A 56,191-nucleotide genomic window follows, 5' to 3' on the forward strand; every position below is an offset into this window, starting at 1 on the left:
CCTGTGGCGGCTGTGGCGGCTGTGGCGGCTTCTACCTGCGGCGGCCTTGGCGGCCGAGGAGCCAGCCGATGACGGCGCTGCCGAGCGCCACCCCTGCGCCCGCGCCGAACGCCGCGAGCATCGTCCAGGCGGGCACGCCCTGGCGGGGCGCGGCCGGGGCCTCACGGGTGAACACTCGCGGCGCGGTCTCCCCGGTCACGGCCGCCATCGCCGCCCGGGCCGCCGCGTCGCCCGCCGCCGCCGTCGCGGCCTCGGAGACGGCGGCCTCCGGAGGTCCGGCGGGGACGGCGGAGACGGACAGCAGGTGCCGCTCGACGGCGGAGAAGAACTCCCCCGCGGTCTTCTTGGCGACCGAGGCGAGCATCCGCTGCCCCACGCCGCCGATCATGCCGCCGACGACGGCCTCGGCGTCGTAGTCGATCCGGGTGCCGCCCCCGGCGTCGCTGAGCCGTACGGACACGGTCGCCTCGACCGTGCCGGGGGCGCCCTGACCGCGCGCGCCGAGCGTGAACCGGTCCGGCTCCTCCTGGTCGCGCAGCGCCACCTCGCCCTGGTAGACGCCCTTGATCGAGGCGACGCCGGCGGTCACCGTCATCGCGTACACGTTCTCGCCGATCGTCTCCAGGCGCTCGCAGCCGGGGATCGTCCGCACCAGGACGCCGGGGTCCTGGAGGGCGTCCCAGACCCGCTTGCGCTCCGCCGCGACCAGCGCGCTGCCTGAGACCTTCATGGGCCACCTCCGATGCCGAGCACCCTAGAGAATCACCCGTACGCCGAGAACGGCAAGATCTGCCCCGGCACGGCGCCGCGGTCGTGCAGAGTTCACATGCCCCGGCGTAGGGCCCCCTACCGGACGGCCATACCGTCGCGCCTCGCCGCCCGCCGTAGTCCACCCCACGCAGGCCGTACGCCCGCTTGCGAATTGGCCGGCCAAGTTGTATCACTAAGCATTGGCCGACCAAGTTTGCTGGCCAAGTTGGTGGGCCACCTATTGAGGAAAGGACAGGATCATGCCGTTCACGCCCTTCGAGCTGGGTTCCCTCCGGCTGCCGAACCGTCTCGTCATGGCGCCCATGACGCGGTCACGCGCGTACGTCGCCGGAGTGCCCTCTCCGTTGACCGCGCTCTACTACGCTCAGCGCGCGTCCGCGGGTCTGATCGTCACCGAGGGCGTCCAGCCCAGCGCCGCGGGGCAGGGCTACATGAACACGCCGGGGCTGCACACGGACGAACAGGTGGCGGGGTGGCGTGAGGTGACCGGCGCCGTCCACGCCGCGGGCGGCAGGATCGTAGCCCAGATCATGCACGCCGGAGGGGTCGGCCACCCCGACAACACCGGCAGGCTGCCGGTCGCCCCCTCGGCCGTACGGGTCGGTGAGCAGATCTTCACGCCGACGGGCCCCCAGGACACGCCGGTCGCCGTGGAGCTGTCCACCGCCGAGGTGGAGGCGACGGTCCGCGACTTCGCCACCGCCGCGCGCCGCGCGGTGGAGGCCGGGTTCGACGGGGTCGAGCTCCACGGGGCCAACGGCTACCTCATCCACCAGTTCCTGTCCCAGAACGCCAACCTGCGCGACGACCGGTACGGCGGATCGGTGGCCGGCCGGATCCGGTTCGCCGTGGAGACCGCCAGGGCCGTCGCGGAGGAGATCGGCCCCGACCGGGTCGGCATCCGGCTGTCCCCTCTCAACGGCGCCCAGGGACTGGTCGAGGAGGACGCGCACGAGCTCTACCCCGCGCTGGTGTCCGCGCTCGCCGACCTCGACCTGGTCTACCTGCACCTTGTGGCGACCGGCGGCGACGAGCTCAACGCGCGGATCCGCGACCTGTGGCCGAACGCGCTGATCGTCAACGACCCGGTTGCGACCGACCCCGCCTCCGCCGCGGAGAGACTGCTCGACTGGGGCGCCGACCTGGTCGCACTGGGCAGGGCCTTCCTGGCCAACCCCGACCTGCCGCTGCGCCTGCGCGTCGGCGCGCCGCTGAACGAGGCCGACCTGAGCACCGCGTTCGGCGGCGACCACCGCGGCTACACCGACTACCCCACGCTGGCCCTCCACCCGGCCGCCGCGTAGGGGCGCCGTACACCCGCCCATCGGCCCGGCCTTCGCGCCGTCAACCGCGCGGCGTACGGGCGAATCAGCCGCGCGGCGGACGCGGCACTTGTCATCGTTCGTCCATTCTTGATCCCGTGCCTCCCCAGGAGGCGCTCCCGGCAGGACAGGACCCCTGTCCCTGGCGACCGGGACGGTCCGACCGCAATCGTCGGTACTGCAAGCAACGGGATCCGGCACCGCGAACCGGGGTCCGGGCGGCGCACCGCCCGGCTGTGACGAAGATCGCACCTCGCGGAGCCCTAATGCTCTACAGCTTGTAGTACTACTGGAAATAGAACTACGAGCTGTAGAGCTCCGGGCGTGAGGGAGACATGGACGCGCTTGACCTGGCACGGTGGCAGTTCGGGGTGACCACCGTGTACCACTTTCTCTTCGTACCCCTGACGATCGGGCTGGGCGTCTACGTCGCCGGGCTCCAGACCGCCTGGCACCTGACGGGCAAGGAGCACTACCTCAGGCTCACGAAGTTCTTCGGCAAGCTCTTCCTGATCAACTTCGCCATGGGCGTGGTCACCGGCATCGTCCAGGAGTTCCAGTTCGGGATGAACTGGAGCGAGTACTCGACCTTCGTCGGCGACGTGTTCGGCGCGCCGCTGGCGCTGGAGGCGCTGCTCGCGTTCTTCCTGGAGTCGACGTTCCTCGGCCTGTGGATCTTCGGCTGGGACCGGCTGCCCAAGCGGGTCCACCTCGCCTGCCTGTGGGCGGCCGTCATCGGCTCCAACCTGTCCGCGTACTTCATCCTCGCGGCCAACGCCTGGATGAAGCACCCGGTCGGCTACGAGGTCGTGGACGGCAGGGCCAGGATGACCGACCTGTGGGCGGTGCTGACGAACTCGACGGCCCTCGCCCAGGTGCCGCACGTCGTCGCCGCCTCGTTCGTCGTGGCAGGCGGGTTCGTCATCGCCGTCGCGGGCTACCGCATCCTGCGCGAGCGTGGCCTCGGCCTGCGGCCGGGCCGCCCGGCCCGTACGGCCGCCGGGGACGCCACCACGCCGATGCGCCGCCTCCCGGACATGTGGCGGACCAGCCTGCGCGCCGCGCTCGTCATGACGGCGATCGCGGGGGCCGTCGTCGCAGGCAGCGGTGACCTGTCCGGCCAGTTGCTGCGCGAGCAGCAGCCGATGAAGCTCGCCGCGGCTGAGGGCCTGCGCCACGACACCGCCGGGGCGCCGTTCTCGATCGCGCCCGGCGTCGAGGTGCCCGGTCTGCTCAGCCTGCTCGCCGCGCACGACCCCGGCGCGACGGTCCAGGGCGTCGACGACATCCAGGCGCGGTACGAGAAGACCTTCGGGCCGGCCGACTACACCCCGAACCTGCCGGTCGTCTTCTGGTCGTTCCGCGTGATGATCGGCTTCGGCATGGCCACGGTGGGCCTGTCCGTACTCGGCCTGTGGCTGACCCGGCGGCCCAGGCGGCGGCACGGCGGCACGGCGAAGCCGGTGCCCGACTGGTTCGCCCGCCTGTGCGTGCTGGCGCTCCCGTTGCCCGCCATCGCGATCATCTCCGGCTGGCTGCTCAGCGAGATCGGCCGCCAGCCGTGGACCGTCCAGGGCGAGCTCATGACCGCCGCCAGCGTGTCGCCCGGCGTCTCGCTCGGCGAGGTGGCGATCACCCTGGCGATCTTCACGGTCCTGTACGGCCTGCTCGCGGTGGCCGAAGGCGTGCTGCTGGTGCGGCACGTCAAGGCGGGCCCGGAGCTGCCGCCGGTCGAGAGCGCGCCCGCCGGCGCCGTTCCCGCCCGCCCCGACGAGGCGCGGCTCACGCCGACGCTCATGTACTGAGGAGCCACGAGATGACGACCTTCTGGTTCATCGTGATCGCGTTCCTCTGGACGGGTTACTTCGTCCTTGAGGGGTTCGACTTCGGGGTGGGCGCGCTGCTGCCGCTGCTGTCGCGGTCGGAGGCCGACCGCAAGCAGGTGCTGGGCACCATCGGACCGGTCTGGGACGGCAACGAGGTGTGGCTGATCACCGCGATCGGGGCGATGTTCGCCGCCTTCCCGGCCTGGTACTCCGGCCTGCTGAGCGGCTTCTACGTGGCGGTCTTCCTCGTCATCGCCGGCCTGGTCGTACGCGGGGTGGGCCTGGAGTGGCGGGGCAAGGTCCACTCCCGGCGCGAGGTCGCGCTCTGCGACGCCGGGATCGTCACCGGCAGCGTGCTGCCCGCGTTCCTGTGGGGCGCGATCTTCGGCAACCTGCTGTTCGGCACGGCGCTGGCGACCGTGCTCGGCGGGGCCCTGTCGCTGTCGGTGGCCGTGCTGCACGGCGCGGTGTTCGTGGCGCTCAAGACGACCGGCGGGGTCCGGGCCCGCGCCCGCCGCGCCGCGCTGCTCGCGGCCGTCGGGGCGGTGCCGGTGGCGATCGCCACGCTGCCGTCCGTGCCCGGCAAGGGGCCGATGTGGACGCTGGGCACGGCCCTGCTCGCCGCCGCGGCGCTGGCGGCCGGGGTGACGCTGGTCTGGGGCCGCCGCGAGGGCTGGGCCTTCACCGCGACCGCGACCGCGATCGCCGCGACGACCGCCACCGTCTTCGGCGTGCTGTGGACCGCTCCCCTGCCCGGTCTCACGCTGGCCCAGGCGGCCTCGGCGCCGTACACGCTGACCGTCCTCACCTGGATCGGCCTGATCGCCCTGCCGGGCGTCATCGCCTACCAGGCCTGGACCTACTGGGTCTTCCGCAAGCGCCTCACCGCCGAAGTCTCCTGACTCAGGGAAGGCAGAAAGGGTAGAGTTCGAAGGTAGATAGGGCAGAAAGGGGTGGCCGTGAGCTTGAACATCAAGAATCCCGAAGCTGAGCGGCTGGCGGCCGAGATCGGGGCGCTGACTGGTGAGAGCAAGACCGCCGCCGTTGTTTCCGCCCTACGGGAGCGGCACGAGCGGCTGCTCGCGAAGCTCCAGCAGACCGAGGACGCCGCAATGGCAGAGGACATCCTCGCGCTTGCCGCGAAGATTCGCTCGCGAGTAGGTGAGCTGGAGCTGTCCAGCGACTTCCTCTACGACCCTGAGACCGGGCTTCCGTCGTGATCATCGACACCAGCGCGATCGTCGCGATCCTCAACGGAGAGCCGGACGCCATCGACCTGGCCAGAGCCATCAGGGATGCGCCGACGCGAAGGATCTCGGCGGGGACCTACGTCGAGTTGGCCGCGGTGGTCGAGCGTGCCCGTGACCCCGCCGCGTCCCGGCTCCTGGACGACCTTCTCGCTCGGATGAGGGTGCAGATCATGCCGGTCACACCTGAGCAGGCTCGGACCGCGCGCCGGGCCTACTGGGACTACGGCAGGGGCAGCGGCCACAAAGCAGGACTGAACTTCGGCGACTGCTTCTCCTACGCGCTCGCGAGAGAGTGCCAGGAACCACTCCTGTTCAAGGGTGACGACTTCATTCACACGGACGTGACTCCGGCGCTCTGACCGTGCTCACCGTTCCAGGCGCAGGTGGTGGAGGTCGGAGGGGGAGATGGGCATCCGGGCGATGGTGATGCCCTCGGCGTCCTCGACCGCGGAGGCGATGACGGCCGAGACGGGGATGACCCCGGCCTCCCCCGCGCCCTTGATCCCGAGCGGGTTCAGCGGCGAGGGCGTCTCCAGGTGGGCCGTCTCGATGCGCGGCACCTCCGTGGCGTACGGCATCAGGAAGTCCATGAACGAGGCGTTCAGCAACTGGCCGTGCTCGTCGTAGACCATCTTCTCGTACAGCGCCCCGCCGACGCCCTGGGCGACCCCGCCGTGGATCTGACCCTCGACGATCATGGGGTTGATCAGCCTGCCGCAGTCGTGGACGACGGCGTAACGCAGGATCCTGATCTCCGCGGTGTCCGGGTCGGTCTCCACGATCGCCGCGTGCATGCCGGCCGCGAAGGTGGACCTGACCGGCGAGTAGTAGTCCCGGCCCTCCAGGCCCGGCTCCTCCCCCTCGGCCACCGGCGGCCGGTCGTCGGAGGCGGGCCCGGCGAACTGCGTGGCCCGTTTGGCCTCCTCGTCGAAGGCGTACCGCAGCGGGTTGGACAGCACGGCGACGGTCGCCAGCGGGATCGACGCCGACGGCACGCCGGCCACGTGGACCATCCCGTCGGTGATCTCCAGGTCGCGTGGGTCGGCCTCCAGCGCCTCCGCCGCGATCCGCAGCGCCTTCTCCCTGACCTTCCTGCAGGCGAGCGCGATCGCGTTGCCGCTCATCACCGCCGCCCGTGAGGCGAAGGTGCCCACGGCGTACCCGAAGCGCCGGGTGTCGCCGGTGACGACCGACACCTTCTCGATCGGCACGCCGAGCTCGGTGGCCGCGATCTGCGCGAACACGGTCTCGTGTCCCTGCCCCTGGGAGGTCAGGCCGGTCGAGACGTGCACCCGCCCGTCGGAGGTGACCTGCACGTGCCCGCCCTCGTACGGGCCGACGCCGGTGCCCTCGACGTAACAGCCGACGCCGATGCCGATCCTGCGTCCTTCGGCCGCCGCGCGGGCCTTGATCTCGGGGAAGGAGTCCCAGCCGATCAGCTCCTTGAGCATGCGCAGCGCCTCGGGGTAGTCGCCGCTGTCGTAGATCAGCGGGCGCCCGTCCTGGAACGTCATGCCCTGGTCGTACGGGAACTCGTCCGGCTGGATGAAGTTGGCCGCGCGGACCTCGGTACGGTCCCTGCCGAGGTGGGCGGCGATGCGGTCCATCGTCCGCTCCATGCAGAACACGCCCTGCGGGCGGCCCGCGCCCCGATAAGGCGTGACCTGCACGGTGTTGGTGTAGATCGAGGAGAACTCGACCCGGTAGGCCCCCACCTTGTACGGCCCGAGCAGCTGCGTCGAGGTGATGATCGGCACGATGATCCCGTACGGCGTGTAGGCGCCGTGGTCGTGCAGGATCTCGACCTCCAGGCCGAGGACGCGCCCGTCGTCGTCGAACCCGACCCGCACGTGCTGGACCTGGCCGCGCTCGTGTGACGACGAGACGAAGTGCTCGCGCCGGTCCTCGGTCCACTTCACCTCGCGGTTCAGCAGCCGGGCCGCCCACGGCACCAGGATCTCCTCGGGCCACGGGTGGACGATCTTGACGCCGAACCCGCCGCCGACGTCGGGCGCGATGACCTCCACCTTGGGCAGCGGCAGCCCGAGCTTGGCCGCGATCGCCATCCGCACGCTCGTGGACGTCTGCGTGGAGGAGTAGACGCGCAGCGACCCGTCGTCGGCGTCCCAGCGGGCGTACACACCCTTGCCCTCCAGGGGCGTGCACGCGCTGCGCTCGACGTCGAGGCGGAACTCCAGCGTGTGCGGGGCGGCCTCGATCGCCTCCCGCGCGGTCAGGCCGCCCGGTCCCGGCACCTCCTGCACGAGGTGCGCGCCGACGTTGCCCGGCACGTCCTCGTGCACCAGATGCACGCCGCGCACGGCCTCCTCGATGCCAACGACGGGCTTGAGGATCTCGTAGTCGACCCGGATCAGGGCGCAGGCGTCCTCGGCGAGGTAGCGGTCGCGGGCGACGACCATCACGACCGGCTCGCCGACGTGCCGGACGATCTCCCGGGCCAGCGGGTACGCCGTACGGCCGTGGGTGAGCGCGGGGTGCGGGATCAGCAGCGGCAGCGGCTCGGCCAGCGCGCCCGGCAGGTCCTCCCATGTGTAGATCGCGACCAGGCCCTCCACGTCGAGGGCGGCCGACACGTCGATGTCGAGGATCCGCGCGTGGGCGTGCGGCGACCTGACGAAGGCGGCGGCCAGCGCACCCGCGCCCAGGTCGTCGAGGTAGCGCCCCTGCCCGGTGATGAGCCGGGCGTCCTCGCGCCGCCGGACCGGCTCGCCGAACAGCTTGGTCGTCACCGGTCCTCCTCCGCCTGAAGCTCCGCCGCCCGATGGACGGCCTTGAGGATGTTCTGGTAGCCGGTGCACCGGCACAGGTTGCCCGCCACGGCCTCCAGGGCCTCCTCCTCGCTCGGTGCGGGGTTGTCCCGCAGGAACGCGGTGACCGTGCACAGGAACCCCGGTGTGCAGAACCCGCACTGCAGGGCGTGGCACTCGGTGAAGGCCCGCTGGACCGGCGACAGCTCGCCGTCGCGCGCCAGCCCCTCCACCGTCGTGATCTCGTGGCCGTCCACCGTGACGGCGAACGTCAGGCACGACCGCACCGGCTCGCCGTCCAGCAGCACCGTGCAGGCGCCGCAGACGCCGTGCTCGCAGCCCACGTGGGTGCCGGTGAGCCCGAGGTCGTGGCGCAGGCAGTCGGACAGCAGCCGCCGCCCGGGCACCGTCGCCTCCCGCACGACCCCGTTGACCGTCAGCGTCACGTGATGGCGTGTCTCGTTCACGATTCCTCCCCGCGGGCCGCGGAGGCGGCGTCCCGCAGCGCCCGTGCGGCGAGCACCCCGGTGAGGTGCCGCCGGTAGTCCGCCGTCGCGTGGATGTCGCCCTCCGGCTCGATCCGGTCCCGTACGGCTCCCGCCACGGCCGCCCAGTCGACCGAGGCGGCCGGGCGCGGGCCGCACGCGGCGGTCACGTCCACGACAACCGGGACCGGTCCCACGCTCACGCAGGCCACGCGGGCGGCGGCGATCCGGAAGTCCTCGTCCAGCGTGACGGCGGCGGCCACCCCGGCCACCGCGTAGTCGCCGTGCCGCCGCGCCACCTCGTGGAAGGCCGTGCCCGACCGCCCGGGCAGCGCCGGGAAGAACGCCGACACGGCCAGTTCGCCGGGCCGCAGCGCCGACTCCATCGGGCCGGTGAAGAACTCCGCGGCCGGCACCTCCCGCTCCCCGCCCCGGCTCGCCAGCCGTACGGACCCGCCGAGCAGGGCGAGCACGGCGGGCATCTCGGCGGCGGGGTCGGCGTGGACGAGGCTGCCCACCACCGTGCCGCGGTTGCGGATCACGGGGTGGGCGACCAGCCGCAGCGCCTGCCGCAGCAGCGGCTGCGCGGCGGCAGCCTCCGGCGAGCGCTCCACGGCGGCGTGGCGGGCCAGGGCCCCGACGCGTACGCCGGACGGCCCGGCCTCGATCCCGTCCAGGCCGGGCACGCGGTTCACGTCGACAATGTGGGCGGGCGCGGCCAGCCGCATGTTGAGCAGCGGGATCAGGCTCTGGCCGCCGGCCAGCACCTTCCCGCCGGGCCCGGCCTCGGCGAGGACGTCGAGCGCCTCGCCGAGGGTGGCCGGGCCGTGGTAGCCGAACGGGGGCGGCTTCACCGCGTTCGCACCCGCGACGCGGGCCGTTCAGACGGCCGGGTCGCGTTCGAGCCCGATCTCCCCACCCGTGACCTCCTTCGCTCGTCTGCCCGCGATCGCGCGGAGCAGGTGATAGCCGGCGAGCACCACGATCGTGCCGAGCGCGATCCCGGCGAGCGAGAAGTCGCCGGTGATCTGGTGGGTGACCGGCCCGATCGCGAGGATGATCCCCGCGCCGATCGGAACCATGTTGACCGGATCGGCGAAGTCCACCCGGTTCTCCACCCAGATCTTCGCGCCGAGCAGACCGATCATGCCGTAGAGGATGACCGTGACGCCGCCGAGCACACCGCCGGGCGTGGCGGCGACCAGCGCGCCGAACTTGGGGCAGAGGCCGAACAGGATCGCGATGACCGCGGCGATGTAGTAGGCGGCCGTCGAATAGACCCGGGTGGCCGCCATGACGCCGATGTTCTCCGCGTACGTCGTGGTGGGCGAGCCGCCGACGGCGGTCGCGACCGCCGTGCCGACGCCGTCGGCGATGATCGCCCTGCCCATCTGGGGGTCCACGTCGGCGCCGGTCATCTGGCCCACGGCCTTGACGTGGCCGACGTTCTCCGCGATCAGAGCGATCACGGCGGGCAGCACCACCAGCACTGCCGACGCCTGGACCGACGGCGCGTGGAAGTGCGGCAGGCCGATCCAGTCGGCGTCGGCGACGGCCTGGAAGCTCACCCGGGGGTGGGTGTCGATCTTCCCGGTGCCCGCGTTGTAGGCGGTGATGTTCCCGAAGACCTTGTCGGCGAGCCAGGAGACGACGAACCCGAAGATCAGTCCCAGCAGGACGCCGATCCGGCCGAGGAAGCCGCGGAACAGGACGATGAACACGAAGGTCGCCAGCATCGTGATCAGCGCGATCCACGGGTCCTGCGGCCAGTAGACGTCGGCCACCACGTACGCCAAGCCGAAGCCGATCAGCATGACGACCGCGCCGGTCACGACCGGCGGGAAGATCCGGTGGATGATCTGCACGCCGAGGACGTGGATCACGACGCCGCACACCGCGAGCACCAGGCCGGCGACGAGGATGGAGCCGGTCACGACCTTGTCGGCCGCCGGGGTGTCGCCGCCGAACGCCGCCCGCACGGCCACCACCCCGCCGACGAACGACGCCGACGTGCCCAGGTAGCTGGGGATCCGCCCCTGGGTGAAGAGCAGGAACAAGATCGTCGCGACGCCCGACATCATCACGGCCGTGTTCGGGTCCAGCCCCATGACGAGGGGGAACACGAAGGTCGCGCCGAACATGGCGATCACGTGCTGGGCGCCGATGCCGACCATGCGGGGCCAGCTCAGCCTCTCGTCCGGTTTGACGACCTCTCCGGGGGCCAGCCCTCTCCCGTCGCCGTGCACTGTCCATCTAAAAGCCATGTACGCCCCTCTTGCTCACTGGGCCGTGGGCCGGTCGGCCACCCCGCAGGCGTCCCTCCGCGGCGCTTCTAGACCGTTTGGGGCACTTTAGGACTGGCGTGCGCGACAGACATGGGCATGATCTGCCAAACCGGCGAGCTCCTGGGCGTCATACCACACGGATCCTGTACCCCTCGCCGGTGACGACCTGGCCCGCCCGGATTTTGCAGGCCTTGCGCAACTCCACGCGTCCGTCGACGCGCACCCGGCCCTCCGCGATGAGGTGCTTGGCCGCGCCGCCGCTGTCGGTGATCTGGCAGAACTTGAGGAGATCGCAGAGCGGGATGTAGTCGCCGTCCAGCTCGAAGGTGATCGCTGGGGCCTTCGCGTCGTTCACGACGCCAGCCTAGATAGTCAGATCCCCCTCATGCGCAGGACGTGCAGGGCGAGGGTGAGGTTGAGCCGCAGGTGCGCGTCCTCGGTGAAGTTGCCCAGCATGCGCTCCAGCTTCCCGATCCGGTAGCGCAGGGTGTTGTAGTGGAAGTGCAGCCGGCGCGCCGTCTCGGCGACGTTGAGGTTGGTCTCCAGCAGCGCCTGCAGGGTCCGGCGCAGATCGGCGTTCTCCGCGTCGTCGTCCCCCGCCAGCGGGCCCAGGGTCTCGCGGACGAAGGCGTGCAGTTCGTCGGTGTCGTTCACCAGCGAGAGCAGCCGGTAGACCCCCAGCTCGTCGAAGTGGGCGACCGCCCCCGCCCCGTGGAGCTGGCGGCCCACCCGGGCGGCCTTCAGCGCCTGGCCGTACGCGCCGGGCAGGGCGTCCACGCCGGAGGCGACCCGGCTGAGGCCGGTGGAGAACGTGCCGTCGGAGACGGCGGCGAGCGCGTCCCTGGCCACCTTGGCCGGGTCGGCCGCCGCCCCGACGATCGCCACGACCTCGTGGGAGAAGCCGGCGACCGCGCCGCGCGGGTCGTGCTTGCGCACCGACGCCTGCCACGCCGCCAGCATGCGGTCCTGGACCGGTCGTTCCTCGGCGTCCGGGTCGATCTCGGCGACCAGCACGCTCACCGGGCGCTCCAGGTCCCAGCCGAACGCCTGGGCGCGCTCGGCCACCCGCAGCCCGCCCCTGCCGGTGAGCACGTCGCGCAGGAAGTCGGCGCGGTATTTGCTCTCGACGGCGGTAACCGCCTCCTGCTTGGTGATCACCAGCGCGGCGACGGTCGCGGCGCGTTCCAGGATGCCGATGTCGCTGGGGGTCAGCGTGCCGTTGGCGCTGTAGGCGGCGATCCTCCCGTGGTGGTGCCCGCCCGCGACGATCGGCACCGCCGCGTAGTGCCCGTCGCCGGCCGCGGGCGTCGCCGCCGGCGTCCGCGCGAGGGCCGCGTTGATCTCCCGCAGCCGCGCCACCTGCGCGGACTCCCCGGCGGCCGCGAGGAGATGACCGGCGGCGTCGGTCGCCCCCACCGCCACCTGCAGCAGCCCGGCCACCTCCGCCGTGACCTCCCGCATCCCGCCCCCGGCCAGCACGATCTGCACGAGCGCCCGGTGCGCCTCCTCCGTACGGGCGAGGATCGCCGCCTGCCGGTTGAGGATGTCGGTGAGCACCTGGTTGAGGATGTCGTCGAAGCCCACGTCGTTGGGCAGCAGGATCAGCGGGAAGCCCAGCCGGTCGGCCTGCTCGACCATCTCCCCCGGGAGCTCGTCCAGGTAGCGGCCGAGCTTGATCGCCAGGGCGGCGAGGCCGCGCTCGTCCAGGTCGGCCACGAGCCGGTCGAGCGACTGCGGCGTGTTGCGCAGCGGGTAGCCCGTGGTGAGCAGCAGCTCGTGCGGCTTCACCCAGGCGAGGATGTCGGGCACCTCCATCACGTTGAGGCGCTGCACGATGCGGTCGAGGCCGCTCCGTCCGGCGATCAGGCGGGCGTCCGCCAGCGTCGAGACCCCCAGCACCTCGCCCACCGACACGCCGTGGAGGATCGTTCCCGTGCTCGCAAGGCGCATGGCGGGCGGGGCCGGGTCGTTCTGCAAGGCCGTCTCCGAGAATGCCGTCACCGGGGGTCGCGACGTCCTCGGGTCCATCGGTCGCTCACCGCTCCTCGTCCGCTACGCGGGCCGCTCGTACCTCCCGGGACGTCTCAGGCCGATTGTGCACGACCGCGGTCCTGTCAGGAAGAGCCAAGCATTCGGCCGACTGTTGGCATCTTTCTCCGTACGGAGGGGGGAGACCGGGCCTTAGCGTCGGCAACGACTGGCTTCGGGAGGTCCGGTGAGTGTTGGCACGCGCCCGAGAGGGCGGCGGGCGACGACGCCCGCGTCCCGCCCCCCGGCGGCCCCGACCTACGTGAGCGGCGCCGCGAGCGTGGCCGTACGGCCCGCGCTCGAGGCGCCCCGCCGCCCGGCCAGAGTGCTCGCGGTCTTTCCCCTCGCGCTCTACCTGGAGATCAGGAGCGAGGCCGAGCCGCACGTCGTCGCCGTGGTGACGGGCGAGGCCACCCGCCTGCCCAACGCCGTGGTGCTCCCCGAACGCCTCGGCGGAGTGTCCGCAGGTGACGACGCCTGGGTCGGCGAGGGCACCGTCGAGGTCGGCGGCGTGTCGATCTGCGTGCGCCGCTGGTGGGACCCCGCTCCCCCGCTCGGCCCCGCCGACCCCGCACGGCTCGCGCCCGCCCTCGGCCTGCTCGGCCGTGCCCGCGCGGCCTCGCCCCGGCGGCGGGACTGGACCCGGGACGGCGCCCCCGCGCTGCTCGACGCGGCTGCCGGGCCGGTTCGCTGGTGGAGAGCATCACCGCGGCCGAGCGGCTGATCGGCCTCGGCCCCGGGCTGACGCCGAGCGGCGACGACATGCTCGCCGGCCTGCTGGTCGCGCTGCGGCACCTCGGCGCGGCGGCGGGGGTGCCGCGCGCCGTCTGGCTGGCCGACTGGCTCGCCGCTGCGGTCACCTACGACGCCCGCACCCGGACCACGCCCATCTCGGCCACCCTGCTGCACTGCGCCGCCAGGGGCGAGGCGAGCCCGGAGGTCACCGGGGTGCTGCGCGGCGTGGCCGGGCACCAGCCGCTGGAACCCGCCGTGCACCGCCTGCTCCGCCTCGGCCACACCTCGGGCGCCGACCTGGCCTGGGGGGTGCAGATCGGCCTGTCCGCCGTCCTCGCCCATCGGGAGGGCCAGTGAACGACCCTGTGAACGACCTGGTCGAGGTGCGCCCCGGGGTCTACCGCGACTCCGTGACGCTGATGCGGGTGAGCCGGGCGCTGACCGACCGCCCCGGAGTGACCGTCGCCGTCGTCGCGATGGCCACCGAGCTCAACCTGGGCCTCGCCCGCGATCTCGGCTTCGCGGTTCCGCCCGCGACGCCCGGCGACCTGCTGGTGGCGGTCCGGGCCGCCTCGCCGGCGGAGCTGGAGGACGCCGCCGCAGAACTGGAGCGTCAGCTCGCCGCACGGGCGCCGGCGAGCGGGACGCGGGGCGAGGCGCCGCCGCGCACGACCCGGTCGGCGGCGCGGGCCTTCGATGCGAGCCTGGCGCTGGTGAGCGTGCCGGGCGAGCACGCCTTCGCCGAGGCGCTCGACGCCGTGGAGGCCGGGCTCTCGGTAATGATCTTCAGTGACAACATGCCGGTGGAGCAGGAGATCCTGCTCAAGGACCGGGCGCGGGCCAAGGGCGTGCTCGTGATGGGGGCCCGACTGCGGCACCGCGGTCGTGGGCGGGGCCGGCCTGGGCTTCGCCAACGTGCTGCGCCCCGGGCCCGTCGGCGTCGTGGCCGCCTCGGGGACCGGCGCCCAGCAGGTGACGAGCCTGCTCGACCTCGCCGGCGTCGGCGTGTCCCACGTGCTCGGCGTGGGCGGCAGGGACCTGTCCGCGGAGGTGGGCGGGCGCTCGGCCGTGCAGGCGCTGCGCGCGCTCGACGAGGACCCCGCCACCGAGCTGATCGTGCTGGTCTCCAAGCCCCCCGCCCCCGAGGTGGCCCGTGCCGTACGGGACCTCGACCTGGCGACGCCGGTCGTCGCCGCGCTGCTCGGTCCGGGGCAGGACGACCTGACCACCGCCGCGGAGAAGGTGCTGCGGGCCCTCGGTCGCGACGTGCCCGAGTGGCCGTCCTGGCCCGCCCCCGCGAGTCGGCCGAACACGGCGGGTGCCCTGCGGGGGCTCTACGCCGGCGGCACGCTGTGTGCGGAGGCGGCCCTGCTCGCGGGCGCCGGCGACTTCACCGACTTCGGCGACGACTCCTACACCCGGGGCCGCGCCCATCCCATGATCGACCCGGCGCTGCGCCTGGAGGCGCTGCGTGGCGTCGCCTCAGGCGTCGTGCTGATGGACGTCGTGCTCGGGCACGGCGCCGACCCCGACCCGTCCTCCTGGCTCGCGCCCGCGATCCGCGACGCGGTGGCCAGGGGCGTCGACGTGGTCGTGGCCGTCGTCGGCACCGACGGCGACCCGCAGGGGCTGCGCGCCCAGGCCGCCCGGCTGAACGAGGCCGGGGCGGCGGTCTTCACCTCCAACGCCGCGGCCGCCCGGCACGCCCGCCTCCTGGCGGGCGGGTGACGGGCGTGGCCGCGCCGACCCCGATCGGAGCCCGATGACCCTCTCCATGCTGTACGGCGAGCCGCGCGTCATCACCGTGGGCGCGCAGGTGCTGGGCGAGGCGCTGGACCGGCAGGCCGTGCCGCGGCGGGAGGTCGACTGGCGGCCGCCGCTGCCGGGCGCCTCCGGGGCCCTCGCGCGGGTGCTGGCCGACCCCCGGCGCGAGAGCGCCAACGCGACCGCCGTCGGGAGGATGCTGTCGGCCCGGCCCATGCTGACCGGCGTACGTCCGGCGCGCGAGGTCCTCGGCCTGAAGGCCGGGGAGTTCTTCCACGCCGGTCCGCCCATCACCTGGGAGCGGGCCTCCGGCCCGATGCGAGGGGCGCTCGTCGGGGCGATGCTGTTCGAGGGCCTGGCGGCCACCCCCGAGGAGGCGGAGGACCGCCTGGCCTCCGGCGCGGGGATCACGCTCGACTCCTGCCACCACCACCGCACGGTCGGCCCGATGGCGGGGGTGGTCAGCCCGTCCATGTGGATGCTGGAGGTCGCCGACGCCGAGCACGGCGGCACGGCCTACTGCTCGCTCAACGAGGGGCTGGGCAAGGTGCTGCGCTACGGCGCGTACGGGCCCGAGGTGATCGAGCGGCTGCGCTGGATGGGCGAGGTGCTCGGGCCGGCGCTGGCCGCGGCGCTGGAGCGGTGCGGCCCCCTCGATCTGCGCACGCTCATCGCCCAGGCGCTGCAGATGGGCGACGAGCTGCACAACCGCAACCGCGCCGCGACGTCCCTGCTGGTGCGCGAGATCGCGCCCGCGGTCGTGGAGGCGGCCCCGGACCACGCGGCCGAGGTGCTGCGATTCATCAATGGAAATGATCATTTCTTCCTGAACGCGGGAATGGCGGCGGCGAAAGTCAGCGCCGACGCGGCGCGCGGAGTGCCCGGATCGAGCCTGGTCGTGGCGATGGCGCGCAATGGAACCGATTTCGGAATACAGGTGTCGGGCCTCGGCGACCGGTGGTTCACCGGCCCCGCCGGCGTGCCCGACGGCCTGTACCTCGGCGGGTACGGCCCGGACGACGCCAACCCCGACATCGGCGACTCCACGATCACGGAGACGGCGGGCCTCGGCGGCTTCGCCATGGCGGCGGCCCCCGCGATCGTCCGGTTCGTCGGCGGCGAGGTGTCCGACGCGGTGGCGGCCACGACCTCGATGTACGAGATCACCATGGCCGAGCACCCGGCGTACCAGATCCCGGGGCTGGGCTTCCGCGGCACGCCGGCGGGCATCGACGTCGCACTCGTGGCGAGGACCGGTCTGCTGCCCGTCGTGAACACCGGAATCGCGGGCAGGATCGCCGGAACCGGGCAGGTGGGAGCGGGTCTGGTCAGTCCGCCGGCCGGGGCCTTCACGGCCGCCCTCGACGCGCTGGCCGACGGATGAATTCCCTTTGACCGTCATCAGACCGTAATATCGTCGTCAACCTCAGATATCCGATGCAATTCGCACGGTCCGTTCGGGGGATCTTGCGGAGCGAGCGTGAATTGGGGACCTTATCTATGACGACCGATCGCCTGCTCGGTATGGTCCCCCCTATGCCAGAGGGTCAGGGACCTGTGGGCCGCGTCCCCGCGGGAGGCGCCCCCGAAGGGCAGGGACGTCTCGTCGGCCGGCGCTACCGGCTGCTGTCCCCGGTGGGCCGCGGCGGCATGGGGATGGTCTGGCACGCCCACGACGTGCTGCTTGACCGGGACGTCGCGGTCAAGGAACTGCTCCTGCCGTTCGGGCTCGACAACGCCGGCGCGCAGACCGCCCACCGGCGCATGCTGCGCGAGGCGCGCTCGGCCGCGCGGCTCAGCCACCCCGGCATCGTCACCGTCCACGACGTCGTCGAGGAGGACGGGCGGCCGTGGATCGTCATGGAGCTCGTCCGCGCCTGGTCCCTCGAGCAGGCCGTACGGCAGAGCGGGCCGCTGCCGGTCGTGCAGGCCGCCGAGATCGGCATCCGGGTGCTCGACGCGCTGCGGCACGCCCACGCCGCCGGCATCCTCCACCGGGACGTGAAGCCCGGCAACGTGCTGCTCACCGCCGACCGCGTGGTGCTCACCGACTTCGGCATCGCCGCCATCGAGGGCGACGTCACGATCACCCAGACCGGGCTGCTCATGGGCTCGCCCGCCTACATCCCGCCGGAGCGCCTGCAGGGCCGCCCGATCACCCACGCCGCCGACCTGTGGTCCTTCGGCGCGACGCTGTATGCCGCCGTGGAGGGCCGCCCGCCGTACGAGGGTCCCGACGCGGTCGCCGTGCTCGGCGCGGTGCTGACGCAGGAGCCCAACCGGCCGCGCCGGGCGGGCGCGCTGCTGCCGGTCATCGAGGGCCTGCTCCGCAAGAACCCGGCCGACCGCCTCCCGGCCGCGCAGGTCGCGGAGATGCTGGAGCGGGTGCTGCACAGCCACGGCGCGGGGCTGCCGGGACGCGCCGGGACGCCGACGTCGGTGCCGACCCCGCAGGACTCCACGCCCGCGGGGCTGCTGCCGCCGCTCGACATCCCCTCGGGGGCCGCTGCCCTCGCGCATCATCGAGACGCCCTCGGGTCCGGTCCGCGTGCCGCTCACGGCGGAGAGCCTGCCCGCGGGCGCGACCCGCCCGGCGCCGCCGCTTCCCGTCCCGCGGAGCCCCGCGCCGGCGACCCGGCGTACGAGCCTCCGGGCGCGTTCGGGCCGGTGAACGCCTTCGGGCAGACCCCTTCCTTCGACACGGGCTTCGACCCGCTGTCGTCTCCCTCGGGGTCGACGCACGCGCCCGAGCGGCCGAAGGAGGCCATGTGGCCGACGCCCACGCCGGGCGACATGCCCGGCGACCTGGGCGGGACGACGCAGCCGCCGTACCGGCCCGGGCAGCACGCGGCACCCCAGCAGACGGGACCACAGCACGCGCGGCCCCAGCAGACGGGACCGCAGCACGCGGCGCCCCCGCAGGCCGCCGCCAGGGGGGGCCGCCGCGCAGACCGTGTCACCGCAGACCATGCCCCCGCAGACCGTCTCACCGCAGGCCGGTGACTCCGGCCCGGTCGAGGACGCCACGGGCCCGCACCGGCCCGGGGTGGGGCGCAGGCGCAAGGATCGGGCCGACACGGTCCCCGACGGCGAGGGCCGGTCGAAGGTCCTGCTCGCCGTCGCCGCCGTGGCCGTGGTCGCGGTGATCGTCGCGATCGTGTTCGTACTGCTGCCGAGCGGCCCGGACGAGGCCGTGGTGTCCCAGCAGGACGGCAGGTCGGGCGCCACCCTCACGCCCAGCGGCGCCGCCACGCCGACCGCGCGCCCGCTGTCGGCCGTACGCGTGCCCGAGGGCTACCGCCTGCTGACCGAGGGCGGGGTGTCCCTGGCGGTGCCGAAGGACTGGACCGCCGCGACCGACGGCGGGGTCGTCAGGCTCACGGGCCCGAAGGACAGTGGGCAGAGCATCACGATCAAGAGGATTCCCGACGGAAGCCTCGCGGCGCTGCGGTCCGCCGAGCAGAACCTGGACATCAAGGACTTCACCGACTACACGCAGGTCCAGCTTCGCCAGGTGGACTACCGCTACCCCGCGGCCGACTGGGAGTACACCTACACCAACACCAGCGAGGTCACCGTCCACGCGGTCATCCGCTACCTGGAGACGGGCGAGCGCGCCTACGCGATCATGTTCGCCTCGCCCGACTTCGACTGGAACGAGTCCGCCGCACCGGTACGCCAGGCCCTCTGGAGCACCTTCCGCCCCGCCTGACGCCCACGGCTTGTCCCACCGGCCGGGTCACTTGGCGTCGGCGTAGCAGGTGACGGCCACCGCCTCCATCGGGAAGCGGACCGTGGTGTCGCCGAACAGCAGCCGGGTCGCCTCCTCCGCCGCGCGGCCGACGGCCTCGCGACCTCGCCCGCCACGTCGAGCGGGCAGTGCACCATCACCTCGTCGTGCTGGAAGAACACCAGCCGGGCGGGGTCGGGCAGCAGCCCGCGCAGCACCGCGAGGAGCGTCAGCGCCCACTCGGCCGCCGTGGCCTGCACGACGAAGTTGCGGGTGAACCTCCCCCGGTCCCTGGCCGCCCTGGCGCCCTCAGGACCGGCCACCAGGCGCCGCCACCGCTCCGACGGGGGCGGGCACGTGCGGCCCAGCCACGAGCGGACCAGCCGCCCCTCCTCCCCCGCACGGGCCGCGTCCTCCACGAACGCGTACGCCTTGGGGAACCGCTGCCGCATCACGGCCAGCAGCTTGGAGGCGTCGCCGCTGGTCCCGCCGTACATGGCGGACAGCATGGCGATCTTGGCCGACTCGCGGACCCCGCCGAACGCCTGGGCCAGCGCGGCGTACAGGTCGATCTCCCCGGCCGCCCGCGCGAGCCCCCGGTCACCGGACAGCGCGGCCAGCACCCGGGGTTCGAGCTGCGCGGCGTCGGCGACCACGAGCGTCCAGCCGTCGTCGGCCATCACGACCCTGCGCATGACCTTGGGGATCTGCAGCGCGCCGCCGCCGCTGGTGGCCCACCGGCCGCTCACCACCCCGCCCACGACGTACTCGGGCCGGAAGCGGTCGCCGCTGACCCACTGCGCGGCCCAGGTCCAGCCGTGGAAGCTGTACAGACGGGCCAGTTCCTTGTACGCCAGGAGCGGCGCGACGGCCGGATGGTCGACCGTCTTCAGCACGTGGGAGCGGGTGGACGGGATCTCGATCCCCGCGGTCTTGAACGCCCGGACGATCTGCTGCGGGGAGTCGGGATTGACCAGGTGGCCGAAGGCTGCCGACACCTCGTCGGCCAGGGCCTGGAGCTTCGCGGGCCGCATGCCGTGGGCCGGGCGTGGCCCGAGCAGGTCGGTCAGCAGCGCGTCGTGGACGTCCTCGCGCCACGGCATGCCGTCGTGGGCCATCTCCGCGGCGATGAGCGCACCGGCCGACTCGGCGGCGACGAGCAGGCGGAACCGCCCGGGATCGGGCGTGCGCGCGACGCGGCGGCGCTGGTCCTCGAACACCTCGGCGACCATGTCGGCCTCGGGCACGCCGTTCCCCGGCGGCGCCGGGTCGAACAGGCTCGCCTGCGTGCCGCCCGCCTGATGCGCGTCAGAGGCCTCGTGGGGGTCGTCGGGCACCGGGAGGCCGTGGAGGCGCGCGTAGGCCGCCTGGACCCGTCTGGGCTCCCCGTAGCGCCCGTCCGACGCCAGCAGCAGGTTCTCGGTGAGCGCGACGTCGTGGCAGCGCGACAGCCGTACGCCTGCGGACAGGAGCGCCGGGTAGACGCGGCGCGCGTCGGCCCACACCCAGCGGGGCCGCTCGGCGGCCTCCAGCGCGCGCACGGCCGCCGCGAGATCGGAGACCCGGCTCGCCGGCCCGCCGAGGGGCTTGACGGTGCCGCCCCCCTCGGCGTCGGCCGCCACCACAACGTGCACCCCACCAGCGTGCCAGGCGGCGCCGACAATTCCCCAACCGCGCCCCGGCCGGTCAGAGCGGGATCTCGACCTCGTCCTCCAGTGGCGGCTCCTCCTCCTGCGGGAGGCAGCCCGTCGCGGCGAAGCAGCGCAGCCGGAGCGTGTCCCCGGTGACCGACAGGTGGAGGAAGCTCTTGAAGAAGGGCGGGGTGTCCCAGTCGGACAGTTCGGAGATGTACCGGTGGAATACCCGCCCCACCGGCAGGCGGAACGGCATCGGCCAGCCGCCGAGCAGCCGGGCCGCCCACTTCACCCGCGTGCCGATCGGCGCCCCCGGCGTGGGCCGGGGCGGGGTGTTGCCGATCTGCCGCGACATCAGGGCCAGCCCCTCCTCGGGGGTGATGTAGAGGCCGCGCAGCCGCAGCCTCCTGCTGTAGAGCAGGCTGTAGAAGGACAGCGAGTCGCCGCGCAGCGGATAGCACTTGAAGTCGTCCTCGTGGACGCCGCCGGCGTCCACCCGGGAGATGGTGTGCGTGGCGTGCATGAACGCCCCGCCGCCTCCGGACACGACGTACTGGATGAGCCGCCCCTCCGCCCGGACCGGGTAGCGCTGGTAGTTGTGCACGTCGCCGCCGATGGCCGCGACGTAGTTGTGCGCGGGGTCGCGGACCACGTCGTCCACCGTGCCGCCGCCCTCGATCTCGCACGGGTGGTAGGCGTTGTTGACGTAGATCGGCTTGCCGGTGATCAGGACCTTGGGCCGGGGGTCTGCGGAGACCCGGCGCAGCCACTCCCCCTGCTCGCGGTCGAGGGTGCCCTTGATCCCGGTGTCGATGCCGACGAGCAGCAGGCGGCCGGTGTCGATCACCCAGTACGGCCCCGGCAGCGCCGGGCCCGGGTTGGGCCGCATCTTCCTGGCCTCGGCGAGGGCGTCCTCGTCGATCGTCTCCGGCTTCTTCCACAGCAGCCCGCGCAGCCCGTCGGGCGACAGCCGGAAACCACGCTGTTCCGCCGACAGGGGGTGGGCGTCGCAGAAGACCCGCATGAAGCCGCCGAGCCCGTCGTACCAGTCGTGGTTGCCGGGCACGGCGAAGATCGGGGCCGGGTAGTCCTTGTAGGGCCGGAAGAACTTGTCGCCGTACTCGTTGCCCGACCCGGTCGGGTAGATCACGTCGCTCGCGATGACGGCGAACGAGGTGTCCGCGCCGAGCTTGAGCAGCCCGGGCACCACCGCGTACTGCGAGGCGTCGCCCTCGCCGGTGTCGCCGAGCACGAGGAACGAGAACTCCTCCCCCAGGTCGAGCCTGACGCGGAAGTCCGGGTCGGCGCCGCGGTCGCGCTGGGCCGCCACCCAGCGGCGGCGCACCTGCGGCGAGGGGTCGCCGAACAACTGGGCGAGGACCTCGTTGCGGGACCGCCACAGGGTCGCGGGGTTCAGCCAGGTGAAGGAGTTCCGGTTGGGCCGCAGCGCGTCGAACGTGCCGATCTGCGGGCAGTCCCAGCCCGCTCCGGCCTGCGAGACCCGTGACGAGACCTGCTTCCCCCGCGCGGCGGCCGCGCCCACATCGACCATGGGAACAATCTTGACGTTTCTACGGGATCAGCACACCCGGGTTGAGGATCCCGGCGGGATCGAGCCGTTCCTTGATCCCCCGCAGGATCTCGCCGCCCAGGTCGCCGATCTCCGCGGCGTACGCCTCGCGGTGGTCGCGGCCGACGCCGTGGTGGTGCGAGATCGTGCCGCCCGCCCGCACGATCGCCTCGTTCGCCGCGCGCTTGGCCGCCGCCCACTGCCCGAGCGGGTCGCCGGTCTGCGCGGTCACCACGGTGAAGTACAGCGAGGCCCCGGTGGCGTAGACGTGGGAGATGTGGCACATGACCAGCGGCGCACCCAGCGGCGAGTTCAGCGCGCCGAGCAGGGCCAGCCGTACGGCGTCGTACAGGCGCGGCAGGTTCGACCAGAAGCACGCGGTCTCCAGCGTCTCCACCGTCGCCCCCGCGGCCAGCAGGGAGTCGCGCAGGTAGGGGGCGGAGAACCGGCCCTGCGCCCACTTGTCCCCCGGCTCCGACCCCAGGTGCACGCCGCCCGCCTCGACCAGCGCGGCGGCGGCCAGGTCCCGCCGGTGGGCCACGTCGCCAGGGGAGCCCTCGAAGCCCGCCACCAGCAGGCAGCCGGAGTCGCGCCCGGCCGCGCCGAGGTCGGTGGGCTTCGCCAGCCCGACCATGGTCTCGGTCTCGTCCGACAGCCTCAGCACCGTGGGCGGCGGGCCCTCCTGCTGCGCGAGCCGCCGCAGGGCGGCCGTGCCCTCGGCGAAGGTCGCGAACCGCCAGCCCTCGTACGTCCTGACGGCCGGGGCCCGGCGGACGCGCAGCCGCAGCGAGGTGATCACCCCGAAGGCGCCCTCCGAGCCCAGGAACACCTGGCGCAGGTCGGGCCCGGCGGCCGACCTGGGCGCACGGCCGATCTCCAGGGTGCCCCGGGGCGTCGCCACGGTCATGCCGGCGACCATGTCGTCGAACCTGCCGTACCCGGCCGAGGCCTGCCCGCTGGACCGGGCCGCCGCGAACCCGCCCAGCGTCGCGTACTCGTACGACTGGGGGAAGTGCCCGAGCGTCAGCCCGTGCGCGGCGAGGAGCTGCTCGGCCTGCGGCGCGCGCAGGCCCGGCTCCAGCTCGGCGACCATGGACACGGGGTCGACGGAGACGAGCCGGTTGAGCCGGGCCAGGTCGAGCGCGACCACGCCCGTGAAGCCCCCCTCGGAGCCACACCGCGCCGCCACGAGGCCGCCGACCACCGAGGTGCCCCCGCCGAACGGCACCACGGCCACCCGCCGCTCCGCGCACAGGCGCAGCACGGCGGCCACCTCGTCGTGCGAGTCAGGGAGCACGACGGCGTCGGGCGCGTCCGAGGCGTCCCCCGCGCGCATGAGCAGCAGGTCGGGGGTGGACTTGCCCCGGGTGTGGCGGATGCGGGCGTCGTCGTCGGCCCGCACGTGCTCGTCCCCCCACGATCGCGGCCAGCTCGGCCAGGACGGGCGGCGGCAGCGCCACCGGCGGCAGCCGCACCTCGCCGAACGTCGCCGCCGGTGTGGCGGGCGCCCGGACGCCGAGGAGTTCCGCCAGCAGGTCGCGCACCGGCGCGGGCAGCTCTGCGGCCTTGGCGGGATCGCCCCAGCCCGACCAGAGCATGGGTTCCGCCGGAGTGAGAGGGGTTTCCATAGCCGTCGCGCCTCCAGGTAGGTTACTCAAGAGTAATGCGGAAGTAGTGGAGGGGACATGAACTCCTCACTGAACGCGGCCAGGCGCCGGTGGGACCTCGACGAGGCGCGTACGGACGTCGTGGACGTCCTCGTGGTCGGCCTGGGGGCGACGGGGGCCGGAGCCGCGCTCGACGCCGCCTCACGCGGCCTGTCGGTGGCCGCCGTGGACGCCCACGACCTGGCGTTCGGCACCTCCCGGTGGAGCTCGAAGCTCATCCACGGCGGGCTGCGCTACCTGGCGAGCGGACAGGTCGGCGTGGCGTGGGAGAGCGCGGTGGAGCGCGACGCCCTGCTGCGCTTCACGGCGCCCCATCTCGTCGCCGCCCATCCGTACCTGCTGCCGCTGACGCCGGACGTCCCCCGGGGGCAGGCCGCGACCCTCATGACCGGCTACCGCCTGGGCGACGCGCTGCGGGCCGCCGCGGGCACGCCGCGGCGCCTGCTGCCCGGCCCCTCCCGGCTCGCGGCGGACCGGGCGCTCGCGCTCGCCCCGTCGCTGCGCGCGGACGGCCTGCGCGGGGCGCTGCTGTCGTGGGACGGGCGGGTGGTGGACGACGCCCGCCTGGTCGTGGCGCTGGCGCGTACGGCCGCCGCCCACGGCGCGCGGATCCTCACCCGGTGCCGGGCGCTGGCGCTCGCCGGGGACGGCGCCCGGGTGCGCGACGAGCTGACCGGCGACGAGTTCGACATCCGGGCCGCGCGGTGATCAACGCGACCGGGCGTGTGGGCCGGGGAGCTGACGCCGTCGGTGGCGCTGCGTCCTTCGCGGGGCACGCACCTCGTCCTGCGCCCCGGCGCCCTCGGCGCGCTGCGCGCGGGGCTGCACGTGCCGATGCCCGGCGAGCGCGCCCGCTTCGCGCTGGTGCTCCCCCAGGCCGACGGCCGGGTCTACGCCGGGCTGACCGACGAGCCGCTCGACGGCCCGGTCCCGGACGTCCCCGAGGCTCCCGAAAGCGACGTCGCGTTCCTGCTCGAACTCGTCGGGACGGTGCTGGAGCGGCCGCTGTCCCGCGCGGACGTCGCCGGCGCCTTCGCCGGGCTGCGGCCCCTGGTCGGCACGGCGGACGCGGTCGGCACGGTCGGCGCACCGGCCTCCCCCGACGGCCGGACGGCCGACCTGTCCCGCCGCCACGCCGTGCTGCGCTCGCCGGACGGCGTCGTGACGGTCGTGGGCGGGAAGCTCACCACGTATCGGCGGATGGCCGAGGACGCCGTCGACGCCGCCTGCCCCCACGCCCGCCCGAGCCGTACGGCGCGGCTGCCCCTCGTCGGGGCCGGGCCGGTGCGGCCGGGCACGCCCGGGCGGCTGGCCCGCAGGTACGGCTCGGAGGCCTGGGCGGTGCGCGACCTGATGCGCCGGGATCCGGCCCTGGCAGAACCGGTGGCGCTGGGGATCACCCGGGCCGAACTGGTGTGGGCCGTGCGCCACGAGGGCGCCCTGGACGCCGGCGACCTGCTGGACCGGCGGACCAGGATCGGCCTGGTGCCCGAGGACCGGGCGGCGGCCCTCCCCGCTGCCGAGGCCGCCCTGGCCTACACCTGACCCGCGCCCGTTCTCCTCCCGACCCCGCCCGCCCCCTTCCCGACCCGCAGCCCTCGCCGCGGGACGCATGCACGGGCATTGTGCGGACATTAACGTCGATTTACGGCCCCGCTCCCGCGACCTCTGGCTCGATTGGATAAGGTTAGTCTTACCTAAGAAACACGAGTGAAGGACGGGGACCGGATGGCCAACGGGTGCGAGCACCCCGCCGCCTGCCACACGGGGGAGGCGCCGATCCTGGCGAGCGCGACCAAGAAGGGCCGGTTCTGGCTGCTCATCGAGCACGCGGGGCCCTGGGCCGCGGAGCTGGAGGAGTGCCGGCTGCCCGACGACGTCCACCGGCTGATCTCCCGCGCCAGGGCTCTTGACATCCGGCCGCAACTGATCCGCCGGCCCGGCCGCCGCGAGACCCTCTCGGGCCCCCTGCACGTCTACGTGGCCGCGTCCGCGGTGGACGATCCGTGGCTCGCCGAGGGCTTCGTGGAGCGCCCCGACGATCTTGACCTGGGCGCTCTCGTGCACGGAGTGGTTCCGGAGTCCTGCATACTGGTGAGCGAGCCGATGTACCTGGTCTGCACGCACGGCCGGCACAACGCGTGCTGTGCGCGTCTGGGGCTCCCGCTGGCGCGGTCCCTCGACGAGAACCTGCCCGGCGAAGTGTGGGAAACCACACATGTCGGCGGCGATCGATACGCCGCCAACCTCGTATGCTTGCCACACGGGCTTTACTACGGCAGCATGTCTCAGGCTGCTGCGATCGCGGCGGCAAACGCGTACCGGCACGGCGAGGTCGTCCTCGACCGTTTCCGGGGACGCGCGGGTATCCCTGAGCCACTGCAGGCCGCCGAGCACTTCGTCCGGGCGCAAACCGGCGAGCTCTCGGTCGGCGGGGTGGCCGTGGAATCCTCCCGGTCGGTTGACGACACCACGATCTGCGTCGTGCGGCGCACGACGGAGCGTGGGACGTCGCGGTTTCGGGTCGTGGTCGAACCCACGGTGTTCACGGCACCGTGCGGGATGACCTGCGCCGACGGAATCCCGACCTACAGGTTGGCCGAGCTGAGCGAGCTCACGCCGGTATTGACCTGAGGGCTCCTCCCCGGAGCCGGGAACACCACGGCCTATCCCGGCGTTGGCACAAGGGACGCCACAAGCGTCCAATGCGGCACAAACACTGAAATACCTCTCACCAAAGGTGGTTTCTCATGTCTCAGGTACGTCGGCAGCTCGCCCGCCCGCGCCCCAGCTGGGGTTGGCAGGATGATGCCGCGTGCCGGGGAGAGGACCTGGTGCTGTTCTTCGGTCCTGACGGCGAGCGTCAGCCCGAGCGCGACATCCGGGAGCGCAAGGCCAAGGCCATCTGCGCTCAGTGTCCTGTGCGAGCGGAGTGCCTCGACTACGCGCTCTCCCGTCCGGAGAAGTACGGCACGTGGGGCGGCCTCAACGAGGACGAGCGCGCGTCCGAGCGTCGCCGTCGCATGCGCCGCGCCGCCAGCGCCGGCATCAGCGCCGTCGCCTGAGCGTTTCCCCCTTCCCCGACACGCGTCACCGCTGGGCGCTTCGCGTCCCGTCCCCCGATCCTCCGGGCGACGGCGCACGCGGAGCGCCCTTCAGGTGTCATCCGTCCCTCCACATCCCGCCCCGGCCAGCAGGCCCAGCACGTCGTCATCGGTGAGCTGGTCGAACCGCCGATACCACTGGCCCACCGCGCGGAAGTTCTCCGGCGTGGCCGGCACGACGACCTCGTCCGCCTCGCCCCGCATCGCCTCCACCGTCTCCGGAGCGGCGACCGGCACCGCGAGCGTCACCCGGCCCCGCCCCGCCTGGATCGTCCGTACGGCCCGCAGCGCCGCGCGCGCCGTCCCTCCGGTCGCCAGGCCGTCGTCCACCACGATCACGTCGCGGCCGCGCAGCTCCGGCAGCGGCCGATCTCCCCCGGTAGACCCGCACCCGCCTGGCCAGCTCACCCCGCTCGCTGCCGGTCACCTCCGCCACGTCCTCCGGCTCCAGGCCGAGCCGGTCGAGCATCTCGGAGTCGAACACGGGCCGCCCGCCCTCCGCGATCGCGCCGACCCCGAGCTCGGGCCGGGCCGGATGCCCGATCTTCCGGGTCACCAGCACATCGAGCGGGGCGCGCAGCCGCTCCGCGATCGGCGCGGCCACCGCCACGCCGCCGCGCGGCAGGGCGAGCACCACCGGATCCCGCGGGCTCATGTCCCACAGGACCTCGGCGAGCAGCGCCCCCGCCTCGGCGCGGTCGGCGTACGGCAGCCGCACCCGCATCGTCTTCACGCCCCGGTCATACCCGCCCGGGACGGGAGGCACCCGGCGCTACGGGCGGCTCATGCCCCTCATCTGCTTGTGGATCGTCTTCCACTTGCGGGTCTCCTCAGCACGCAGCCTGGCGTCGGTGCGGCGGGCCATCCAGGCGGCCTCGCGCTGGAGCCTGTTCCAGCTCTCCAGCCGCCGCTCCGGCAGCTCGCCCGACTCGACCGCCGCCAGCACCGCGCAGCCCGGCTCCTCCCGGTGCCGGCAGTCGGAGAACCGGCAGCTCCCGGCCAGCTCCTCGATGTCGGAGAAGACCAGGTCCACGCCCTCGCTCATCTCGTACAGGCCCACCCGGCGGATGCCGGGGGTGTCGATGACGAGCCCGCCACCGGGCAGCGGGATGAGCTGCCGGTGGACGGTGGTGTGCCTGCCCCGCCCGTCGGCGGCCCTGACCTGCTGGGTCTCCATGACCTCCGCGCCGGCGAGGGCGTTGACGAGCGTGGACTTGCCCGCGCCCGACGGGCCGAGGACCACCGCGGTCCCGGAGGGACCGAGATGGGCGCGCACCAGGTCGACGCCGTCGCCGGTGAGCGAGCAGACCGGGTGGACGTCGACGCCCGGCGCCGCCGCCGCGACGTCGGCGAGGAGATCGTCCAGCCCCTGATCGAAGAGGTCGGCCTTGGTGACGAGCACGACCGGCCGGGCGCCGCTCTCCCAGGCGAGCGCCACGAGGCGCTCGATCCTGCCGAGATCCGCGAAATCCGTGGCGTGCATGGACGGCTCGGCCACGAAGACCACGTCGACGTTGGCGGCCAGGACCTGGCCCTGGCCGTCGCCCGACAGCCCTCCGCGCGAGTCGCGGCTCACCCCGCCCCGGACGAAGGCCGTACGGCGGGGCAGCACCTCGGCCAGCTCGTAGCGGCCCTCACTGAGCCGGGTGAGCGCGACCCAGTCGCCCACGCACGGAAGCGCGAGCGGGTCTGCCGCCGCGGCCCTGCGTACCCGGGCGCCGAACCGCGCCTGGTGGGTTCCGTCGGCGGCGATGACCTCGGCGGCGCCCCGGTCGACCCGCGCCACGCGCGCGGGAACGGCGCCGCCGGGCAGGTCGGGGAGCTGCTCCGCGAGCCCGTCGTGCCAGCCGAGAAGAGAAAGATCGTTGAACACTGCTGGTGAACACCCTTCGGAAACCGGGTGTCCCAGCGAGAGAGACTAGGCGGACACCCGGGAGTTGACGGACGGCATGGTCGTCAGAAAGACCCGCATAGTCCTCACCTCCCTGGTCCTGGCCGCCCGGTGGCGGCGACGGGAGAACGCTAGCAGCACCCCCGCGGCCCCGCGCAACCGAATAAATCCACCCTCGTCCGCGCCGTGCGGAATCACAGGTGACACGACGACGGCTCCCCGCGACCTCGTGAGGCCGCGGGGAGCGTCGCTCGTCGCTTCCGGAGATCAGGACAGGCCGGGCGCGGGAAACCGGCTCGTCAGCTCGGTGACCTCGCCGTGCACCCGGGCGATCACGTCCTCCGCGTCGCCCTTGGCCACGGCGGTGACGACCTCGTCCATCCACGCGGCGATCTGGCGCATCTCGGCCTCGCCCATCCCGCGCGAGGTGACCGACGGCGTGCCGATGCGGATGCCCGACGGGTCGAACGGCTTGCGCGGGTCGAAGGGCACGGTGTTGTAGTTGGTCTCCAGGCCCGCCCGGTCGAGGGCCTGCGCCGCCGGCTTGCCCCCGACGCCCTTGGACGTGAGGTCCATCAGGATCAGGTGGTTGTCGGTGCCGCCGGAGACCAGGTCGAACCCGCGGGCGAGCAGCTCGTCGGCGAGCGCCTGGGCGTTCTTCACGATCTGCGCGGCGTAGGTCCTGAACTCCGGCTGGGCGGCCTCGTGCAGGGCGACGGCGATGGCGGCGGTGGTGTGGTTGTGCGGGCCGCCCTGCAGTCCGGGGAACACGGCCTTGTCGAGCGCCTTGCCGACCTCTTCGGAGTTCGCCATGAGCATCGCGCCGCGCGGGCCGCGCAGGGTCTTGTGGGTGGTCGTGGAGATCACGTCCGCGTGCCCGACCGGCGAGGGGTGGGCGCCGCCGGCGACGAGGCCCGCGATGTGGGCGATGTCGGCCGCCAGCACCGCGCCGACCTCCTTGGCGATCTCGGCGAAGGCCGGGAAGTCGATCGTGCGCGGGATCGCGGTGCCGCCACAGAAGATCAGCTTGGGCCGGTGCTCCAACGCCAGCGCGCGCACCTCGTCCATGTCGATGCGGCCGGTGTCGCGGCGCACGCCGTACCGGACCGAGTTGAACCACTTGCCGGTGGCGGACACCGACCAGCCGTGGGTGAGGTGGCCGCGAACGGCAGGCCCATGCCGAGCACGGTGTCGCCGGGGTTCAGGAACGCCAGGTAGATCGCGAGGTTGGCGGGCGAGCCGGAGTAGGGCTGGACGTTGGCGTGGCTCACGCCGAAGACCGACTTGGCCCGCTCGATCGCCAGCGTCTCGATCTTGTCGATGACCTGCTGGCCCTCGTAGTAGCGCTTGCCCGGGTAGCCCTCGGAGTACTTGTTGGTGAGAACGGTCCCGGTCGCCTCCAGGACGGCCCTGGACACGTAGTTCTCGGACGCGATCAGCTTGACGGTGTCGGCCTGCCGCCGTTCCTCCGCCCTGATCAGTTCGGCGATCTCGGGATCGACGGCGTTCAGCGAGTTCTCAGCCATGGCGCCTTCCTTCTCCACGTCGACGGCGGCGGCGACCCAGGCGCACGGCCTCCGCGAATTCGCTCCCCGGTGGTGCCCCACCTAGTGACGCGCCACAGGAGCACGTCAGCGCCAGTCGCGACGTCCCCACTTTATCGGAGCGGGACGACCCCCTCATTCCGGCGAGACGGGCAGCCCGGCGAAGAGCCCGAACCCGGGAGCGTCGAAACCGATCTCCTCCAGGCCCTCCGGCACATTCGTGTACGTCGCGTAGAGAGGAAGCACGTCACCCGGGTGGAAGAACTGGGTCGGGAGCGCGCTGCACAGGCAGCCGCCGTCCTTGCTCGCGGGCATGAACTTGGATCCGCTCGGCGGATCCACGAGGGCGGCGCCCGACATCTCAGCGCCGAACAGATCCCTCGGCCACCACCGGTTCCCATCCTTCAGGGTGACCGTCAGCTGCACGCTCACGGAGGTCCCCCGCCGCCGCACCGCGTCGATGGCCACGTGGAGCGAGGAACCGTTGAACGTGACGTCCCGGGTCGCCAGCGGGCCCTTCTGCGGTGTCGACCCGCCAAAGGGGCGCAGCGCCAGGACCAGGACCGCGGCGGCCACTACGAGCGCCCCACCCGCCGCCGCGACCGGCACCCACCGGCGGCCACGGCGCCCGCCCGTTCGGCCCGCCCCGGCCTCGTCCGGTGCCGTCCCGCCCGATCCGTCCGCGCCGTCCGGCGCCGTGCCCACGCGGCGGGTCGGCTCGGCGGGGGTCGCCCAGATGTCGCTGACGATCCTCGTGGCGGCCTCGACCGCCACCTCCTCCCGGCCGAGCAGCCGGTCGAGGAGCCGCTGGGCGCTCGGCCGCCGGGCCGGGTCCTTGTCCAGCGCCTGCTCGACCAGGGCCCGCAGGCGCTCGTCCATCCCCGTCAGGTACGGCACGTGGTGGGCGACCCGGTAGAGGACCTCCGGGGCCGGGCCACTGCCGAACGGCGGCCTGCCGGTGGCGGCGTACGCGACCACGCAGCCCCAGGCGAAGACGTCGGCCGCGGAGGTCACCGGCTCCCCCCGCGCCTGCTCGGGCGACATGTAACTGGGCGTCCCGATCACGGTGCCGGTCCGCTCGGCGAGCGTGTCGGCGAGGTGGGCCACGCCGAAGTCGATCACTCGAGGGCCGAGGGGCGAGAGCAGGATGTTGGACGGCTTGAGGTCGCGGTGCACGATCCCCGCCTCGTGGATGGCCGCGAGGGCCGTCGCGACGCCGACGGCGAGCGCGTCGAGGTTCGAGCCGGACAGCGGGCCCTGCGCGTCGATCACCGACGACAGGTCGGGACCGTCGACGTACTCGGTGACGAGATAGTGCCGGTCGCCGTCCCGCCCGACGTCGAGGAGCGGCGCGGTGCAGAACCTGGCGACGCGCTTGGCGGCCTCCGCCTCCTTGCGGAACCGGGCCCGGAACTCCTCCTGGGCGGCCAGCTCCGGCCGCATGACCTTGAGCGCCACCTGGCGGCCGGCCGGATCGCGGGCAAGATAGACGATGCCCATCCCGCCCTCCCCCAGGCGGCGTACGGGGACGTAGGGACCGATCGTGCGCCGATGGGTCGTGGTGGGGTCAGCGGCGGAAGGCTGTGCGTCCATCGACGCCATCCTTTCACCGCTACCGGGATGGATCAGTCCTTACCGGACTTGCGGTGATGGTGCTCGTGCCGGGTGGCGCCGCCCAGCGGCCACAGCCGGTCCACCTCCGCGTTCAGCGTCGCCCCGATGAGCACGGCCAGCGCGGTGATGTAGAGCCACAGCAGCACGGCGATCGGCGCCGCGAGCGAGCCGTAGATCGACAGCGGGGTGAACCAGGCCGCCAGCACCTCGCGCAGGAACGCGGCGCACACGATCCAGATCACCAGCGCCAGCACGGCCCCCGGAACCTCGCGCCACCAGCGCGTGCGATGCGGCACGCTCACGTGGTAGAGCAGCGTGAGCATCAGCACCGAGCCGATCACGAGCACGGGCCAGTAGAGGATCGTCACGAGCACGGCGTACCTGGGCAGGGCGGTGGACATCAGGGTGGGCCCGATGACCAGGATCGGCATGACGACCAGCCCGATCAGCAGCGCGGCGAGATACAGGCCGAACGACAGGACCCGGGTGCGGATGATCCCCCGGGTCTCCCCCAAGCCGTACGCGATGGATATCAGGTCCACGTAGACGAACAGGGCCCGCGAGCCCGACCACAGCGACAGCAGGAAGCCGACGGAGATCAGCGAGACCTGGCCGCCGCTCAGCACGTCGGCGAGCAGCGGCTTGACGACCCGCTGGACGGTGTTGTCGGTGAACAGCAGCTCGGACTGGTTCACGACCCAGCGCCTGATCTCGCCGATGGCGGCCGGGCCGAGCAGCCCGCTCAGGTGGCCCATGACGCCGAGCAGCCCGAGCACGAACGGCGGCAGCGACAGCAGCGCGAAGAACGCCGCCTCGCCCGCGAGGCCGGTCACCCGGTAGTTGACGCCCGCCATCGTGGTCGCCTTGACCAGGGCCCAGACGTTCGTCTCGCGCAGCCAGGTGACGCGCGCGCGGGCCAGCGCCATACCCTTGCGCGTGAGGCGCCGCGGCCTGCGCGACGGCGCGTCCGTGGAGGTCATGGCACCCAACCGGTCATGAGAACTGCGCTCTACCCGCTGCCGCGGCGGTTAGTACGTGACCTGCGGGCGGATTGTTCGCCGCCAAGGATAGGGGTCCCGGCGTCCTGCTCGCGAGAACCCCTCACGATCCGTTGCACGCGTACCCGTGCCATCTGTCCGTGACAGAGGGTTAACAATGGAAGCATGATCTGCCCAGCGTGCAGGGAGCACAGGCACGAGGAGTGCCGCGGCGGATCCTGGTGCGACTGCCAGCATCAGGAGCCGTCCGAGAGGGAGCACGAGGTCGAGCCGCCGGAGAACTGGGTCCGCAAGGGCTGACGACCCCGCGTCACATTGCCGTCACAATCCCGCATCCTGGACACGAACTTGGACATCCAGGATCTCAGAGGTATCGTTTGGGACATGCCAGCGGACCCGTTGCTCGTCGTGCGACGCCACGTCGATCTCCTGCGTGTCCGTAGCGCGATCTGTATCGACGCCGGCTGACCGTCGCCCTCCGCTGATCCATCCCGGGCGTTCGGCCAGGCGTCTTTTTCGTATGCCCTCACACTCGACGGCGAGGTGAGAGGCCGCCTGCGCCGACGTCCGCCGAAACCCGATCTCAGACCGAGCCTCGGAGAAGGACGTGTGCCCATGAGCACCCCGGCCCGCCCGGCGAACCGCCACCACAAGCGCCCGCGCGGCGAAGGTCAGTGGGCTCTCGGTTACCGTGAGCCGCTGAACAAGAACGAGGAGAACAAGAAGGCCGATGACGGGCTGAACGTCCGCCAGCGGATCATCGACGTCTACTCCAAGCGCGGCTTCGACTCCATCGACCCCGCCGACCTGCGCGGCCGTTTCCGCTGGTTCGGCCTGTACACCCAGCGCAAGCCCGGCATCGACGGCGGCAAGACCGCGATCCTGGAGCCCGAGGAGCTGGACGACCGCTACTTCATGCTGCGCGTCCGCATCGACGGCGGCCGGCTCAGCCTTGAGCAGCTCCGGGTGATCGCCGACATCTCCAACGAGTACGCCAGGGGCACCGCCGACGTCACCGACCGCCAGAACATCCAGCTCCACTGGATCGCGATCGAGTCCGTCCCGGACATCTGGCGGCGGCTGGAGGCGGTCGGCCTGTCGACCACCGAGGCGTGCGGCGACACCCCTCGTGTCATTCTCGGCTGCCCTCTGGCCGGGATCGACGCCGACGAGGTGATCGACGGCACGGAACAGATCCGCGAGATCTACGACCGGTACATCGGGGACAAGGCGTTCTCGAACCTGCCGCGCAAGTTCAAGACCGCGGTCAGCGGCTGCCCGGCCCACTGCACGGTCCATGAGATCAACGACGTCGCGTTCGTCGGCGTGGTGAACGAGCAGGGCGAGCGCGGCTTCGACGTCTGGGTGGGCGGCGGCCTGTCGACCAACCCGATGTTCGCCAAGCGGCTCGGCGCGTTCGTCCGGCCCGAGCAGGTCCACGAGGTGTGGGCCGGGGTCGCGGGGATCTTCCGCGACTACGGCTACCGCCGCCTGCGGCACCGGGCCCGGATCAAGTTCCTCGTCAACGACTGGGGCGCGGAGAAGTTCCGCCAGGTCCTCGAGACCGAGTACCTCAAGTACGCCCTGCCGGACGGCCCGGCCCCGCAGACGCCGCGCAGCGGCCGACGCGACCACGTGGGCGTCCACCCGCAGCGGGACGGCAACTTCTACGTCGGCTTCGCCCCCCGGGTGGGCCGGCTGGACGGCGACACCCTGCACCGCATCGCCGACATCGCCGAGCGGCACGGGTCCGCCCGGGTCCACACGACGGTCGAGCAGAAGATGGTCATCCTCGACGTCGCCCCGGACCAGGTGGAGTCGCTCGTGTCGGAGCTTGAGGCGGCCGACCTCCAGGTCAACCCGTCCACCTTCCGCCGCCAGACGATGGCCTGCACCGGCATCGAGTACTGCAAGCTCGCGATCGTCGAGACCAAGGCGACCGCGTCGGCACTGATCGACGAGCTGGAGCGGCGCCTGCCGGACTTCGCCGAGCCGCTGACCATCAACGTCAACGGCTGCCCCAACTCCTGCGCCCGCATCCAGGTCGCCGACATCGGCCTGAAGGGCCAGCTCGTGGTCAACGACAAGGGCGAGCAGGTCGAGGGCTACCAGGTCCACCTGGGCGGCTCGGTCGGGCTCAACCCGAGCTTCGGCCGGAAGGTCCGCGGGCTCAAGGCCACGGCCGAGGAGCTGCCCGACTACGTGGAGCGGGTCGTGCGCAACTTCGAGAAGCAGAAGAACGACGGCGAGACCTTCGCCGAGTGGGTCCAGCGCGCCGACGAGGCCGACCTCAAGTGAGCGAGCGGGCGGCGCCGTTCTACTGCCCGTACTGCGGCGAGGAGGACCTGGAGCCCTACGTGACCGAGGAGGAGAGCCACGGATGGTACTGCAGGTCCTGTGCCCGTGCCTTCCGGGTGAAATTCCTCGGCCTCGGCGTGCGTTCGTGATCCCTGAAGGCTTTTCATCCAATCATCCGATGAACCAATGAACGACGTGTGAGGAGTAGCGATGTCGGTGGCGGAGATAGAGGCAGGGCTGGAGCGACAGCGGGTGACGCTGGACCTTCAGGGCATCGTGGAGTCCGCGGCGCGCTTCCTTGAGGACGCGCCCGCCCGGGAGATCATCCGGTGGGCCGCGGCCACCTTCGGCGACCGTCTCTGTCTCACCTCGTCGATGAGCGACGCCCTGCTGATCGACCTGGTCAGCAGGGTCAAGCCCGGCGTCGACGTGCTGTTCATCGACACCGGCTACCACTTCGCCGAGACCATCGGCACGCGGGACGCGGTCGAGGCGGTCTACCAGGTCAACGTGATCAACGTGAAGCCGTCCAGGACCGTCGAGGAGCAGGACCGCGACCTGGGGCCGCGCCTGTACGGGCGCAACCCCGACCTGTGCTGCTACCTGCGCAAGGTCGAGCCGCTCAACCGGGCGCTCGAGCCGTACCTCGCCTGGGTGTCGGGCATCCGCCGTGACGAGTCGCCCACCAGGGCGAACACCAAGGTCGTGGAGTGGGACGCCAAGCGGCAGATGGTGAAGATCAACCCCATCGCCCGGTGGACCCAGGAGGACGTCGACAACTACATCGCCGACAACGGCGTCCTGATCAACCCGCTGCACTACGACGACTACCCCTCGATCGGCTGCGCGCCCTGCACCCGCCGGGTGGCGCCGGGCGAGGACCCGCGCAGCGGCCGCTGGGCCGGCCTCGGCAAGATCGAATGCGGTATCCATCTGTGACGACCGTCCCGCACGCAGGCGCGCCGCTGGTCGCGGTGGCGCACGGGTCCCGCGACCCGCGCGCCGCCGCGACCGTGGAGGCGCTGCTCGACGGCGTACGGCGGGCGCGGCCCGGCCTGGACGTCCGTGCCGCCTATCTCGACCACGCCACGCCGTCGCTGCCGCAGGCGCTGTCGGGGCTGGACGAGGCCGTCGTGCTCCCCCTGCTGCTCACCGCCGCCTATCACAGCCGGGTGGACATCCCGGCGGCGCTGCGGGAGGCGGGCCGGCCGCACGCCGCTGCTGCGGGCCGTCTGCGGCCCCACGCTCGGCCCGCACCCGCTGCTCGTCCGGGCCCTCGAACGCCGCCTCGCCGAGGCCGGCGTGGAGATCGGCGACCCGGATACGGCCGTGGTGCTCGTCTCGGCCGGGTCCAGCGACCTCCGGGCGAACGCGACGATCGCCGCCGTCGCCCGCGAGTGGGCACGCACCCGCCCCTGGTGGTCGGTCACCGCCGCCTACGCCTCGGCCGCCGCGCCCACGCCCCGGGACGAGGTCGTACGGCTGACGCGCGCGGGCGCCCCGAAGGTCGTGGTGGCGCCTTACCTGCTGGCCCCCGGCTACTTCGCCGACGCCGTGGAGCGCGACACCCTGGAGGCCGGGGCGCACGCCGTGGCAGGCGTCCTCGGCCCCGCCCCCGAACTGGTCGCTCTCCTGCTCGAACGCCACGCCCAGGCCGTACGCGCCGCCTCCGCGGGCCGCGTGACCTACTCGGCGGGAGACGACGGCCGGTCACAGGCCGACGAAAGGATCTCCTGCCCGTTCGGCTTGCGGATCACGATGTCCCTGTCACAGTTGATGGGCGTCGGCGCCACGGCCAGCACCCACGCCTCCCGGATCGTCACCCTGGCGCGGGTGCGGTACTCGCCGGTCTCGCCGACGACCCGCTCGGCCTCCTGCTCGCCGAGCGCGGGAATCGGCGCACCCGGGTCGCGGTCCGCCGCCACCCGCTGGACCGGCACCAGCGCGACGTCCACCTCGTTGGGTCCCTTCAGATCCCTGCCGGACTCGTCGATCCACGAGATCAGGTGATCGACCTGGTCGCTCTGGACGCCGCAGACGCCCTGCGTCTCCAGCCGGCCGTTCAGCCAGACGAACACGTACGACGGCTCGCGGCAGTCGACCTGCACGTTCACCGACTCGCTGATGCTCGTGTAGGGAAACCGCAGGACGCGCCCGCCCGTCTCGATCTCCTTCTGGAGGAACACCCGCTGCCCCGCGAGGTACGACACCCCCGGGGTCAGCGAAGGGCCGGCCATGGCGGCTGCGGTCCCCGGGCCGTCGTCGGGTGCGATCGTGACCGTACGCGGCGCGGTCGCCACCATCACCGCGGCGGCCAGGCCGGCGGCCAGCACCGCCCCCGCGGCGCCGCGACGGCGCCGGATGCGCCGCACCCGCCGGTCGACGTCGGCCAGGGTGACGCCGGCGCCGTTCACTACGGAGGCGTCCCGGGCGAGCAGGTCACGCAGATCGTCGTCGGTCATCGTCATGTCAGCCCTCCAGGCTCATCGCGGAGCGGGCGGCGGAATCGACGCGCAGCCTGGCCAGGGCCCTGCTCGCCTGGCTCCGCACGGTGGCGACCGAGCAGCCGAGGATCTCCGCGATCTGGGCGTCACCCAGGTCGGCGAAGTAACGCAGCACGATCACGGCACGCTGTTTCGGCGGCAGGCAGGTGAGGGCCTGCCGTACGGCCTCGCGGGAGCCGAGCAGATCGGCGGAGTCGCCGACGGCCGGTTCCGGCAGCACGTCGGTCGGCTGCTCGCCCCGCCAGCGCCTGCGCCACCAGGAGGCGTGGGTGTTGGCCAGGATGCGGTAGACGTACGGGTCGGGGTTCTCGCCGACCCTGCGCCAGGCCAGCCACGCCTTGGCCAGCGCCGTCTGGAGCAGGTCCTCGGCGGTGGCCCAGTCGCGGCAGAGCAGGTAGGCCGTCCGCAGCAGTCGGTCCGAGCGCTGCTCCACGTAGCGCTCGAAGTCGGCCCGGTCGCGCATGTGCGGCCCCCAGGTTCTCGGTGATCCCTCGATGAACGGTCACCGATGACTACGCCCTGGGAGCGTCCCTCCGTTGCCTCGCACGGCCATCCGGTTCAGGACGGGGTGGTGCGGGCCGGATCGGTACGGCTGGGATCAGTGCAGGCCGTGGTGGCGGCGGTCCGGGACCTCGTAGCCGCCGTAGCCCGGCCGCCGGCGGCGCTCCTGCCACCACTCGCTCCAGGCGAACCAGCCGCGCTTGATCGGCTCGGCCCGGGAGTCGCCGATGATCTTCACGTCGCCCATCAGCACGTACGCCGTGATCTTGACGACGGGGGCGGACTGGCCGCGGGGGGCCTCGACCACCTGGACCTTCTTGTCCCCCATGATCGTGATACCGGAGAGCTCGACGTCGACGCCGTCCGGCACGATGATCTTCACGTCGCCCATCACGCACGTGGCGACGATGTCCACCTCACGCCCGCGCACCTCCGCCTGGCGCAGGTCGAGGACCACGTCGCCCATGACGCAGACCGCACCGATGCCGTCGTCGATCCGCCACGTGCCGGTCCTCTTGGCGTCGCCCATCACCGCCACGATCCACTTGCGCATCCTGCCTGCGGGGCGGCCGGCACGGCGGGAGCGGAGGAAGGAGCGGGCGCGGCACCCGGCAGGTCGGCGGTGATCTGGGCGAGCTCGCCGTGGGTCTGCGCCAGATAGGCCGCCTCGGTCCGCTCGGTCAGTTCCGCGAGGGTCAGCCGCCCCTCCGCGGACGCCACGCGCAGCCGTTCCACCACGGACTCGCGTTCGGCGTCGGATGCCCGCATACCACCCGGATCGTTCACGCCCTTCACCGTATCCCGGCCGGCCCCGCTCTCCCTCCTCCCTGGGAACGATCCTGGGGAACGATCCTGCGAGACGATCCCTGCGGACGAGGCCGGAACAGGGTTGTGTGAGCATGGAATCGTGACCCGCAGCAGACTGCTGGAGGCGATAGCGGGAGGGGACGTCGCGCGGGTGGCGGCGATGCTGCACCCGGACACCGCCGTGAACCCCGCTCAGGGGACGACGCCGCTCTACCGGGCGGCCGTCGCCGGTCACCACGACATCGTCAGGCTGCTCCTGGAGTACGGCGCCGACCCGGACCAGCCGAGCGGGGGGCACGAGGAGGGCCTTCCGCTCTGCGCGGCGGCGTGCTGGGACCACGCCGAGACCGTGCAGGCGCTGCTCGACGGCGGCGCCGACCCCGACGCGGCGGAGGAGGGCGGCTGGACGGCCCTGCTGTGGGCCGCGGCCAACGGCAACCTGGAGTCGGCCGACATCCTGCTCGACGCCGGGGCCGATCCCGGCCGGGCCGACGACGACGGCGACACCCCGCTGACACTGGCCACGATCTTCGGGGCGTACGGGATCGTCTGGTCCCTGCTGGAGCACGGCGCCGACCCGTCCGCGCCGGGCTGGGACGGCGCGACCCCGCTGGAGATCGCGGCACGGCTGGCGGCGGTGGATCTCGAAGCCCTGTTGCGCGAGGAGGTCGCGACGAGGGTGGAGGGCGAGCACACGGTGCTGGTGGTCCACGCCTCCGCCGCGGACGGCACCCGACGGGTCACGGTCGAGGCGCGGGGCGCCGACGGCGACTACTCGATCACCCGCCAGCAGGGGCACGCCGCGATCGCGACGGTCCTGGAGGCGGCTCTCGGCCTGCGGCCACCCGCGGACGTGCTGCTCAGGCGCGTGCTGCCCTACCGCGACCTGGACGAGGACGACGAGACGTGGTGGGCGGCCGTGCACGCGCTCCAGTCGCGCCACAACGAGGAGACGTTCCTGGCGCTGGCCCGGTTGTGCGAGAGCGACGACCAGGTGGAGCGGGAGTTCGGCGTCGACGTGCTCGCGCAGTTCGGCCAGGAGGCGGGGCTCGGCAAGAAGACCGGGCTCGGCAAGGAGGCGGGGGCCGGCCAGGGCGCCGTGTCCCTGACCGCGGGGCACGACCCCTACCGGGACCGCGTCCTGGAGATCCTGCGCGACATGGCCCGGCACGAGACCGAGCCCGCGGTCGTCGAGGCGCTCCTGCACGCCTTCGGCCACCAGGCCGACGAACGGGCGCTCCCCGAGGTGCTGAAGATCGTCAACAGCCCGGGCCGGGAGCCGACGGTCCACGATCCCATCGCGCTCGCCGCGGTCCTGCCCCCGGACGACGAGGACGGGCTGAGCACGCTGATCCGGCTGAGCCAGTGCGACGACGACGAGGTGCGCGACTGGGCCACGATGGGCATCGCCGGGCTGCCCGCCGACACCCCCTCCATCAGAGACGCCCTGGTCACCCGGCTGACGGACCGCGATCTGACCACGGTGGCCGAGGCCGCGCGGGGCCTGGCCGGGCGCGGGGACCGGCGCGCAATCGAGGGCGTCCACCGGGTGCTGTGCGAGGCGCGCGCCGACCAGGACTACGCCCGCGACCTCGCCCTGGAGGCGGCCCAGGAGCTCGGCCTGGAAATCTCGGGCGCCTGACCGGATCTCCGCCCGGTGTTTGTCCCGGCCGCCGGAAATGTTGAGATGGAGTCCCGGCATCGTGGACGTCCCGGTATGGACGAGTCCCGGCATCGACCACAGGAGGACCCAGTGACCCACGACGTGACCAACCAGGTGCCCCCGTTGACCGGCCACGACGTCTCGGCCGACCCGGCGCTGCTGGAGGGGCTCGTCAGGGAGGGGGCGGACTGGGCGACCGGGGAGCTGCGCCAGCTCGGCCTGCTGGCCGGTTCGGCGAAGGCGCAGGAGTGGGGGCGGCTGGCCAACGAGCACCCGCCCGTCCTGCGCACTCATGACCGGTACGGCAACAGGATCGACGAGGTCGAGTTCCACCCGGCCTGGCACGAGCTCATGACGGTCGCGGTCGAGAGCGGCGCGCACGCCGCGCCCTGGACGTCGGCCCGGCCGGGCGCGCACGTCGCCAGGGCCGCCAAGTTCTTCACCTGGTCGCAGGTCGAGGCCGGGCACGGCTGCCCGATCTCCATGACGTACGCCGCCGTGGCCGCGCTGCGGCACTCGCCGTCGCTACGGGCGGAGTGGGAGCCGCTGCTGGCCTCCCGCACGTACGACTTCGGGCTGCGCCCGCCGCAGGACAAGCGCGGCGTGCTGGCCGGGATGGCCATGACCGAGAAGCAGGGCGGCTCCGACGTGCGGGCCAACACCACCAGGGCGGAGCCGCTGGGCGACGGGAGCTTCGCCCTGACCGGCCACAAGTGGTTCAACTCCGCCCCGATGTGCGACGTGTTCCTGGTGCTGGCCCAGGCCCCGGGCGGGCTGTCGTGCTTCCTGCTCCCCCGCGTGCTGCCCGACGGCACCCGCAACGCGGTGCGCCTGATGCGGCTGAAGGACAAGCTCGGCAACCGGTCGAACGCCTCGGCCGAGGTCGAGTACGAGGGCGCGGTCGCCTACCTCGTCGGCGAGGAGGGCCGGGGCGTCCGGACGATCATCGAGATGGTGAACATGACCAGGCTCGACTGCGTGATCGGCTCGGCCGCCGGCATGCGGTACGGCCTGACGCAGGCGCTCCACCACGCCCGCCACCGCAGGGCGTTCGGCCGGACGCTGGCCGAGCAGCCGCTGATGCGCTCGGTGCTCGCCGACCTGGCGCTGGAGTCCGAGGCGGCGACCACGCTCATGATGCGCCTGGCCGGGGCGACCGACCGGGCCGTCGGGGGCGACGCGGCCGAGGGCCTGTTCCGCCGGGCGGCCCTCGCCGCCGGCAAGTACTGGGTGTGCAAGCGGGCGCCGGTCCACGCGGCCGAGGCGCTGGAGTGCCTCGGCGGCAACGGGTACGTCGAGGAGTCGCAGATGCCCCGGCTGTTCCGGGAGTCGCCGCTGAACGGCATCTGGGAGGGCTCGGGCAACGTGGCCGCCCTCGACCTGATGCGCGTCATGGCCAGGGAGCCCGAGGCGGTCGAGGCGTTCTTCGCCGAGGTGGCGCTGGCCCAGGACACGAGGGTCGCCGACGCGGCCGAGCGGGTGCTGAAGAGGCTCGCCTCGGCGGGAGAGGCCGACGCGCGCCGGGTGGCCGAGGAGATGACGCTGGTCCTCCAGGCGTCCCTGCTCGTACGGCACGCCCCCGCCGCGGTGGCCGACGCGTTCTGCGCGTCGCGCCTGTCCGGCGACTGGGGGCGCGCCTTCGGCACGCTGCCCTCCGGACTCGACCTGGAGGCGATCCTGGACCGCGCGGCGCCGGCGTGAGCCGACCGGCCATGCCGGTGAGCCCATCGCGTCGGCGGCGGCGTTAAGGTCGCTGCTGACGGATTAAGACTCGCTAGTGAAGGGAAGTCGCCATGGCGACCACTCGTACCGCGACGACGCAGTGGAAGGGCGCGCTGCTCGACGGTTCGGGCACCGTTTCGCTCGACTCCTCCGGGGTCGGCACCTTCGACGTCTCCTGGCCCTCGCGGGCGGAGGAGGCCAACGGCAAGACGAGCCCGGAGGAGCTGATCGCCGCCGCCCACTCCTCGTGCTTCTCGATGGCCCTGTCCAACGGCCTGGCCAAGGCCGGCACGCCGCCGCAGTCGCTGGAGACCCGGGCGGACGTGACGTTCCAGCCGGGTGAGGGCATCACCGGCATCGTGATCTCCGTCCGCGGACAGGTTCCCGGCATCTCGGCCGAGGACTTCCAGCAGGCCGCCGAGACGGCCAAGGCGAACTGCCCGGTGAGCAAGGCGCTCGCCGGCACGACGATCACCCTCAACGCCGAACTCGTCGGCTGAGCACCAGCGGGAGCCCCCGCCGGACCGATCCGGCGGGCCTCCCGCGTCCCGTACGAGAGTAGGGGTCCTCGCGGGTGCACGATTCGCCCGGGCAGTGGAGAATGAGGTTACATGCGCGAGGTTTGGCCTGGAGAGCCCTACCCGCTCGGCGCCACCTGGGATGGTGTGGGCACCAACTTCTCGGTGTTCTCGGAGGTGGCCGAGCGGGTCGAGCTGTGCCTGTACGACGACAGAGGCGGGGAGACCCGCGTCGACCTGCCCGAGGTCGACGGGTTCGTCTGGCACGGCTACGTGCCGGGGATCATGCCCGGTCAGCGGTACGGCTTTCGCGTGCACGGGCCCTACCGGCCCGACCACGGGCACCGGTGCAATCCGTCCAAGCTGCTGCTCGATCCGTACGCCAAGGCGATCGAGGGCTCGGTGCGGTGGAACGAGTCGCTGTTCTCCTACCACTTCGCCGACCCCGCCCGGCTCAACACGGACGACTCCGCGCCGTACATGCCGAAGAACGTGGTCGTGAACCCGTTCTTCGAGTGGGGCAACGACCGGCCGCCCCGCACGCCGTACCACGAGACGGTGATCTACGAGGCGCACGTGCGCGGCCTGACCATGCGCCATCCCGCCGTCCCCGAGGAGCAGCGGGGCACCTACGCGGGGCTCGCCCACCCGGCCGTGATCGACCACCTCCAGTCGATCGGCGTGACGGCGGTCGAACTCATGCCCGTCCACCAGTTCGTGCCGGAGCACTTCCTGGTCGCCCGGGGGCTGACCAACTACTGGGGCTACAACACGATCGCCTACATGGCGCCGCACAACGCGTACGCCAGTTCCAGGCAGCGCGGCGAGCAGGTCCAGGAGTTCAAGGCGATGGTGCGCGCCCTGCACGAGGCGGGCATCGAGGTGATCCTCGACGTCGTCTACAACCACACGGCCGAGGGCGACCACATGGGCCCCACGCTGGGCTTCCGGGGCATCGACAACGTCGCCTACTATCGCCTGCGCGAGGAGGACCGCCGCTACTACCTCGACTACACCGGGTGCGGCAACTCGCTCAACGTCCGCTCGCCCCACGCGCTTCAGCTGATCATGGATTCGCTGCGCTACTGGGTGCTCGACATGCACGTGGACGGCTTCCGCTTCGACCTCGCCGCGGCGCTGGCGCGGGAACTGCACGACGTCGACCGGCTGAGCGCGTTCTTCGACCTCATCCAGCAGGACCCGGTGATCTCGCAGGTCAAGCTCATCGCCGAGCCATGGGACGTCGGCCCGGGCGGCTACCAGGTCGGGAACTTCCCGCCGTTGTGGACCGAGTGGAACGGCAAATACCGCGACTCCGTGCGGGACTTCTGGCGCGGGGCCTCCCAGACGCTGCCCGAGTTCGCCTCGCGCCTGGCCGGGTCGAGCGACCTGTACGCCAGCAGCGGCCGCCGTCCGGTCGCCTCGATCAACTTCGTGACCGCCCACGACGGCTTCACCCTCACCGATCTCGTGTCGTACGACCACAAGCACAACGAGGCCAACGGCGAGGGCAACCGCGACGGCACGGACGACAACCGCTCCTGGAACTGCGGCGCCGAGGGCCCGGTGGAGGATCCCGGCATCGTACGGCTGCGCCGTCGGCAGCGGCGCAACCTCCTCACCACGCTGTTCGTGTCCCAGGGCGTGCCGATGCTGCTGGCCGGCGACGAGTTCGGCCGCACCCAGCACGGCAACAACAACGCCTACTGCCAGGACAACGACATCTCCTGGATCGACTGGTCGCTGATCCGGCAGGAGGGCGACCTGCTCGAGTTCGTCCGCCGCCTGGCCGCGTTACGGCGGGCGCATCCCGTCTTCCGGCGGCGCCGGTTCTTCCAGGGCCGCACGGTCGGAGACGGCAGCAGGGACATCATCTGGCTCACGCCGTCCGGCACGGAGATGACCGACGGCGACTGGCACACGGGCTACGCGAAGTCGCTGGCGGTGTACGTCAACGGCGACGCGATCAGCGAGCCCGGCCCGCGCGGCGAGCGGATCAGGGACGAGACGTTCCTGCTGCTGATCAACGCCCACCACGAGAACCTGACGTTCGCCCTCCCCGGGCCGGAGCTGGGGGCCGCCTGGCGTCCCGTCCTCGACACCGCCGAGGAGGACGTCCGCGACGACCCGTACGCCGAGGAGATCCTGCCCGCCGGGGCCAAGGTCTGCCTCGCCGACCGGTCCATGCGGGTCCTGGTCTGCGCCGGCGGCTGAGCCGTACCCGCTGCCGCCCTGGGCCCGCCGGAAGGCCGGGGCGCGGCCGGGCACGCATCCGGCGGACCTGCGTGCCGTGCGGGTCGGCGGCGCGAACTCGGCCGACTTACCCCCATAGGGGACATTCCTGCACACTTCGTTACCCTCGGGCGGGTGACCACGACACCAGTGCAGGCCGGCCTGCCGCCGAAGCCCCGGGGGGCGGTCGTGCGGGACGCCCTCGGGGTCGGCACGGCCGTCGGCCTGTCGGGCTTCGCGTTCGGCGTCACCTCTGCGGGTGCGGGGATGACCGTCGTCCAGACCTGCGTGCTGTCGCTGTTCGTGTTCACCGGGGCGTCCCAGTTCGCTCTGGTGGGCGCGCTCGGCGGCGGCGGGAACCCGCTCGCCGCCGCGGCCGGGGCGCTGCTGCTCGGCGTCCGGAACGCCTTCTACGGGCTGCGGCTGTCGCAGTTGCTCGGGCTCCCCGCCGCGGTCCGCCCGCTCGCCGCGCAGTGGGTGATCGACGAGACCTCCGCCGTGGCCCTGGCCCAGCCCGACCGGCGCCTCGCGCGGCTCGGGTTCACGGTCACCGGGGTCAGCCTGTACGCCGGATGGAACGTCACCACGTTCCTGGGCGCGCTGGGCGCCTCCGCGCTCGGCGATCCGGCGGCCTGGGGGCTCGACGCCGCCGGCCCGGCCGTCTTCCTCGCCCTGCTCCTGCCCATGCTCCGGGCCCGCTCCTCCTCCACACCCGCCGCCACACCCGCCGCCACTCCCCCTGCCGCTCCTCCCGCCGATCCCGCTGCCGCTTCTCCCGCTGCTTCTCCCGGGCCGGCCGGTGACGCGGCACACACGCACGCCGCGCCGCCCGCCACTTCGGCGGGCCGGGCCCCGCTCGTCTGGGCGATCTTCCGGCGTGAGGAGGCGGCGGTGGCGGCGCTGGCCGTCGTGCTCGCCCTCGCCTGCGTGCCGTTCGTGCCCGCGGGCGTGCCGGTGCTGGTGGCCGTGCTCGCCGCACCCGCCGTGCTGGCCGTATCCCGGCTCCTCGCCCGCCGCTCGCCCGGAGGAGGACGGTGATGGTCTGGGTCGCGATCGTCGTCACGGCGGCCGGGTGCTACGCCGTGAAGCTGCTCGGTCTGTCGGTGCCGGCGGCGGTGCTGGAGCGGCCGCTCGTCCGCAGGCTGGCCGCGCTGGTGCCGATCGCGGCGCTGGCGGCGCTGATCGCCCTGCAGACCTTCGCCGACGGCCGCACGCTCGTCGTCGACGCCCGGGCCGCCGGGCTCGCGGCAGCGGCCGTCGCGCTGCTGCTGCGCGCGCCGTTCCTGGTGATCGTCGCGGTCGCCGTCGTCGTCACCGCCGCCGTCCGCGCCCTGGCCGGCTGACGGTCAGGCCGGCTGACGGCCTGGCAGTCAGCGGGCGAGGATCTTGTCGAGGTCGTAGCTCACCGGGCGTTCGAGCTGTTCGTAGGTGCAGGACGCGGGGGTGCGGTCGGGGCGCCAGCGGCGGAACTGGGCGGTGTGCCGGAACCGGTCGCCCTCCATGTGGTCGTAGGCCACCTCGACGACCCGTTCCGGCCGCAGCGGGATGAACGACAGGTCCTTCTTGGCGTTCCACCGTGACACGGCGCCGGGCAGGCGCTGGCCCTCGGCGCCGCCCGCCGCGACCTCGGCCCAGTGTCCCCACGGGTGCTCGCTCAGGTCCTCCAGCCGGTAGGGCGCGAGCTCCTCGACCAGTTCCTCCCGCCGCTTCATCGGGAACGACGCCGCGACGCCGACGTGGTGCAGGCGGCCGTCCGGCGAGTAGAGCCCGAGCAGCAGCGAGCCGACGACCGGCCCCGACTTGTGCTCGCGGTAGCCCGCCACCACGCAGTCGGCCGTCCGCTCGTGCTTGACCTTGAACATCACGCGCTTGTCCGGCACGTACGGCTGGTCGCCCGGCTTGACGACGATGCCGTCCAGACCGGCGCCCTCGAACGCGTCGAACCACTCGGCGGCCCGGCCCTCGTCCTGGGTGACCGGCGTGAGCCGTACGGACCGGCCCGCGCCCGCCAGCATCTCCTCCAGCCGGGCCCTCCGCTCCGAGAACGGTGCCTCCATGAGATCCTCCGTCGCGGTGGCGAGCAGGTCGAAGGCGACGAAGGACGCGGGCGTGTTCTCGGCCAGCAGCCGCACCCGGGACTGCGCGGGGTGGATGCGCTGCTGCAGCGCGTCGAAGTCGAGCGACTGTCCCCTCATCAGCACGATCTCGCCGTCCACGACGCACTTGGGCGGCAGCTCCCGCCTGACGGCCTCGACCAGCTCGGGGAAGTAGCGCGTGAAGGGCCGCTCGTTCCTGCTGCCCAGGAAGACCTCGTCGCCGTCCCGGAAGACGATGCAGCGGAAGCCGTCCCATTTCGGCTCGTAGTAGAGCGTGCCGTCCTGCTTCGGCAGCCCCTTGACGGCCTTGGCGAGCATCGGCGCGATCGGCGGCACGACCGGCAGATCCAGGTCGGGGATCTCCGGCTCAACCGGAAGCTTCATCCTGCGCCTCCCTGATGTATCGGCAGAAGAGGAAGCCGTCCTCCTCGAGCACCTGGGCGAGGGTCAGCGGCGTGTACGACGCGACGCCGTCCAGTATGCGCGCCGCGTCGCCGCCGGCCAGCAGCGGACTCACGGTCAGCGCCAGCTCGTCGACCAGGCCGCCGGCGGCGAGTTGCGCGTTCACCCGGGGGCCGCCCTCGCACAGGACGCGGCCGAGCCCTCGGTCACGCAGCTCGCTCACGGCCGTCGCGAGATCGACCCGCTCGTCGCCCGCGACGATCAGGTCGGCCCTCCCGGCCGCCTCCTCGCGGCGGTCCTTCGGCGCCGACTCCGTCGTGATCACGATCGTCCGGGCATACGGCTCCGCCTCGGTGAACAGCGGGCTGCCGAGGTCGAGGTCGAGGCGGCGGGTGACGACGGCGATGGGCGGCGCCGGGGGCCTGCCCTCCCGCAGCGCCCGCCACGACTCGCGCGGGCGGGCCGGGCGGTATCCCTCCGTGCGGACGGTGGCCGCCCCGGCCAGCACCACATCGGCCAGGCCGCGCAGCAGTCCGAAGATCCGCTTGTCGGCCCGGCCGGACAGGCCCTCCGAGTGGCCCTCGACCCAGGCCGCGCCGTCGGCGCTGGCCACCATGTTGAGGCGCAGCCAGTGGTCGCGCGGGTAGGCGTAGGCGGCGGGGATGTCCGGCTCGTCCTCGGTGAAGGGGTGGATGCGGCGCACGCTTCCTACAGTGGCACACCGCACCGACAACGCCGCCGCGACGCCCCGTGCCCACCGCCGTCACGACCACGGCCGACACGGCGCCAAATGCGGCGGTCCGGCGGCCTCGTCGTTCTAATCTTTCCGCCGATCGGAACAGGCCACGGAATCCGGTGATATTCGGGGGGCGGAAATGCGTGGGCCGAGCAGGCGGGAGATGCTGGCATCGGCGGTGTGGGGCACGGCGGCGATCGCATGGGGGGTGCGCGGGACGGCGGCGCACGCGGACCCGGCCCCGCCGCCGGCCGCCGGCGGGCCGGGGACACGACCACCAGCGGGCGGGCCGACGGCATGACCACCCGCCGACAGGTCGGTGACATGAGCACCCGCCGACGGGTCGGCGACATGAGCACCCGCCGACGGGTCGGCGACATGAGTACCGAGCAGTGGGAGGCGTTCGTCGGGGCGGTGCGCGTGCTTAAGGCGCGGGGGACCTACGACGCGCTGGTCAAGGCCTACGCGGACGACTTCACCGTCACCCACGCCAACGGCTTCTTCCTGCCCTGGCAGCGCAGATACCTTCTGGAATTCGAGCGGGCGCTCCGGCGTGTCGATCCGGCCGTATGTGTGCCGTACTGGGACTGGCCCCTCGACGGTCGGGCGCCGGAGCGCTCGGCGGTGCTGTCCACGGCGTATTTCGGCGGAAACGGCAGTGCGAAGCGCGATCAGGCCGTGCTCGACGGCGCGTTCGCCGGGTGGACCGCCAAAGTCCCGCGGGTTCATCCGCTCCGCCGTTCCTACGCCGACGGCGGGAAGATTCCCCCATGGGCCTCGCCCGATCTCATCGCGAACATGCTGAAAAATCCGGATTTCCAGGTGTTCAACATGCAACTGGAGATCCACATCGGCGCGGTGCTGATGGGCATCGGGGGCGACCTGGCCCAGCCCGTCGCCCCGAACGACCCCCTGTACTGGGTCGTCGCCTGCTTCGGCGACCTGCTGTGGCACATGTGGCGCTCCCGCCATCCGAAGGCCCCGGTGCGGTCGGCGTACGGGAACGTCACAGAGGAGAGCCGCCTGCCCCGGTACGGCGACACGGTCGCGGCCGTTCTCGACATCGAGAAGCTGGGCTACCGCTACGACGACGTGTGGCCGCGGTCGCGCTGACGCCGGGCACACCCCCGGAATGCGCACTCTCCGGCCGCGCCAGAACGGCCCCGCTTCTCCCGAGATCGAGAGAGGCGGGGCCGCTCCGCGTTCCGATCGGTTTCCGGGGTGCCCGGCGGCGTGACCGGAGGCGCGTGCCTCGCTCGTGGCGAGACGGACGCGACGCGCGTCAGGTCCGGGACGTCGTGGCGCGGGCCCGGCCGGTCGTCTGGCCGACGGTCTCCCTCTCCCGCTCCTGCCTCTCCTGCTGGCGAGCGGTCCTGGAGATGTCCTCCAGCTCGTGCGCGGTCTCCTCGAACTCCTGGGCGGCCTCCCGGCTCATCCTGCTCACGATCCTGCGGCCGCGGACGGCCATGTCCTCGTACACCTCGTTGGCCTTGGCCAGGGCGTACGGGCCGACGCCCGCGAGGGCGCAGAACGGCTTGGACATCGTGATCCTCTTGACCGGTGTTGTCACTTGGTCACTCTCCATACATATCGGTCTGGCGGCGGCTTCCACCTGTTCCGGTCGGGGGAAAACGGCCCGGCGTCAGGAAGGTGGCGTGCCGAGGGCTTCCATCCCGGACCTGATGTTGTCGGCGGCCTGCTCCGGGCTGATGTCCGCGGCCCTGGAGGCCTTCCGCAGATCCGTCCAGGTGATGTGGTCGGGATTCCCGTGGTCGTCGTCAGGCTCGCCGCAGCCGCAGCTCAGGCACATCCGGGTGTCTCCCCCCGCTCGGTCTTGTGCAAAACGGCCCCGCCCTCGGCAGCGGTGCGAGGGCGAGGCTTTTCGGGTGTTCCAGGTTCGTCCGTGTGCGGTCTTGCCCGGGGACGAGCGCCCGCTCCCCCGTCGGCGAGCGCTCGCCAGGACCATCCCCGCACCCGTCTCCAGGGACACCGGGCGGGAATGCAAGAGCCGATCAAGAGCAGAGACAGGCGGACAAAAACGTCACCCGCCGGGTCACGGGCACCCACCTCCCCGCCCAGCAGGGCGCTAGCCCTGCGCTATCCCGGTCTAGTACGGCAGCCGCCGTTCGGGATCATGGCTGAAGTTCGGCGTTGAGGCGTCGTTTGTACTGGGCTCGTCGGGCTCGGGCTTGATGGCGGTGCCGCCACTGTGACCAGCGCCCCTCGATGTCGCCCACTCCCGGTGGTGTGGCCTCGGCCATCGCATCGGCCATCGGGGCCAGCGCCTCGGCGATCTCGGGATCCAAGGACGAAGACATGACTGCTTCTCCTGGTGAGCGTGTCAGGCCGTGGGCGCGAGGACGACGGTCTTGCCCGGTAGCTCGCCCGCGCCGGCCTGGGCGTGGAGTGCGGGCAGGTCGGCCAGCGCCACCCGCTGGGCGACGTCGACGCGCAACTCGCCGGTGCTGACACGAGCGGCCAGGTCGGCGAGTTGGTCGGCGTCGCTGCGGACGAACAGGTCGATGCCGCGCACACTGCGCTCCTCGTCGGAAGGGGCGGGCATCCAGACGGTGGTGTTGACGAGGGTGCCGCCGTTACGGACCAGCGTGACCAGCGCGGCCAGATGTTCCGGGGCGACCGGCGCGAGGTTGAGTACGAGGTCGACCGGCTCGGTCACCGCCGCGGTCACGTCGGTGGTGGTGTGGTCGATCACCTCGTCGGCACCGGCGGCCTTGACACGCTCGGCGCTACGTGGGCTCGCCGTGGCGATCACGTGGGCACGGACCTCCTTGGCCAACTGCACCGCGTATCCGCCGACCGCTCCGCCGGCGCCGTTGATCAGCACCCGCTGACCGGCGGTCAGCTTGCCGTGGTCGAACAGCGCCTGCCACGCGGTCAGACCCACCAGCGGCAACGCCGCCGAGTCGGCCAACGGGATGTTCTTGGGCGCCCCCGTCAAGATCTCCGCCGGTGCGATCACATACTCCGCGGCCGCCCCGGGTCCCGTCATCGGCAGGAGGCCGACGACCCGGTCGCCGACCGCGACGTCGTCCACGTCGTCACCGAGCGCGTCGACCGTGCCGGCGACGTCGATGCCGGGAGTGTGTGGAAGCTCGACCGGGATCGGGCCCTGCATGAAGCCCGCGCGGATGTTGCCGTCGACGCCGTTGAACGACGTCGCGGCGACGCGAATCCGGACCTGACCGACTCCGGGGGTGGGCTGCGCCACGTCCTCGTAACGCAGTACCTCAGGACCGCCGAACTCGTGAAAACGCACTGCCTTCATTGCAGAACCTGCCTCTGTGAGTGCCGCCAAGTGCTTCGAACTGAAGCGATTCCGGCGCAGAGGTGACCCTGCGGCCTGCTTCGAGTTGCGAAGGCGTCCAGCCCCGCGTCACCAAAGCTGCCCGGAGGCAGCCACTGGATCCGCGGTTGCTGGAGACGTCACTCAACTTCGCAGGATCCGGCGCGGTTAGCCTGGGCCAGGCTGGCCCACCTTGATGATGGCCGGTTCCCCGCCGACGCCGACGATCTCAGCCAGGCGCGCCGCATCGGCCGAGCCCGGCGCCGCGGTGAGCATCAGAGCCGCCAGATCGTCGCCCGGGATGGTGAGCAGGCTGCCGACGAGCGTAACGGAGCCGCCGTCCGGATGAATGAACGCGGCACTGCTCTCGTAGGCCGCCACCGGTCGCGGCGTGCGCCACAAGGTGTCGAACAGGCGGCTTCGGCTCCGCATCTCGTCCACCAGCGCGGCAAGCGACGCGTCGGCGGGGTAGCGCAACAGCGCGCTCGTCAGGCGGGCAACCAGGACCGCCTGATGATCGGTTGCGTCATCCGCAGACTGCTTGAAACCACTGAACGGGTCGCAGAACGTACGCCAGGCGATGTTCCACTCCCACGGGTCCCCGGTGAGATCCCAATGTCCCAGGGCCATGAACGCACTGTTCACGGCGACGAGATTCATCGCCGCATCGGAGACGAACATCGGAGTGTCCGTGAACCGCTCCAGCAGCCGCATCGCACCCGGACCGACTTCGTTCGGCACCTGCCCGTCCGCAGCGGCGTACCCGGCCAGCGCGCAGAGCCGCTCGTACTCCGCCCGTCCGATCCGTAACGCACGGGCGATGGCGTTCACCACCCCGGCCGACGGATGGCTGCGCCCCTGCTCCAGCCGGCGTACGTAGTCCGCAGACATCCCCGCGAGCTCGCCGAGCTCCTCCCGCCGCAACCCTCGCACCCGCCGACGGCCGATCGGTAGCCCGACAGCCGCAGGCGCCGTACTCTCCCGCAACTGGCGCACCGCGGCACCGAACTCGTGACGTTCCACAGCCCAATTGTGCCCGGACAGTCCAGGCAGCAGGTAGTGGGCGGCCTTGGCGTTCAGTGCCACGGCCAGCGGACCGGTGTTGCCGGTGGCTACATACCACCAGAGCCGAGTCGGTGCGCTACCACGTATCAGCCCGATCTGGGAGGGAATGTCTTCCCAGATACGAAGCATGCCGATTCGACATGAATCCGCCCCGGATTCGTGTCGGCGCTAAGACGGCCTCGCCTTGCTCGGCTGCACGCGCCTCGGCTCGCCGGGCATCTTCGGGTAGTTCGGCGGGTACGGCATGTCGCCCCGGTCGTCGGCGTCGTACCACTCCAGCAGCGTGCCGATGTCGTGGGCCCGGTCGTCGATCGCCCGCTGCACGTCGCCCAGCTTGGCGAACCGCTCCGGCATCGTCCTGATGTCGAAGTCGCGCGGGTCGCAGTCGGCCAGTTCCTCCCACGTCACGGGGGCGGAGACCCGGGCGTCGGGCCGCGCCCGGACCGAGTAGGCGGCCACCACCGTGCGGTCGCGGGCGTTCTGGTTGTAGTCGATGAAGACCTTCTCCCCCCGCTCCTCCTTCCACCAGGCGCTCGTCGCGAGGTCCGAGCGCCGCTCGACCTCGCGGGCGAAGGCGATCGCGGCGTAGCGCACCTCGGTGAAGGTCCAGCGGGGCTCGATGCGCACGTTCACGTGGATGCCGCGGCTGCCCGAGGTCTTGGGGAAGCCCGTCATGCCCAGCTCGCCGAGGATCTCCTTGGCCGTGAAGGCCACCGTACGGGCCTGTTCGAAGGAGGTGCCGGGCTGTGGGTCGATGTCGATGCGCAGCTCGTCGGGGTGGTCGAGGTCGGCGCGGCGGGCGTGCCACGGGTGGAAGTCGATCGTGCCGAGGTTGGCGCACCACGCGATGGCGGCCACCTCGGTCGGGCAGAACGCGTCGGCGGTGCGCCCGCTGGGGAAGCGCACGGTGACGGTCTCGATCCAGTCGGGATGCCGGGGCATCCGCTTCTGGTAGATCGCCTCGGTGCCGACGCCGTCGGGGTGCCGCTTGAGGTAGGTCGGCCGCTCCCGCAGGCGCGCAGCACGCCGTCCCCCACGCTCACGTAGTACTCCACCAGGTCGCGCTTGGTGGCGCCGATCTCCGGGAAGTAGACCTTGTCTGGATTGGTGACCTTGACCGTGCGGCCACCCACCTCTATCTCGATGTACGGCGAAGCCATGCACGTGACCCTACCCAGGGAGGAGGGGGTCCGTCCCGGGCTGCCGACGGCGGCCGGACCGGGCGCTCCCACGGCCGCGCTCTTCCGGCGCAGGCTCGTGCTCGCGTACGGCGCGCTCGCGTTCGGACGGCGCCGCACGCGACGGGACGGACCACACGGCCGCCCGCGGGCGGCCTCCTCTCACCGTCCGGCGGCGTCCAGCACGGGTCGGGTGCTTCGCCGCCCTGACGGCGGTGCGGGTGACCGCCCCCGCGCGGGTGACGGCGATCAACCCCCTCGTCTGTGAAGACGCAGGCGGACCCGGGAAAGGATGCCTCGACCCGCGAACACGTGCGGGGAAGATCCCGGGCGTCCGTGGAGTTCCTCACTTCGTAATCCCCGCGAGGGGCCGCCGAAGGCAGGGTGGTGAGCCATGGAGAAGGTCATCAAGAGCGACGCCGAGTGGCGCGAGCAGCTTTCCCCCGAGGAGTACAGGGTCCTCCGGCAGGCGGGGACCGAGCGCCCGTTCAGCGGCGAGTACGTGGACACCAAGATCGTCGGGGTCTACTCCTGCCGCGCCTGCGGGGCGGAGCTGTTCCGGTCGGAAACCAAGTTCGAGTCGCACTGCGGCTGGCCGTCGTTCTACGAGCCGTCCGAGTCCGACGCCGTGACGCTGCACGAGGACGACTCACTCGGCATGCGCCGGGTGGAGGTCCGCTGCGCCCGCTGCGACTCGCACCTCGGGCACGTGTTCCACGGCGAGGGCTACCCCACGCCGACCGACGACCGGTACTGCATCAACTCCGTCTGCCTGACCCTGCAGCCGGCCGGATGACGCCTACTTCTTCGGCTTGGGGTAGGTGACCCGGCAGTCGTCGTCGTCCGGGCCGAGGACGTTGGCGAGGACGGGGTTGCCGTTCTCGCCGAACCTGGACTGGACGAACACCACGGGGTTGGCCTCCCCCCGCTCGGCCAGGTACTCCAGGCCGCGCTTGCACAGCGTGATCGCGGCCTTGGAGTTGTCGGCGTTCTCGGGGAGGTTCGTGTAGATGCGCAGGTAGCGGCCGGTGGTGCGGATGTCCTTGACCCGCTTGGCGGTCTTGTCGTTCCACCTGCTGCGGAAGTAGGCCTCCGCCGTGGTGTCGGTGTACTTCGACGGTCCCGACGCCTTAGTCTCGGCCGACTTCTTGTCCCGCTTCTTGGTCGCCTTCTTGTCGGTGTCGACGCTGGCGACGGTCAGCTCGCCGGCCGGGGAGGCCTGCGGCGTGGGCGCGGCGACCACGTGGCCGGGGGCCGCGTCGGAACGCGACAGCGGCCAGGCGATCGCGACGGCTCCGACGGCGAAGGCGGCCACCCCGATGGACACCTCGACGACGTGCGAACGGGCCCGCCTCTTGCGGCGGCGCCCCCTGGAACGTGCCAGCCCGCTTGCCACTCTGCCTCACATAGACGTCGATCCTTCGTCACAGTATGGCAAAGACTTCGAGGCGCCAAGACCGTTTCCGACGCTTCGCGCAAGATCCACCGAAATGTCCCTTGCGTCCTCCGCCCCCGGTGTGGCCCGACCGCCTCCTCACGGCCCCGCCCGGGCCGGGCCTCTCCCGCGCCGGGGACGCCCCCGGAAGAAAGAACACGTAAATCCCCCACGCCTTTTCTTATGGCGGCGATAAGACGCGCACATCGCCGTTCCGGAATTCCTCGATTCCACGGGAACTTGTCCCTGTCGGCAGCCGGTGAAAACCGGCCGCAGGACACATCGAGAAGATCCCGAAAGAAAAGGTGTTTCCCTATGCAGTTCACGAATAAGACCGCGCTCGTCACCGGCAGCACGTCCGGCATCGGCCGCGAGACCGCACTGCTGCTCGCCGCCGAAGGCGCGTTCGTCGTCGTCTCGGGCCGCGACGCGGCCAAGGGCGCGGACACCGTGGCGGCCATCGAGGCCGCCGGCGGGCGCGCCGTGTTCGTCGCCGCCGACCTCGCCGACCTCGGCTCGGTGCGCCGTCTCGCGGGGGCGGCCGGAGAGGTCGACGTCCTCGTCAACAACGCGGGCGCCTTCCCGTTCGCCCCGACCCTCGAGCAGGGCCTCGACGCGTTCGCGACCCTGATGGACACCAACGTCCGCGGCACCTACTTCCTGACCGCGGCCCTGGTCAGGGCCATGGTGGCGAAGGGCGCAGGCAGCATCGTCAACGTCGGTTCGATCGCGGCCCTTAGCGGC

53 protein-coding genes, 5 pseudogenes and 1 riboswitch (1 of these 59 running past the window's edge) are annotated in these 56,191 nt (G+C 72.4%); of the genes and pseudogenes, 29 read left to right on the forward strand and 29 right to left on the reverse strand.

What is annotated here, in order from left to right; genetic code table 11:
- Positions 1–31 precede the first annotated feature (31 nt).
- Positions 32–730 carry a carbon monoxide dehydrogenase subunit G gene (locus B1L11_RS09370; protein ID WP_079314124.1) on the reverse strand — a complete coding sequence of 233 codons (699 nt, stop codon included), beginning with the start codon at positions 728–730 and terminating at the stop codon, positions 32–34.
- Between the two features lie 280 nt (positions 731–1,010).
- On the opposite strand from B1L11_RS09370, the gene B1L11_RS09375 reads away from it, so the two are divergent.
- From B1L11_RS09375 to B1L11_RS09395, 5 genes are all read left to right on the forward strand, one after another.
- Positions 1,011–2,075, forward strand: a complete 1,065-nt coding sequence (locus tag B1L11_RS09375; protein WP_079314125.1) for an alkene reductase — start codon at positions 1,011–1,013, stop codon at positions 2,073–2,075.
- 353 nt (positions 2,076–2,428) lie between these two features.
- Entirely contained in the window at positions 2,429–3,898 is a 1,470-nt protein-coding gene (locus B1L11_RS09380) for a cytochrome ubiquinol oxidase subunit I (protein WP_079314126.1), read from the forward strand.
- 11 nt (positions 3,899–3,909) lie between these two features.
- Positions 3,910–4,821, forward strand: a complete 912-nt coding sequence (gene cydB / locus B1L11_RS09385; RefSeq protein ID WP_079314127.1) for a cytochrome d ubiquinol oxidase subunit II — start codon at positions 3,910–3,912, stop codon at positions 4,819–4,821.
- Positions 4,822–4,878: 57 nt separating this feature from the next.
- Positions 4,879–5,139, forward strand: coding sequence for a type II toxin-antitoxin system VapB family antitoxin (locus B1L11_RS09390; RefSeq protein ID WP_079314166.1), 261 nt, complete (start codon positions 4,879–4,881; stop codon positions 5,137–5,139).
- Complete coding sequence (locus B1L11_RS09395; protein ID WP_079314128.1) at positions 5,136–5,528, forward strand: type II toxin-antitoxin system VapC family toxin; 393 nt, start codon at positions 5,136–5,138, stop codon at positions 5,526–5,528. Before B1L11_RS09390 ends, B1L11_RS09395 begins: the two co-directional genes overlap by 4 nt.
- 6 nt (positions 5,529–5,534) lie before the next feature.
- On the opposite strand, the gene cutA is transcribed toward B1L11_RS09395, so the two are convergent.
- The 6 genes from cutA to B1L11_RS09425 all read right to left on the reverse strand — a co-directional run bounded on the left by cutA (position 5,535) and on the right by B1L11_RS09425 (position 12,657).
- Positions 5,535–7,919: an aerobic carbon-monoxide dehydrogenase large subunit gene (gene cutA / locus B1L11_RS09400; protein WP_079314129.1), complete on the reverse strand. Its 2,385-nt coding sequence runs from the start codon at positions 7,917–7,919 to the stop codon at positions 5,535–5,537.
- Entirely contained in the window at positions 7,916–8,404 is a 489-nt protein-coding gene (locus tag B1L11_RS09405) for a (2Fe-2S)-binding protein (protein ID WP_079314130.1), read from the reverse strand. The genes cutA and B1L11_RS09405 overlap by 4 nt, the downstream gene beginning before the upstream one ends.
- Positions 8,401–9,276 (reverse strand): xanthine dehydrogenase family protein subunit M, encoded by an 876-nt coding sequence (locus B1L11_RS09410; RefSeq protein ID WP_079314131.1) that lies wholly within the window; start codon positions 9,274–9,276, stop codon positions 8,401–8,403. Before B1L11_RS09410 ends, B1L11_RS09405 begins: the two co-directional genes overlap by 4 nt.
- A gap of 27 nt (positions 9,277–9,303) precedes the next feature.
- Positions 9,304–10,686, reverse strand: coding sequence for a uracil-xanthine permease family protein (locus B1L11_RS09415; RefSeq protein WP_079314132.1), 1,383 nt, complete (start codon positions 10,684–10,686; stop codon positions 9,304–9,306).
- A gap of 148 nt (positions 10,687–10,834) precedes the next feature.
- Entirely contained in the window at positions 10,835–11,062 is a 228-nt protein-coding gene (locus B1L11_RS09420; RefSeq protein ID WP_256862361.1) for an RNA-binding S4 domain-containing protein, read from the reverse strand.
- A 17-nt stretch (positions 11,063–11,079) separates the two neighbouring features.
- The gene (locus B1L11_RS09425; RefSeq protein ID WP_079314168.1) at positions 11,080–12,657 is read right to left on the reverse strand and encodes a PucR family transcriptional regulator; all 1,578 of its coding nucleotides are present in this window, start codon (positions 12,655–12,657) and stop codon (positions 11,080–11,082) included.
- 265 nt (positions 12,658–12,922) lie between these two features.
- On the opposite strand from B1L11_RS09425, the gene B1L11_RS50155 reads away from it, so the two are divergent.
- On the forward strand, positions 12,923–13,459 hold the full coding sequence (locus B1L11_RS50155; protein ID WP_256862362.1) for a hypothetical protein: 537 nt from the start codon (positions 12,923–12,925) through the stop codon (positions 13,457–13,459).
- Positions 13,429–13,827: a DUF2877 domain-containing protein gene (locus B1L11_RS50160; RefSeq protein ID WP_256862363.1), complete on the forward strand. Its 399-nt coding sequence runs from the start codon at positions 13,429–13,431 to the stop codon at positions 13,825–13,827. The genes B1L11_RS50155 and B1L11_RS50160 overlap by 31 nt, the downstream gene beginning before the upstream one ends.
- Positions 13,828–14,083: 256 nt before the next feature.
- Here the strand turns inward: B1L11_RS50160 and B1L11_RS50165 are convergent, their stop codons facing one another.
- Entirely contained in the window at positions 14,084–14,269 is a 186-nt protein-coding gene (locus tag B1L11_RS50165; RefSeq protein WP_256862364.1) for a hypothetical protein, read from the reverse strand.
- A gap of 86 nt (positions 14,270–14,355) precedes the next feature.
- Between B1L11_RS50165 and B1L11_RS50170 the strand changes: the two genes are divergently transcribed.
- The 4 genes from B1L11_RS50170 (at position 14,356) to B1L11_RS09450 (ending at position 18,946) form a co-directional block, all read left to right on the forward strand.
- On the forward strand, positions 14,356–15,198 hold the full coding sequence (locus tag B1L11_RS50170; protein ID WP_256862365.1) for a hypothetical protein: 843 nt from the start codon (positions 14,356–14,358) through the stop codon (positions 15,196–15,198).
- Between the two features lie 34 nt (positions 15,199–15,232).
- Positions 15,233–16,618, forward strand: coding sequence for a DUF1116 domain-containing protein (locus B1L11_RS09440; protein WP_079314133.1), 1,386 nt, complete (start codon positions 15,233–15,235; stop codon positions 16,616–16,618).
- A 152-nt stretch (positions 16,619–16,770) separates the two neighbouring features.
- Positions 16,771–18,237 carry a serine/threonine-protein kinase gene (locus tag B1L11_RS09445; protein WP_079314134.1) on the forward strand — a complete coding sequence of 489 codons (1,467 nt, stop codon included), beginning with the start codon at positions 16,771–16,773 and terminating at the stop codon, positions 18,235–18,237.
- Entirely contained in the window at positions 18,203–18,946 is a 744-nt protein-coding gene (locus tag B1L11_RS09450; protein WP_079314135.1) for a hypothetical protein, read from the forward strand. Before B1L11_RS09445 ends, B1L11_RS09450 begins: the two co-directional genes overlap by 35 nt.
- A gap of 27 nt (positions 18,947–18,973) precedes the next feature.
- On the opposite strand, the pseudogene B1L11_RS09455 reads toward B1L11_RS09450, so the two are convergent.
- The 3 genes and pseudogenes from B1L11_RS09455 to B1L11_RS09465 form a co-directional block, all read right to left on the reverse strand.
- Positions 18,974–20,598: pseudogene (locus B1L11_RS09455) on the reverse strand (bifunctional 3'-5' exonuclease/DNA polymerase).
- Positions 20,599–20,650: 52 nt separating this feature from the next.
- Positions 20,651–22,150: a metallophosphoesterase gene (locus B1L11_RS09460; RefSeq protein ID WP_079314136.1), complete on the reverse strand. Its 1,500-nt coding sequence runs from the start codon at positions 22,148–22,150 to the stop codon at positions 20,651–20,653.
- 19 nt (positions 22,151–22,169) lie between these two features.
- A pseudogene (locus B1L11_RS09465) lies at positions 22,170–23,766 on the reverse strand (FAD-binding oxidoreductase).
- Between the two features lie 87 nt (positions 23,767–23,853).
- Between B1L11_RS09465 and B1L11_RS09470 the strand changes: the two are divergent.
- The 4 genes and pseudogenes from B1L11_RS09470 to B1L11_RS09480 form a co-directional block, all read left to right on the forward strand.
- Positions 23,854–24,945 (forward strand): annotated as a pseudogene (locus B1L11_RS09470) (FAD-dependent oxidoreductase); the annotation flags it as partial.
- A 90-nt stretch (positions 24,946–25,035) separates the two neighbouring features.
- The gene (locus B1L11_RS54630; protein ID WP_372974658.1) at positions 25,036–25,380 is read left to right on the forward strand and encodes a glycerol-3-phosphate dehydrogenase C-terminal domain-containing protein; all 345 of its coding nucleotides are present in this window, start codon (positions 25,036–25,038) and stop codon (positions 25,378–25,380) included.
- 165 nt (positions 25,381–25,545) lie between these two features.
- Positions 25,546–26,469 (forward strand): sucrase ferredoxin, encoded by a 924-nt coding sequence (locus tag B1L11_RS09475; RefSeq protein ID WP_256862366.1) that lies wholly within the window; start codon positions 25,546–25,548, stop codon positions 26,467–26,469.
- 116 nt (positions 26,470–26,585) lie between these two features.
- On the forward strand, positions 26,586–26,900 hold the full coding sequence (locus B1L11_RS09480) for a WhiB family transcriptional regulator (RefSeq protein ID WP_076434697.1): 315 nt from the start codon (positions 26,586–26,588) through the stop codon (positions 26,898–26,900).
- 90 nt (positions 26,901–26,990) lie between these two features.
- On the opposite strand, the gene B1L11_RS50175 is transcribed toward B1L11_RS09480, so the two are convergent.
- From B1L11_RS50175 to B1L11_RS09505, 5 genes and pseudogenes are all read right to left on the reverse strand, one after another.
- A complete protein-coding gene (locus tag B1L11_RS50175; RefSeq protein ID WP_256862367.1) occupies positions 26,991–27,347 on the reverse strand; it encodes a phosphoribosyltransferase family protein in 357 nt (118 codons plus the stop codon).
- A 364-nt stretch (positions 27,348–27,711) separates the two neighbouring features.
- A complete protein-coding gene (rsgA, locus tag B1L11_RS09490) occupies positions 27,712–28,812 on the reverse strand; it encodes a ribosome small subunit-dependent GTPase A (RefSeq protein ID WP_218670996.1) in 1,101 nt (366 codons plus the stop codon).
- Positions 28,813–29,097: 285 nt separating this feature from the next.
- Positions 29,098–30,374: pseudogene (gene glyA, locus B1L11_RS09495) on the reverse strand (serine hydroxymethyltransferase).
- A gap of 9 nt (positions 30,375–30,383) precedes the next feature.
- A riboswitch (ZMP/ZTP riboswitch) is annotated at positions 30,384–30,485 on the reverse strand.
- A gap of 24 nt (positions 30,486–30,509) precedes the next feature.
- Positions 30,510–31,967, reverse strand: a complete 1,458-nt coding sequence (locus B1L11_RS48005; RefSeq protein ID WP_218670997.1) for a serine/threonine-protein kinase — start codon at positions 31,965–31,967, stop codon at positions 30,510–30,512.
- Positions 31,968–31,999: 32 nt separating this feature from the next.
- Complete coding sequence (locus B1L11_RS09505; RefSeq protein ID WP_239108191.1) at positions 32,000–32,968, reverse strand: YihY/virulence factor BrkB family protein; 969 nt, start codon at positions 32,966–32,968, stop codon at positions 32,000–32,002.
- Between the two features lie 402 nt (positions 32,969–33,370).
- Here B1L11_RS09505 and B1L11_RS54635 point away from each other — a divergent pair, with 402 nt between their 5' ends.
- The 5 genes and pseudogenes from B1L11_RS54635 to B1L11_RS09525 form a co-directional block, all read left to right on the forward strand.
- Positions 33,371–33,454 carry a putative leader peptide gene (locus tag B1L11_RS54635; RefSeq protein ID WP_357054749.1) on the forward strand — a complete coding sequence of 28 codons (84 nt, stop codon included), beginning with the start codon at positions 33,371–33,373 and terminating at the stop codon, positions 33,452–33,454.
- A gap of 147 nt (positions 33,455–33,601) precedes the next feature.
- Positions 33,602–35,284, forward strand: coding sequence for a nitrite/sulfite reductase (locus B1L11_RS09510; protein ID WP_079314140.1), 1,683 nt, complete (start codon positions 33,602–33,604; stop codon positions 35,282–35,284).
- Positions 35,281–35,433, forward strand: coding sequence for an Insertion element protein (locus B1L11_RS09515; RefSeq protein ID WP_076434694.1), 153 nt, complete (start codon positions 35,281–35,283; stop codon positions 35,431–35,433). Before B1L11_RS09510 ends, B1L11_RS09515 begins: the two co-directional genes overlap by 4 nt.
- 61 nt (positions 35,434–35,494) lie before the next feature.
- Positions 35,495–36,223 carry a phosphoadenylyl-sulfate reductase gene (locus B1L11_RS09520; RefSeq protein ID WP_079314141.1) on the forward strand — a complete coding sequence of 243 codons (729 nt, stop codon included), beginning with the start codon at positions 35,495–35,497 and terminating at the stop codon, positions 36,221–36,223.
- A pseudogene (locus B1L11_RS09525) lies at positions 36,205–36,952 on the forward strand (sirohydrochlorin chelatase); the annotation flags it as partial. The gene B1L11_RS09520 and the pseudogene B1L11_RS09525, both read left to right, overlap by 19 nt.
- A gap of 17 nt (positions 36,953–36,969) precedes the next feature.
- Here B1L11_RS09525 and B1L11_RS50180 read toward each other — a convergent pair.
- The 4 genes from B1L11_RS50180 to B1L11_RS50190 form a co-directional block, all read right to left on the reverse strand.
- A complete protein-coding gene (locus tag B1L11_RS50180) occupies positions 36,970–37,752 on the reverse strand; it encodes a hypothetical protein (RefSeq protein WP_256862379.1) in 783 nt (260 codons plus the stop codon).
- A 1-nt stretch (position 37,753) separates the two neighbouring features.
- A complete protein-coding gene (locus tag B1L11_RS09530; RefSeq protein ID WP_079314142.1) occupies positions 37,754–38,251 on the reverse strand; it encodes a SigE family RNA polymerase sigma factor in 498 nt (165 codons plus the stop codon).
- Between the two features lie 135 nt (positions 38,252–38,386).
- A complete protein-coding gene (locus tag B1L11_RS50185) occupies positions 38,387–38,818 on the reverse strand; it encodes a LiaF domain-containing protein (protein WP_256862368.1) in 432 nt (143 codons plus the stop codon).
- The gene (locus tag B1L11_RS50190; protein WP_256862369.1) at positions 38,818–39,075 is read right to left on the reverse strand and encodes a DUF1707 domain-containing protein; all 258 of its coding nucleotides are present in this window, start codon (positions 39,073–39,075) and stop codon (positions 38,818–38,820) included. Before B1L11_RS50190 ends, B1L11_RS50185 begins: the two co-directional genes overlap by 1 nt.
- A gap of 121 nt (positions 39,076–39,196) precedes the next feature.
- On the opposite strand from B1L11_RS50190, the gene B1L11_RS09540 reads away from it, so the two are divergent.
- From B1L11_RS09540 to B1L11_RS09565, 6 genes are all read left to right on the forward strand, one after another.
- Positions 39,197–40,738, forward strand: coding sequence for an ankyrin repeat domain-containing protein (locus B1L11_RS09540; protein ID WP_256862370.1), 1,542 nt, complete (start codon positions 39,197–39,199; stop codon positions 40,736–40,738).
- A 75-nt stretch (positions 40,739–40,813) separates the two neighbouring features.
- Positions 40,814–42,460 carry an isovaleryl-CoA dehydrogenase gene (locus B1L11_RS09545; RefSeq protein ID WP_079314143.1) on the forward strand — a complete coding sequence of 549 codons (1,647 nt, stop codon included), beginning with the start codon at positions 40,814–40,816 and terminating at the stop codon, positions 42,458–42,460.
- Positions 42,461–42,552: 92 nt separating this feature from the next.
- Positions 42,553–42,981, forward strand: a complete 429-nt coding sequence (locus B1L11_RS09550; protein WP_079314144.1) for an OsmC family protein — start codon at positions 42,553–42,555, stop codon at positions 42,979–42,981.
- A gap of 111 nt (positions 42,982–43,092) precedes the next feature.
- Positions 43,093–45,213, forward strand: coding sequence for a glycogen debranching protein GlgX (gene glgX / locus B1L11_RS09555; protein ID WP_079314145.1), 2,121 nt, complete (start codon positions 43,093–43,095; stop codon positions 45,211–45,213).
- Between the two features lie 153 nt (positions 45,214–45,366).
- On the forward strand, positions 45,367–46,269 hold the full coding sequence (locus tag B1L11_RS09560) for an AzlC family ABC transporter permease (protein WP_079314146.1): 903 nt from the start codon (positions 45,367–45,369) through the stop codon (positions 46,267–46,269).
- Positions 46,266–46,574, forward strand: a complete 309-nt coding sequence (locus B1L11_RS09565) for an AzlD domain-containing protein (RefSeq protein ID WP_079314147.1) — start codon at positions 46,266–46,268, stop codon at positions 46,572–46,574. The genes B1L11_RS09560 and B1L11_RS09565 overlap by 4 nt, the downstream gene beginning before the upstream one ends.
- A 27-nt stretch (positions 46,575–46,601) precedes the next feature.
- On the opposite strand, the gene B1L11_RS09570 is transcribed toward B1L11_RS09565, so the two are convergent.
- Together B1L11_RS09570 and B1L11_RS09575 are read right to left on the reverse strand one after the other, a co-directional pair.
- The gene (locus B1L11_RS09570; protein ID WP_079314171.1) at positions 46,602–47,678 is read right to left on the reverse strand and encodes an ATP-dependent DNA ligase; all 1,077 of its coding nucleotides are present in this window, start codon (positions 47,676–47,678) and stop codon (positions 46,602–46,604) included.
- Positions 47,679–47,694: 16 nt separating this feature from the next.
- Positions 47,695–48,432 carry a pyrimidine reductase family protein gene (locus B1L11_RS09575; RefSeq protein ID WP_079314148.1) on the reverse strand — a complete coding sequence of 246 codons (738 nt, stop codon included), beginning with the start codon at positions 48,430–48,432 and terminating at the stop codon, positions 47,695–47,697.
- 234 nt (positions 48,433–48,666) lie between these two features.
- Between B1L11_RS09575 and B1L11_RS09580 the strand changes: the two genes are divergently transcribed.
- The gene (locus B1L11_RS09580; protein ID WP_143737151.1) at positions 48,667–49,578 is read left to right on the forward strand and encodes a tyrosinase family protein; all 912 of its coding nucleotides are present in this window, start codon (positions 48,667–48,669) and stop codon (positions 49,576–49,578) included.
- Between the two features lie 169 nt (positions 49,579–49,747).
- Here the strand turns inward: B1L11_RS09580 and B1L11_RS09585 are convergent, their stop codons facing one another.
- The 6 genes from B1L11_RS09585 to B1L11_RS09605 all read right to left on the reverse strand — a co-directional run bounded on the left by B1L11_RS09585 (position 49,748) and on the right by B1L11_RS09605 (position 53,998).
- Positions 49,748–50,035 carry a hypothetical protein gene (locus tag B1L11_RS09585; protein WP_143737152.1) on the reverse strand — a complete coding sequence of 96 codons (288 nt, stop codon included), beginning with the start codon at positions 50,033–50,035 and terminating at the stop codon, positions 49,748–49,750.
- Between the two features lie 72 nt (positions 50,036–50,107).
- Positions 50,108–50,275 carry a hypothetical protein gene (locus B1L11_RS46645; protein ID WP_179155052.1) on the reverse strand — a complete coding sequence of 56 codons (168 nt, stop codon included), beginning with the start codon at positions 50,273–50,275 and terminating at the stop codon, positions 50,108–50,110.
- A gap of 322 nt (positions 50,276–50,597) precedes the next feature.
- A complete protein-coding gene (locus B1L11_RS09590; protein WP_079314151.1) occupies positions 50,598–50,783 on the reverse strand; it encodes a hypothetical protein in 186 nt (61 codons plus the stop codon).
- A gap of 23 nt (positions 50,784–50,806) precedes the next feature.
- Positions 50,807–51,751 carry an NADP-dependent oxidoreductase gene (locus B1L11_RS09595; protein WP_079314152.1) on the reverse strand — a complete coding sequence of 315 codons (945 nt, stop codon included), beginning with the start codon at positions 51,749–51,751 and terminating at the stop codon, positions 50,807–50,809.
- Between the two features lie 186 nt (positions 51,752–51,937).
- Positions 51,938–52,963: a helix-turn-helix domain-containing protein gene (locus B1L11_RS09600; protein WP_218670998.1), complete on the reverse strand. Its 1,026-nt coding sequence runs from the start codon at positions 52,961–52,963 to the stop codon at positions 51,938–51,940.
- Between the two features lie 39 nt (positions 52,964–53,002).
- Positions 53,003–53,998: a DNA polymerase domain-containing protein gene (locus B1L11_RS09605; RefSeq protein WP_372974657.1), complete on the reverse strand. Its 996-nt coding sequence runs from the start codon at positions 53,996–53,998 to the stop codon at positions 53,003–53,005.
- Between the two features lie 408 nt (positions 53,999–54,406).
- Between B1L11_RS09605 and msrB the strand changes: the two genes are divergently transcribed.
- Complete coding sequence (gene msrB, locus B1L11_RS09610) at positions 54,407–54,808, forward strand: peptide-methionine (R)-S-oxide reductase MsrB (protein WP_079314154.1); 402 nt, start codon at positions 54,407–54,409, stop codon at positions 54,806–54,808.
- 3 nt (positions 54,809–54,811) lie between these two features.
- Here msrB and B1L11_RS09615 read toward each other — a convergent pair whose 3' ends face one another.
- Positions 54,812–55,408 carry a hypothetical protein gene (locus B1L11_RS09615; protein WP_079314155.1) on the reverse strand — a complete coding sequence of 199 codons (597 nt, stop codon included), beginning with the start codon at positions 55,406–55,408 and terminating at the stop codon, positions 54,812–54,814.
- A gap of 354 nt (positions 55,409–55,762) precedes the next feature.
- On the opposite strand from B1L11_RS09615, the gene B1L11_RS09620 reads away from it, so the two are divergent.
- On the forward strand, positions 55,763–56,191 hold the 5' portion of the coding sequence (locus tag B1L11_RS09620; protein WP_079314156.1) for an SDR family NAD(P)-dependent oxidoreductase. It continues 315 nt past the right edge of the window; only the first 429 of its 744 coding nucleotides appear in the window; its start codon is at positions 55,763–55,765; its stop codon lies off the right edge, out of view.

The organism is Microbispora sp. GKU 823, from assembly GCF_002027145.1.
In the GTDB taxonomy this organism is placed as follows: domain Bacteria; phylum Actinomycetota; class Actinomycetes; order Streptosporangiales; family Streptosporangiaceae; genus Microbispora; species Microbispora siamensis.

Bases quoted from the DNA above. Each gene is read 5' to 3' on its own strand.
- B1L11_RS09370 (WP_079314124.1), bottom strand. From the start codon at position 730: ATGAAGGTCTCAGGCAGCGCGCTGGTCGCGGCGGAGCGCAAGCGGGTC.
- B1L11_RS09375 (WP_079314125.1), top strand. From the start codon at position 1,011: ATGCCGTTCACGCCCTTCGAGCTGGGTTCCCTCCGGCTGCCGAACCGT.
- B1L11_RS09380 (WP_079314126.1), top strand. From the start codon at position 2,429: ATGGACGCGCTTGACCTGGCACGGTGGCAGTTCGGGGTGACCACCGTG.
- cydB (WP_079314127.1), top strand. From the start codon at position 3,910: ATGACGACCTTCTGGTTCATCGTGATCGCGTTCCTCTGGACGGGTTAC.
- B1L11_RS09415 (WP_079314132.1), bottom strand. From the start codon at position 10,686: ATGGCTTTTAGATGGACAGTGCACGGCGACGGGAGAGGGCTGGCCCCC.
- B1L11_RS09425 (WP_079314168.1), bottom strand. From the start codon at position 12,657: ATGCGCCTTGCGAGCACGGGAACGATCCTCCACGGCGTGTCGGTGGGC.
- B1L11_RS50165 (WP_256862364.1), bottom strand. From the start codon at position 14,269: ATGTTGTCACTGAAGATCATTACCGAGAGCCCGGCCTCCACGGCGTCG.
- B1L11_RS09440 (WP_079314133.1), top strand. From the start codon at position 15,233: ATGACCCTCTCCATGCTGTACGGCGAGCCGCGCGTCATCACCGTGGGC.
- B1L11_RS09445 (WP_079314134.1), top strand. From the start codon at position 16,771: ATGCCAGAGGGTCAGGGACCTGTGGGCCGCGTCCCCGCGGGAGGCGCC.
- B1L11_RS09450 (WP_079314135.1), top strand. From the start codon at position 18,203: ATGCCCCCGCAGACCGTCTCACCGCAGGCCGGTGACTCCGGCCCGGTC.
- B1L11_RS09460 (WP_079314136.1), bottom strand. From the start codon at position 22,150: ATGGTCGATGTGGGCGCGGCCGCCGCGCGGGGGAAGCAGGTCTCGTCA.
- B1L11_RS54630 (WP_372974658.1), top strand. From the start codon at position 25,036: ATGGCCGAGGACGCCGTCGACGCCGCCTGCCCCCACGCCCGCCCGAGC.
- B1L11_RS09480 (WP_076434697.1), top strand. From the start codon at position 26,586: ATGTCTCAGGTACGTCGGCAGCTCGCCCGCCCGCGCCCCAGCTGGGGT.
- B1L11_RS48005 (WP_218670997.1), bottom strand. From the start codon at position 31,967: ATGGACGCACAGCCTTCCGCCGCTGACCCCACCACGACCCATCGGCGC.
- B1L11_RS09505 (WP_239108191.1), bottom strand. From the start codon at position 32,968: ATGACCTCCACGGACGCGCCGTCGCGCAGGCCGCGGCGCCTCACGCGC.
- B1L11_RS54635 (WP_357054749.1), top strand. From the start codon at position 33,371: ATGCCAGCGGACCCGTTGCTCGTCGTGCGACGCCACGTCGATCTCCTG.
- B1L11_RS09510 (WP_079314140.1), top strand. From the start codon at position 33,602: ATGAGCACCCCGGCCCGCCCGGCGAACCGCCACCACAAGCGCCCGCGC.
- B1L11_RS09520 (WP_079314141.1), top strand. From the start codon at position 35,495: ATGTCGGTGGCGGAGATAGAGGCAGGGCTGGAGCGACAGCGGGTGACG.
- B1L11_RS50180 (WP_256862379.1), bottom strand. From the start codon at position 37,752: ATGACGATGACCGACGACGATCTGCGTGACCTGCTCGCCCGGGACGCC.
- B1L11_RS09530 (WP_079314142.1), bottom strand. From the start codon at position 38,251: ATGCGCGACCGGGCCGACTTCGAGCGCTACGTGGAGCAGCGCTCGGAC.
- B1L11_RS50185 (WP_256862368.1), bottom strand. From the start codon at position 38,818: ATGGGCGACGCCAAGAGGACCGGCACGTGGCGGATCGACGACGGCATC.
- B1L11_RS09545 (WP_079314143.1), top strand. From the start codon at position 40,814: ATGGACGAGTCCCGGCATCGACCACAGGAGGACCCAGTGACCCACGAC.
- B1L11_RS09550 (WP_079314144.1), top strand. From the start codon at position 42,553: ATGGCGACCACTCGTACCGCGACGACGCAGTGGAAGGGCGCGCTGCTC.
- glgX (WP_079314145.1), top strand. From the start codon at position 43,093: ATGCGCGAGGTTTGGCCTGGAGAGCCCTACCCGCTCGGCGCCACCTGG.
- B1L11_RS09580 (WP_143737151.1), top strand. From the start codon at position 48,667: ATGGGGGGTGCGCGGGACGGCGGCGCACGCGGACCCGGCCCCGCCGCC.
- B1L11_RS46645 (WP_179155052.1), bottom strand. From the start codon at position 50,275: ATGTGCCTGAGCTGCGGCTGCGGCGAGCCTGACGACGACCACGGGAAT.
- B1L11_RS09590 (WP_079314151.1), bottom strand. From the start codon at position 50,783: ATGTCTTCGTCCTTGGATCCCGAGATCGCCGAGGCGCTGGCCCCGATG.
- B1L11_RS09595 (WP_079314152.1), bottom strand. From the start codon at position 51,751: ATGAAGGCAGTGCGTTTTCACGAGTTCGGCGGTCCTGAGGTACTGCGT.
- B1L11_RS09600 (WP_218670998.1), bottom strand. From the start codon at position 52,963: ATGCTTCGTATCTGGGAAGACATTCCCTCCCAGATCGGGCTGATACGT.
- msrB (WP_079314154.1), top strand. From the start codon at position 54,407: ATGGAGAAGGTCATCAAGAGCGACGCCGAGTGGCGCGAGCAGCTTTCC.